The sequence below is a fragment of the Bradyrhizobium sp. HKCCYLRH3073 genome (assembly GCF_051167995.1).
In the GTDB taxonomy this organism is placed as follows: Bacteria; Pseudomonadota; Alphaproteobacteria; order Rhizobiales; family Xanthobacteraceae; genus Bradyrhizobium.
On the sequence record NZ_JBNPUD010000013.1, the window covers coordinates 1 to 57,671 of the forward strand.

36 protein-coding genes and 1 pseudogene (1 of these 37 running past the window's edge) are annotated in these 57,671 nt (G+C 63.8%); 22 read left to right on the top strand and 15 right to left on the bottom strand.

Annotation, left to right across the window (positions count from 1 at the left end; genetic code table 11):
* Positions 1–224 precede the first annotated feature (224 nt).
* From ACQR1X_RS25730 to ACQR1X_RS25740, 3 genes are all read right to left on the bottom strand, one after another.
* Positions 225–3,575, bottom strand: a complete 3,351-nt coding sequence (locus ACQR1X_RS25730) for an autotransporter outer membrane beta-barrel domain-containing protein (protein ID WP_434899871.1) — start codon at positions 3,573–3,575, stop codon at positions 225–227.
* Positions 3,576–3,942: 367 nt separating this feature from the next.
* The gene (locus tag ACQR1X_RS25735) at positions 3,943–5,628 is read right to left on the bottom strand and encodes a recombinase family protein (protein ID WP_434899872.1); all 1,686 of its coding nucleotides are present in this window, start codon (positions 5,626–5,628) and stop codon (positions 3,943–3,945) included.
* 295 nt (positions 5,629–5,923) lie between these two features.
* On the bottom strand, positions 5,924–6,616 hold the full coding sequence (locus ACQR1X_RS25740; protein ID WP_434899873.1) for a hypothetical protein: 693 nt from the start codon (positions 6,614–6,616) through the stop codon (positions 5,924–5,926).
* A gap of 534 nt (positions 6,617–7,150) precedes the next feature.
* Here ACQR1X_RS25740 and ACQR1X_RS25745 point away from each other — a divergent pair.
* Together ACQR1X_RS25745 and ACQR1X_RS25750 are read left to right on the top strand one after the other, a co-directional pair.
* The gene (locus tag ACQR1X_RS25745) at positions 7,151–7,444 is read left to right on the top strand and encodes an excisionase family DNA-binding protein (protein WP_434899874.1); all 294 of its coding nucleotides are present in this window, start codon (positions 7,151–7,153) and stop codon (positions 7,442–7,444) included.
* Between the two features lie 132 nt (positions 7,445–7,576).
* Positions 7,577–8,286: pseudogene (locus tag ACQR1X_RS25750) on the top strand (transposase); the annotation flags it as partial.
* Between the two features lie 905 nt (positions 8,287–9,191).
* Here the strand turns inward: ACQR1X_RS25750 and ACQR1X_RS25755 are convergent.
* The 4 genes from ACQR1X_RS25755 to ACQR1X_RS25770 all read right to left on the bottom strand — a co-directional run bounded on the left by ACQR1X_RS25755 (position 9,192) and on the right by ACQR1X_RS25770 (position 14,335).
* Positions 9,192–10,310: an alpha/beta hydrolase gene (locus ACQR1X_RS25755; RefSeq protein ID WP_434899875.1), complete on the bottom strand. Its 1,119-nt coding sequence runs from the start codon at positions 10,308–10,310 to the stop codon at positions 9,192–9,194.
* A gap of 115 nt (positions 10,311–10,425) precedes the next feature.
* The gene (locus ACQR1X_RS25760) at positions 10,426–10,854 is read right to left on the bottom strand and encodes a hypothetical protein (protein ID WP_434899876.1); all 429 of its coding nucleotides are present in this window, start codon (positions 10,852–10,854) and stop codon (positions 10,426–10,428) included.
* Positions 10,855–11,069: 215 nt separating this feature from the next.
* Positions 11,070–13,199: a hypothetical protein gene (locus ACQR1X_RS25765; RefSeq protein WP_434899877.1), complete on the bottom strand. Its 2,130-nt coding sequence runs from the start codon at positions 13,197–13,199 to the stop codon at positions 11,070–11,072.
* Positions 13,196–14,335 (bottom strand): phosphatase PAP2 family protein, encoded by a 1,140-nt coding sequence (locus ACQR1X_RS25770; protein ID WP_315804562.1) that lies wholly within the window; start codon positions 14,333–14,335, stop codon positions 13,196–13,198. Before ACQR1X_RS25770 ends, ACQR1X_RS25765 begins: the two co-directional genes overlap by 4 nt.
* Positions 14,336–14,563: 228 nt before the next feature.
* Between ACQR1X_RS25770 and ACQR1X_RS25775 the strand changes: the two genes are divergently transcribed.
* From ACQR1X_RS25775 to ACQR1X_RS25865, 19 genes are all read left to right on the top strand, one after another.
* A complete protein-coding gene (locus ACQR1X_RS25775; RefSeq protein ID WP_434899878.1) occupies positions 14,564–16,231 on the top strand; it encodes a hypothetical protein in 1,668 nt (555 codons plus the stop codon).
* Between the two features lie 610 nt (positions 16,232–16,841).
* Positions 16,842–17,285: a hypothetical protein gene (locus tag ACQR1X_RS25780; protein WP_434899879.1), complete on the top strand. Its 444-nt coding sequence runs from the start codon at positions 16,842–16,844 to the stop codon at positions 17,283–17,285.
* A 299-nt stretch (positions 17,286–17,584) separates the two neighbouring features.
* The gene (locus ACQR1X_RS25785) at positions 17,585–19,084 is read left to right on the top strand and encodes an AfsR/SARP family transcriptional regulator (protein ID WP_315804565.1); all 1,500 of its coding nucleotides are present in this window, start codon (positions 17,585–17,587) and stop codon (positions 19,082–19,084) included.
* 196 nt (positions 19,085–19,280) lie between these two features.
* The gene (locus ACQR1X_RS25790; RefSeq protein WP_434847141.1) at positions 19,281–20,537 is read left to right on the top strand and encodes a cytochrome P450; all 1,257 of its coding nucleotides are present in this window, start codon (positions 19,281–19,283) and stop codon (positions 20,535–20,537) included.
* A gap of 82 nt (positions 20,538–20,619) precedes the next feature.
* Positions 20,620–21,699, top strand: a complete 1,080-nt coding sequence (locus tag ACQR1X_RS25795; RefSeq protein ID WP_316181174.1) for a PEP/pyruvate-binding domain-containing protein — start codon at positions 20,620–20,622, stop codon at positions 21,697–21,699.
* A 43-nt stretch (positions 21,700–21,742) separates the two neighbouring features.
* Entirely contained in the window at positions 21,743–23,551 is a 1,809-nt protein-coding gene (locus ACQR1X_RS25800) for a PEP-utilizing enzyme (protein WP_316218015.1), read from the top strand.
* 54 nt (positions 23,552–23,605) lie between these two features.
* Positions 23,606–24,208, top strand: coding sequence for an HD domain-containing protein (locus ACQR1X_RS25805; protein ID WP_316181170.1), 603 nt, complete (start codon positions 23,606–23,608; stop codon positions 24,206–24,208).
* Between the two features lie 15 nt (positions 24,209–24,223).
* Positions 24,224–25,669: an aldehyde dehydrogenase family protein gene (locus ACQR1X_RS25810; protein WP_316237154.1), complete on the top strand. Its 1,446-nt coding sequence runs from the start codon at positions 24,224–24,226 to the stop codon at positions 25,667–25,669.
* Complete coding sequence (locus ACQR1X_RS25815; protein WP_315804571.1) at positions 25,669–26,283, top strand: HD domain-containing protein; 615 nt, start codon at positions 25,669–25,671, stop codon at positions 26,281–26,283. The genes ACQR1X_RS25810 and ACQR1X_RS25815 overlap by 1 nt, the downstream gene beginning before the upstream one ends.
* Positions 26,280–27,041, top strand: coding sequence for an SDR family NAD(P)-dependent oxidoreductase (locus ACQR1X_RS25820; RefSeq protein ID WP_434899880.1), 762 nt, complete (start codon positions 26,280–26,282; stop codon positions 27,039–27,041). The genes ACQR1X_RS25815 and ACQR1X_RS25820 overlap by 4 nt, the downstream gene beginning before the upstream one ends.
* Positions 27,042–27,055: 14 nt before the next feature.
* Positions 27,056–27,379: a 2Fe-2S iron-sulfur cluster-binding protein gene (locus tag ACQR1X_RS25825; RefSeq protein WP_434899881.1), complete on the top strand. Its 324-nt coding sequence runs from the start codon at positions 27,056–27,058 to the stop codon at positions 27,377–27,379.
* Positions 27,380–27,805: 426 nt separating this feature from the next.
* Complete coding sequence (locus ACQR1X_RS25830; RefSeq protein ID WP_316181166.1) at positions 27,806–29,290, top strand: aromatic/alkene/methane monooxygenase hydroxylase/oxygenase subunit alpha; 1,485 nt, start codon at positions 27,806–27,808, stop codon at positions 29,288–29,290.
* 100 nt (positions 29,291–29,390) lie between these two features.
* A complete protein-coding gene (locus ACQR1X_RS25835; protein WP_316237158.1) occupies positions 29,391–29,636 on the top strand; it encodes a toluene-4-monooxygenase system B family protein in 246 nt (81 codons plus the stop codon).
* The gene (locus ACQR1X_RS25840; RefSeq protein WP_316181163.1) at positions 29,629–30,009 is read left to right on the top strand and encodes a Rieske 2Fe-2S domain-containing protein; all 381 of its coding nucleotides are present in this window, start codon (positions 29,629–29,631) and stop codon (positions 30,007–30,009) included. The genes ACQR1X_RS25835 and ACQR1X_RS25840 overlap by 8 nt, the downstream gene beginning before the upstream one ends.
* A 9-nt stretch (positions 30,010–30,018) precedes the next feature.
* Positions 30,019–30,318 carry an MmoB/DmpM family protein gene (locus ACQR1X_RS25845; protein WP_315716254.1) on the top strand — a complete coding sequence of 100 codons (300 nt, stop codon included), beginning with the start codon at positions 30,019–30,021 and terminating at the stop codon, positions 30,316–30,318.
* 21 nt (positions 30,319–30,339) lie between these two features.
* Complete coding sequence (locus ACQR1X_RS25850) at positions 30,340–31,365, top strand: aromatic/alkene monooxygenase hydroxylase subunit beta (protein WP_434899882.1); 1,026 nt, start codon at positions 30,340–30,342, stop codon at positions 31,363–31,365.
* Between the two features lie 57 nt (positions 31,366–31,422).
* Complete coding sequence (locus ACQR1X_RS25855) at positions 31,423–32,412, top strand: 2Fe-2S iron-sulfur cluster-binding protein (RefSeq protein ID WP_434899883.1); 990 nt, start codon at positions 31,423–31,425, stop codon at positions 32,410–32,412.
* Between the two features lie 7 nt (positions 32,413–32,419).
* Complete coding sequence (locus tag ACQR1X_RS25860; protein ID WP_315804579.1) at positions 32,420–32,950, top strand: luciferase family protein; 531 nt, start codon at positions 32,420–32,422, stop codon at positions 32,948–32,950.
* Positions 32,951–32,971: 21 nt separating this feature from the next.
* A complete protein-coding gene (locus ACQR1X_RS25865) occupies positions 32,972–33,469 on the top strand; it encodes a 2Fe-2S iron-sulfur cluster binding domain-containing protein (RefSeq protein WP_315804580.1) in 498 nt (165 codons plus the stop codon).
* Positions 33,470–33,770: 301 nt separating this feature from the next.
* On the opposite strand, the gene ACQR1X_RS25870 is transcribed toward ACQR1X_RS25865, so the two are convergent.
* From ACQR1X_RS25870 to ACQR1X_RS25895, 6 genes are all read right to left on the bottom strand, one after another.
* Positions 33,771–36,875, bottom strand: coding sequence for a DEAD/DEAH box helicase (locus tag ACQR1X_RS25870; protein ID WP_434899884.1), 3,105 nt, complete (start codon positions 36,873–36,875; stop codon positions 33,771–33,773).
* Positions 36,876–37,755: 880 nt separating this feature from the next.
* Positions 37,756–39,639, bottom strand: a complete 1,884-nt coding sequence (locus ACQR1X_RS25875) for a hypothetical protein (RefSeq protein WP_434899885.1) — start codon at positions 39,637–39,639, stop codon at positions 37,756–37,758.
* Complete coding sequence (locus ACQR1X_RS25880; protein WP_316181151.1) at positions 39,632–45,301, bottom strand: hypothetical protein; 5,670 nt, start codon at positions 45,299–45,301, stop codon at positions 39,632–39,634. Before ACQR1X_RS25880 ends, ACQR1X_RS25875 begins: the two co-directional genes overlap by 8 nt.
* Positions 45,302–45,338: 37 nt before the next feature.
* The gene (locus ACQR1X_RS25885; RefSeq protein WP_434899886.1) at positions 45,339–48,635 is read right to left on the bottom strand and encodes a hypothetical protein; all 3,297 of its coding nucleotides are present in this window, start codon (positions 48,633–48,635) and stop codon (positions 45,339–45,341) included.
* 51 nt (positions 48,636–48,686) lie between these two features.
* The gene (locus tag ACQR1X_RS25890) at positions 48,687–52,193 is read right to left on the bottom strand and encodes a DUF6603 domain-containing protein (protein WP_434899887.1); all 3,507 of its coding nucleotides are present in this window, start codon (positions 52,191–52,193) and stop codon (positions 48,687–48,689) included.
* Positions 52,186–54,702: a M64 family metallopeptidase gene (locus ACQR1X_RS25895; RefSeq protein WP_316237166.1), complete on the bottom strand. Its 2,517-nt coding sequence runs from the start codon at positions 54,700–54,702 to the stop codon at positions 52,186–52,188. The genes ACQR1X_RS25890 and ACQR1X_RS25895 overlap by 8 nt, the downstream gene beginning before the upstream one ends.
* Before the next feature lie 1,024 nt (positions 54,703–55,726).
* On the opposite strand from ACQR1X_RS25895, the gene ACQR1X_RS25900 reads away from it, so the two are divergent.
* A complete protein-coding gene (locus ACQR1X_RS25900) occupies positions 55,727–55,969 on the top strand; it encodes a hypothetical protein (RefSeq protein ID WP_315804587.1) in 243 nt (80 codons plus the stop codon).
* A gap of 228 nt (positions 55,970–56,197) precedes the next feature.
* On the opposite strand, the gene ACQR1X_RS25905 is transcribed toward ACQR1X_RS25900, so the two are convergent.
* Both ACQR1X_RS25905 and ACQR1X_RS25910 read right to left on the bottom strand, forming a co-directional pair.
* Entirely contained in the window at positions 56,198–56,440 is a 243-nt protein-coding gene (locus tag ACQR1X_RS25905) for a hypothetical protein (RefSeq protein ID WP_434899888.1), read from the bottom strand.
* A 127-nt stretch (positions 56,441–56,567) separates the two neighbouring features.
* On the bottom strand, positions 56,568–57,671 hold the 3' portion of the coding sequence (locus ACQR1X_RS25910; protein WP_434899889.1) for an MFS transporter. The gene runs 129 nt beyond the window's last position; only the last 1,104 of its 1,233 coding nucleotides appear in the window; its start codon lies beyond the right edge, outside the window; its stop codon occupies positions 56,568–56,570.

Consider the following 57,671-nt stretch of genomic DNA (forward strand, 5'->3'; position numbering starts at 1 on the left):
GACAGGACGCCTCGCTGCGCTATCCTCTCAGCCGTGCTGCCGGCCGTCGTGCCCTACCGCGCGAGCGGTTTAGTCCTCTGGCCCCTCACGACCATTCACGCTGCAGCACAACTTCGGCCGCTCTAACGGCTAAAGTGGACATCGCGTTTCCATCACGACATTGAGTTTGGGGTCACGCGCCTAGTCCCCGATGATCCGCCTCATCCATTCCCGCGACGCCTCGGTCACCAGACATAGCGCATGGAAGCTCTACCGGAATAGGAACGTGTGCTGGTCGAGAACTCTCCGTCGAGGGTCGCAGCCGCGGACCAGCCATTGCGCCAATGTCGCTCTACACCCAGAGTGGTCAAAGCAGCATTTGGCGCCGGCCGCGCGCCGCTGACGGTAAAGCTTGCCCCCGGCAGTGATTGGAAAGTTGCAGCGATGCTGCGGTCCGAGTTGAAGTCATGAGCCCAGGCGACGCGGCCTCGCCAGCTGAACTCGCCATCCTCGTTCCCCAAGGACAGGCCGGTCCGAAGTCCTATTTCAGTCCGGTAATCTGTCACTCGCTTGGCGGAATAGCTCAGGGCGAATACGGAGGCGCCAGCGACCGACTGCTCGGCGTATTGGGGCAGATCCAGATGGGTGGCCTGGCCTGCTGCATAGGGCGTCAGACTGAAATTGCGGATCAAGGGCACCGACAGGCGATAGCCTGCTTCAACGCGTCCAGAATAGGCGTTCGCTTTGAACGACCCCTTCAACCGATCGACACCGGCTATGGTGCGATCTGTCGTTACATCCTGCCAACCGTAAGCCAAGGCTGCGCTCAGATAGGCCGGCCCTTGGACGTGCCGAACATAGGCGCCAGCCTGAAACAGATCAGATCTCCCTGTTCCGAGAGCGTTGACACTGAACCCTGTGCCGCCCCCCGCGAGAGCAAATCCCGCGATCGTGGCCGGCGTCAATGCGTACTCTGCCCCGACCGCAGTCCCGTAGATCCGGCTGGTGGAGTGAGCTGATCCGGCTCCGGCGCTTCCATCCGTCGACTGCGACCCGCCAAATCCGTCAACCCAAACGCTCCAGCGCGGCTCAAGCGATTCTGGTTGCCTGCTCATCAACGCAAACGCGTTCCCCGCCGGCCGACTCGGTGTCCTGCCAGCCTCGGCATAGGCCAGCGGGGCAACTTCGCCACCGCCGTCGCCTCCGGCCTGACCGTGATCCCCGAGCAGGCTGACAAACTGCCCCATCGCATTGAACGTAGCCTGCTGCGGAGCTGACGCGAGCTCTCCCGATACTTGGGTCAGTCCTGAAGGCGAAAGTGTGCCAAACACGAGCGGAATACTGCCGGTCGTATCGAAGAACCGCGTCAGTGCGTTGGCAACATTCCGCTGGTTCGCGGACAGGCCGCCACCGTAGTTCGGCGCGCTTGCCGGAACGAAATCAAGCGATAGGTCGAGATAAGCAGCATTTGCGTCATAGCTGAGGGCGGATTTGAAACCAGCCGGGAGATTGGTATTCACGAGGGAAGCAAACGTCCCGCTGACGCCGCCACCGGCGGACAGAATTGTATAGCGCTTGGCGACGTAGCTTCCCGCAGCAAAGATTGCATCGACCGTTGCCCCGCCCGCCGTCATCGTGCCGCTGACACTGGCGAAACTCGAGGCTGTCGGATTGAGCTGAATGAGATAGATCGCGCCAGATTGAAATGCGAGATTCCCCACGATCGCCATCGAACTCCCGGCTGTGCCGTTTCCGGGCGCGAGGACGGTGCCACTATTGATGCTGACCGTCAGGGGATCAATTGTCCCGGTGCCGGTTATCATCCCGGAATTCAGGTTGACTGCCGACGTCCCAGTGAGCGCTCCGTCTACTTGGAACACGCCGCCGTTGATATTCGTTGCTCCGGTGTAGCTCGCCGTCCCAGCGAGGACGAACGTACCCGCGCCCGTTTTCGTGAGACCGCCGGCACCGCTGAGATCAAGGTCTGCAGTGCCGGATTGAACGACAAAGTCTGTATTGGACGCGATCGCACCATTTCTGACCGTCCCACCCGTCAGGAAGACACCTCCATTTTGCGTCTGAATGGTTCCGCCAAGGTCGAGAATTCCGCCTGCGACCGTCGTTGATCCGCTGGCCGCACCGAGCGTGCCGCTGCCCGAAAGACGTAAGGTGCCCGCGTTGATCACGGTACCGCCGGTGTAGGCGTTGGCAGCGGCCAGGACCATTGTTCCAACGCCGTCGAACACCAGCGTTCCAGCAGACCCTCCATCCGAGATCGTCCCCTGGACGGTCTGCGTCGTGCCTGCCGGCGCCGCAAAATGTCCGCTCCCTGTGACCTGAATCCCGTTGCCGATTGCAAAGTCGGCCGTGTTCGCGAAAGAGAGGCTCGTTCCGTTCGCCATATTGAGCGTTCCGCTGCCCAAGGCGTTATTGTTGGCAATGGCCAAAGAGCCGGCGTTCAGCTGGGTACCTCCTGAATAGGTGTTGTTGCCGGACAGGATCAGCGCCCCGCTTCCAGCCTTCGTCAGACTGCCACCGGCCCCAGATATGACACCCGAAACCTCGGTGTCCGTATTCAACAATCCGGTCGTGAGGGCTTTTGAACCGAGGACAAAGTTACCGGCGCCAGCAATCGATCCAACACTTATCCCGCCAGAGGTCAGCCCAGAGATGTCGACCGAGCCGCCGAGATTGGTTATGAGCTGGGCGGTGCCGCCACTGCTGGTGTCGATAAAGCGCGTAACTCCAAAGGCGCCCGTGGTGATGACAGCGTCACCGGCCGTCGCCGAATTGGCAAACTGGAGCGCCCCGAGATTGCCCGTGACGCCGGAGACCACGAAACTCGGGCGATTGGCGGACTGATCGTCAATCCCCGCCCCACTGATCACCAGCGACGCGGCACCACCGGAGTTACCGGTCACATTGAATGTGTAGGCAGGAGCGCCGCTCAGAAAGCTCAAACCAGCCACCTGCGTTGCCTGCCTGATGTCGATTGCGGTCACCGTCGAGGCGCCGAACCGGGCGGTGTCTGTCGCAAGGGGGACCGATCCCACAGTCCAATTCGCTGCCGTGTTCCAATCGGAGTTGATCGGCGTGGCAAGCCATCCGGGCGCAACAGACACTACCGTCCGCGTCGCCGTAGCCACATCGTTCCAGTTGAAAGTTGCCGTGGGATTGGTGCTCAACCACATCTGAATCTGTTGCTGACTGGGCGTAGACCAATTCACCCAGATCCGTTCGAAGTTGAGCTGCAGCAAGACATCGTAGGTGCCAAACCCGGGAACAACGTCTGGAACGGAGAAAATCACCCGGCACTCCGCCGGCGTACAGTTCGTCCCAGACAAGCTCCCCAACGTGTAGTGAGCGGTCCCCAGCACACCTCCAGCATCGATCGTGATATTCGCCCCGACCACATTGAACGTGGACGGCGAGCCAGCTGATGCCGGAATGACGAAATTGGCCGGATTGACCAGAAACTGCCCGCCGCCGCGCGAGGACGTAAAATCGAACTGCCAAAGATCGGTCGCCAAAGCCGGAAACCCCGCACTGCAACCCAACGCGACCGCGATCGACACGCGAAACAACACCTGACGCATGAACCACCCCCAGATACCAAATTATCTGAGGTTTCCATTCATGTCATCATGTTACCGGAAGTTTCAAACAATCCGGTCTGCTCTGCCGGCCCGGCCAGCTGACGACATCCATACCAAAACCAGCCTCTCTTGCCTGAAACGCCAACCAGCCCCCACCGTGCGAGCGCTGAATCAAATTCTAAAAAACAGAAATTTTGTCTTGCGCCGTCGGGCAAATCAGTGGTTCATAGGGTGCTGACTCAATTCAGGGAGACAGCAATGGCTGAACACAAAGGTCCGAAGTCCGACCTTGTTCATATTTCGAAACTGAACGGCGACTTCCGACGAAACTACGGGCCGCTGCTCGGAGCGTATCTTTATCTTCGTTCTATCGACGCCGCCGGCCGGCGCCCTGTTCGTTGGTTGGGGTTTCTTTCAGTGCTCGGATCAGCGCTTGCGGCCGTGTTCGCCCGGTATGGTTCCGTGCGGTGACGAGACGAGCAACTGCACGAGCCAGGGCGCCCTCTGTCTTGAAGTACAAGACGCCATGATCCACGCGTCCCTGCTCCTGAAATCTGATCGTCAGACTGGCGTTAGCGACGGTCGGGAGAACAACATAATCCAGAATCGATCCGTTGCGCTCGCCAAGTCGGATGGCAATGATCAATCCCTCAGGCAGGTGCCGGCAAGACACGGTCCAAAATGGAGAAACACTTCGCCGACATGCTGCGGTCCAATAGGCTATTCGGAAAAAGAGGTGGCGCTTGGACCCGACGACCAGATGATGTTCCGGAGCAGAATAGACGTATCCTCTGACATTGCCGAAGCGGACACCGATCCCCGACTGCCTTTTTATCTCCGCGCAGATACGCGACGATAGCTTCACGAGGTCACTTGACCAGGCGCGCCGCACATCGAAATAGTCGCAGCGCCGCCTTGGCGTATACCCGACCAGTTCATATGCCCTTCTGAGAGTCCCGAAGTGATCCATGTATGTTTTGCAGCACGGCAGACCAATCGTCGAATTGATGATCGAGGGGCTGAGACATCCTTTCCTCTTTAATGTCTGTCGCAGCCGCAGCAGCATTTCCTCCTCGGAAAGGTCGACCCGCCGTTCCGCTATGATCTTTTGCACCTGCCGGAAGAGATCTTGATCGATAGTCGGCTCAAGGGCGGCTTCGCCGCGAACCCAATCCTCTGGCGGGTTGGAAACCGAGACACCGCCGAGCCTGCGAGAACGACGATTGTAGACGATGTTTCCCAGATAGTTCTCGTTGCGCAGAATCCTGCCCACCATCGCCCGATTCCAGACTCGGCCGTTGGCGGTGGGCGCCCCCCGGTCGTTGAGTTCGCGGGCAATCGCTGTTTCGGATCGCAATTCGGTAAAGCGCCTGAAGATCCACGCGATCGCAGCACGATCATTCATTTCGCCCGGCCGCAGCCTGACGTGGTCGGTCATCAGGTACTTTCGGTCTCCCCTGACCAACACCTTTTTTTGCTGTAGCTTCTCGTCAACGAGTACACGCTGAAGGCCGAACATCGTTTGGCCACCCAGCGCGAATCCCATCCGCGCAAACCTGCATGAACCGGCGTGAACCTTTTGCGAGAGCTCGCGACTATATTCCGCGGCCATAACCCTCTTCAGGTTCTTCACGATGTTGGACAGCATGCTGCCGTCATTGTCGAACTGCTCAGCGCAATAGCTGACCCTGATCCCTGCCTGCTTGCAGATGAACTCATAATGTGCGGCTTCGTCGACATCCTGAAAGCGCCCCCACCGGCTGATGTCATAGACCAGGATATGGTCAAAGTCGGCCCGCCTGTTGCTGACGTCTTCGATCAGCTTGGCGAGCCCCGGCCTGTTCTTGATCTTGAGACCGCTCTCGCCATGATCCGCATAGGTTTTGACGATCGAAAGCCCGTGGGCGTGAGCATAGGCCGCAATCACCGCAGCCTGATTCTGGATGGAGTAGCGCTGATAGTCCGTCGACATGCGAACGTATTGCGCTGCACGCCCGTTTGGTGATTGCGGAAGGTGGGTCTCGCGAACGATGAGCGCGTTGACCATCATCATGCCCCCAGCAGCTTCGTCAGCAGGATCAGACGCCTCCTTTGGTGGGCTGACAAGAACAATTGCGTCATGATAGGGAGCTCTGCTGGAAGGCCCATCATCGCTGTTACGCTGTGAGCTCAGGCAATTGGTGCGAGTTCGCCGGAGGCCTGGATCTCCTCCCTGTCCATTTCAATTTGGCCATCTAGCCGATTTGCCCGCCGGTGCCGGGGAGATCGTCCTTCAAAGAGACGGATCGATACCTTGCAAGGGAAGATTTCCTTCGGCTTCGTTACGGGCGCGTCGAGTGCGGTTTGTCTCAATACCGAGCATCAGAGATGCCGTAGTGGCAACCGCTCTTCATCCAGCAGATCCAAAAACTGTTCGATTCTTTGCAAGACCGGCGCGTTGCTCCGCCCGGCATGATGACCCAAGTGTCATCGCGCTGCAGGAACCGTGAGCACGACCTCCGGATCAGTTCCCCGACAGCAGCATTGCCGCAATCGCTTCCGGCCCACGTCGAGAGACGCATGATCCCGCACTCTCTGCAACTCATCTGAGCTTGGCGATTGCGAAAAGGTTGCTGGCCGCCGGCGGCAGCGGTCCGAAGCGGCGCCGTTTCGTCCTGCAGCTCCTCCAGCTCATCATCGGTCCGGCATCGAGCGGCGCGCGCGTAGATGTCGCGCCTGACTGCTTGAGACTGCACATAATCGAGGGAAGAAGCTCCGCGATCGGCAGGTTCAGCTCCGGAATCCAGAGAGCGAACATTCCGTCTCGGTCGCCCTTGAGAGCCGATGACGAGCCCCAGATCGGCACACTTGATCTCCTTCGATGCGAGCGAAAGCGTCCCAACCACGACCTTGAGCTCACCGCTTCTCTGTCCCTCTCGCACCTTGCGCTCCTCGGCCGTCGAGGCGACCCGCGGCAGACTTCCGACCTCAATGCCGATCGGCGCAAAGCGCTTGCGGAACGTCTCCACATGCTGCCGAGCCAACACCGTCGTCGGGACCACGATAGCGACCTGCTTTCCCGCCAGGACGGTAGCTGCGGCACGCTCTAAGTATCAACCGGAGCGGAGCGAAGACAGAGAAGGCACCCGTAGGAGGGTCAGCATAGCGGTCACCGCGCCAGCGGTGGGACCCGGGGCCGAGTGCAGTCGCGAGACCGGTTAACAAGGCACCCGCGTTCGGGGCAGTGATAGCGATGCCGCGAAGCGGCAGCCCCTAACGCGAGAGCCTCCGGCCAGCGACACCATATGTAGTCGGCCATGTCCGGACGAATTCTGCGGAGTCAACTCGCCGGCCCCACTTGTGTTCTAGGTCGTTGCAAAGTGCCAAAATAGATTAATTCTACGCCACCGTATCCGAAGCACACATCGAAGCATTGTCGCTCTTCCAAATTCGTACGGAGGCAAATTGACTGCATTCCGCAAGGCAGAAGGCGCTGCGAACTTCAAGCAGTCACGAGCGTCCCTGCCTGCGACGCGCGTACACGATTACTCACGTCGATATCGCGCAAAGTCCTCCAGGAGTGGAGCATCTGCAACGTGGTCAGAATCAATTTTCCTGTTCAAGCGTCGAATCCACTCGATCAAGGCACCTCAATTGGCAAAACCGATAACGACAACATTAAGCAGCGCCGTCTCGTCGAGTTCAAGGAAGGTTGCCGTTATGGCAAATTCGGCAAAACAAAGGCCTATGAACTGATCGCGCAGGGGCGGATCAGGGCGTACAAGATGGGAGGCAAGACACTCATCGACCTCGACAGCATTGATGAATATCACGCCGTGCTGCCGCGCGTTGAATCGCGGGCAATGGTCGTGTCCCCGGAGGTGGTGTAGCTCGGTATAGCAAACCCTTTCGCACGCTAGCCCTCAAATAGCGCCGTAGCGGGCGGACGGGTTTGCATTGGTCACCGGCGATTGCCCGGTAGGGTCGGGGTGCTGACGCCAACCTGTTTCGGGGGACCACCGATGATCGAAAAGATGATGCACCGTCGTGCGCTCGTGGAGAAGGCCCCGATGCCGATGTCCTGCGCAAGATGATCGGATTTGTCGCCCAGCGGCTGATAAAGATCGAGGTTGGCGATCTGACGGGCGCGGCCAATGGCGACAAGAGCGCCGAGTGGCTGGCGCAGCGCAACAGCTACGCGAGCGGCGCTCGGAAACCCGGGCCGGCAAGGTCGAGCTGCGCATCCCCAAGCTGTGCAAGGGAAGCTATTTCCCGAGCTTCCCGGAGCCGTCCATCCCACAAATAGGGTCAATCGCCGTCGACCGGGCGGCTGAGGAAGGCTTTCACCCCCGCCTTCGCGGGGGCAGGCTCTTGTCGTAGATCTCCCCTCCGAGGACGGCGCACGTGCTCGGCATAGACATCGGCCCGTCCGAGACCGAGACGTTCTGGACTGCGTTCCTGCGCAAGCTCGCCCGCCGGGAGCTTCGCAGCGTCAAGCTGGTGATCTCGGACGCTCACGAGGTCATCAAGGCCGCAGTCAGCAGGGTCTCAACGTCACTTGGCAGCGCTGCCGTGTGCACTCATGGGCAACGTGCTGGCGCATGCCAGCAAGAGCGGGCGCCGCGTCGTCTCCGTCTTCATCACCTCCGCCTTTGCCCATACCCGGGCCGCCAGGGCGCAGCGGCGCAGGGTCGCTGACCAACTCCGTCCCAAACGCCCTAAGGCCGCCGCTGGCGCGCGAGTGCGCGTCGGGGCCCGCAGTTTTTCATGCCCGCTCTACCGGGTGTCATCTTGTTGGTATTTCTGTTGGTATCGACAATAATTGGCACCGAAAAATACGTTATATTCAAATACTTACATGTATAGTGGACTATCGGCCAGGGGCACCACGCTTCGCCCTGCGGGCTACGCGTGGCGCAGCCGCGCGAGTAGCTCGCAGGGCGAAGCGTGTCCGGCGAAGCCTCTTGGCGAAGCCGGACGTTTGAGCCCCCCAAGTCTCGCTTGAGCCGCGCTCTCTGATTTCCCATCAACCCTGTCAAACAGCCTGCGCTCGTCGCAGCTACTGACGCCCATGCCACCGCGATCTCGCGACTTGTCAGGCCCGAGCTCTGCTGCAGTTTGGCGTCCTCTTGAATTGAGAGGGCGCAGGGAAGGCCGAGTGCCGACTGGCACCCATGGCCCCCGTGCGGAAAAAAAGCACGGGGCAGGAACCACAGGCTCAGCCGGAAACAACCCGGCCTTCCCTGCGCGATGGTTTGAACGGCTGCTCCGCGCTCTCCCTGGGGACCGGGCTTGCTTGCCCCCGTCATCGGCAATCGTCGCCAATCAAGACACCAGCGTCGGGGTGTCGGGACCACACGGCTTGACCGTCCGCAAAACGACGTTCGTCCGCACCCCCATTGAGATGCTGCGTCGCCCCGCGGCCACCACTCCCCGCCGCAACGTCCCGTGACGATCGCGATACGCCCCTCTCAGTGCGGGCGGGATGGCCGAAAATGTGCAGGTGATTTGCCCGACGGTGCAAGGGGAATCAGCACGACGGGCAGTTTGTGCAGGGGTGAGATGCGTGGCCGTTAGGAGAAGATTGCGTCACCGAAACTCCCCATACCATCATGGGCCACCGGACCCAACCTCAGCTCACTTCTTGCGTCTGGTCGGCTTTCCCTCGTTTTTGCGCGGCTTGCCGCGTCCTGAAGATGCAGCCCCCGAATCGTACGGAATCCACCAAGCGCGGCCTCCTTCATCGGGGATCGCGGGAAGGCGGCCCGCGATCTTGTTGGCCGGTATTCCAGCCAGAACCTGAACAACATCGTTCAGGACCCAGGGAGACAGACGGTAGTACTGATGTCCGTAGTGGGACCCGCCGTCGTCTCCCTGGGTTGATCCAACATCAGAGCAGTCGATCGAGTTGACCGTCTTGGAAAGCTTGCTCAGATCACGCGGTCCCCACTGTCCCAAGCGAGGATAGTTGTTGAGAAGAATGCTGCCGGACAGCGACAACGCCAGGTCACCGCCGTTCTTGTATACGAGAACTTTCTTGGCAAGGGTGATCAATGGCTTCAGTTCGTTGGCCTTCGACAAGGCATCGTAGTTTACGTCGGCCGCCATCAGAAACGCGCTTTCGAATAGCAGAGTGTTGCGTTCTTTCGCGGGTATCAGCTGAACGGCGTTTTGAAGTGCATAATTTCCCATCGAATGAGGGACGAGGTGCAAGACCGGGAGGTTGGCTTTAAGCGCCCTGAGAACGGCGAATAACCTGCGAAGCGAGTCGGCGACGGCATTGGCGGACTTGGCGGCCGCATCACGATCCGCCTTGTAGCTCGCCAAGTCCAATTTTCCTTGGGATGGCCATGAGAAACAGAAGATGTCTGCCGCTTTGTAGTTTGACATGACCTGCGCGGCACGGCTCATCGAACCTAAGAAGGTCGAATCGAAACCCGGCAGCAATATCAGGCCATATTGCGACGCGCGGGCCGATGCGAGCTCCGCGGCGACGCGATCTTGCGCGAACGCCACGATGTCATTGTGATTTTGCGTGGTCGGCTGGAACACCGACGCGTCGATCGGCGGATCAATTTGCACCGAATTGGAGTCCGGCACCCAACCGGTATCCGGAAGGTTGGACAGCCGGTAGACGTCGATTGATCCCGTGACATAGTGCTTCGGATTGTTGTCTCTGTACTTTGGCCCGAACAGATCGGGACCCGAGATGGGATTTCGATTGGTCGCAAATCGAACTCGGACTTTGTCGGTCATAGTGTTTCTCCGAATGCTGCGGATTGGGCACCAAGTTCTGATCAAACATAGACATCTGCCGAAAGCCGAAGCCGCGTTAGCGGCTTCGGCCCCGCAGTTTGGCACTGCCTGTACGTCATTCGGTACAGCCGGCCTGCAGCGTCGGGCCGCTCAAGTTTTCGCGATAGGCAACAAGAGCATTGTTGGGCCAGATCGATCCAAGGCTGAATGCGGCGCCCACAGCGGCAAATCCCGGTTGCTCGGCGAGGACATGTGCAACATCAGCCTGCGATTTTACCTGCCCCCGAGCTAGGTCCACCGCCTTGTTCGGATCGGAGAGCCAGCAGGCGAGCAAATTGACCGCGCCCGTCTGCGCCAGGCATGTGCCCGTCAAAGTCGAGCTAAACTTGTATTCGCACATTTTGCCGGACGTTGCCGTGTCGAGCGAGCAAGGCTGTCCAATGGGATTGCCGTCTCTAAAAAATGTACACGTGTACTTGGCTGCCTGTGCCGGCAACTGCATCGCAGCAAGGATCGCAGCTGCGAGAATAGCGGATTTGCGCATATCGTCCTCCATCAAGTGCCACACCAGCGTGGCTTGAAGCAGGATGCGCGGGCGGCGTGAGACGGGCGTCAACTCACCGCGAATTAATCGTCAAAACGCAAGCCACGAAAGTTTTTCTTGACGAGCGCGGACAGCGCTTGGCCTGTAATGTCGACGCGTGGGCGAAGATCGCGATACGCACGGTCTTTTTTGCGAAGGGCGCACGCTGCGCCAATCTAAGACTCAGGTCCGGCCGATAGCTCCTTCACCGCCGGATAGCGACGCCTCGGAATGTGTCCGTCGGAGCCAGGCCGGAAGATGTATTTGCCGAGCCGAGGATCGGGTGGATCGATGGGACTCGTCACTGGATTAGTCGCGGCCGGATTGATGCAACCCGGCGCGGCCGTACTGTCCGCAGCCGGATGAGCCATCGCCCGCAGTTCGTCTGCCACCTTCCGCACGATCTGAGGCGCGGCGACGCTGGTGCCGTTGAGCTTCACAGCCGAGCCGCTGAACGTGCCCGCGGCGAGGACGCCCCAGAGCGCATTGCCTTCGTCAGCGAACGCCGAGCAGTCCGGCCCGGACCGAACCAACGTGGGCCCGCTCGACGTATAGTCGGAAGGGGGATGCCCCTCCGATGCCTCCGCGGCGCCGACAACGATGACATGGTCGCTCTCATTCATCGAGCCGGTTGCAATCGACGATAGGGTGTCGGCATACCTAATTGGCCAACCGTCCCTCTGCAGCCGATAGTCGCCGGTCCGCGGATCTCGGTCATAAGCACCGGCGTGATCGAGGTAAGATTGGCGGCCGCGCCGCGGGTAGCCGAACGGCGTATCGTCGCGCTGAACGTAGACATGTGCCGTGATCGCCGTCCCGGTCAAATTCCGAAGAGACAGCTTCCAGCGACCGGAAGGTGCGATCTCGCGGCAGTCGTCGTTGCGCACGGTCGGATTGACAGCGAGCAGGATCAGCTCGCGTACGGATTTTCCGTGCTGAATGCGGTCGAAATAAATCCCAGCGATCGGACCGCCACCGATCGTCGCCTGGTGAATGTAACCCTCGCTAGGCCGAATGGGTGGGCTCGTCCTCTCGTCCTGTGCGGTCAGCCAGATCTCCACCGGTGCCTGTCCCGGCTTGCCTTCGGCGCCGGTATCGAGCCAAATCTCGACGTAGTTCGTTGCTGCACTATCGGGGTGGATGACCCAATCCAGGGTTTCGACCTCCTTTTTGAGCTCCAGTTTTGCGGCGGCGCGGGTGCGATAGCTGTTGCCCGCCGGCATGACCAGGCGGGTCAGATTGGGGTTTTGATGGCGCTTGTTGCGGTGGCGGACCATGCCGGCGAGCGCTTTTTCGAGATACTGAGTGCCATCCTTAGGACCCGCCAAAAGGCCATAGCTGAAGTTCATGACCAGCGGAATTGGCTTCCCGGCTTCGCTCAATGCATCGGCCCACGTCATGATCATCCTGACCGCCTGCAGCACATAGCTTCCCATCGTCAGCCCCGACGTGTCGATCGTCGCCACCGACGGCAATTGGACAGCGAGGATCGAAACTCCTTCGCTGCCCCGACCTCCGCCTGCAGCCAGATCGAGCAAATGCGTCCCATGGCTGACGCGTGCGGCCAGTGGATTGTAGGCGCGGGTCTTGCCGAAATCGGTCGCACCAACCTTCCGGTAAATGCGGTCTTCGCTTTTGGATTCCTGCAACAACTGCTTGATCTCGTCATGCATAAGGCGGCGGCCGAATACGACGGCGTTGTCTGCCGGACTCCGCTTCTCCGTCTCCTGTAGCCACATGGCCGCGATCTTCGAGACCATACGGCGATCTCGAAATCTTTCGTGCGCAAAGGCAATCCCATCGTCGATGATGCCGATAGCAACCTTGGTAGCCGCCAGGAAGGAAGGTTCGAAGCTGGTCGGATCGGGCTGGGGGTTGAAGTCGTTGAACTGCAAACCGATGATCGGCGGCCCCACGAAAAGAGAGCGATAAAATCCGGGATCGCGGAATCTGCCGCCACGATAGATGAACGTTTCCTTGCGATAGATGAAGAACTGCATGTCGACTTCATCGATCTCTGGCGGCTTAGGCCCTTCCAGGGCCTTGATCCACCAACTCAGGAGAGTCCGCTCGTCATCGCTCATTCGAATGGTGAATTTCTTGGCCGGGACGTCGTGGTCAGGCACGTACCCCTCATCGACGGCGCGTTGTAGCTCGTAAAGGCTCTCAAGAGCGCTGCGCAACGGCCTGATCTGGATTTGCACAGAGCACCAGGGATCCGGGTTGGGCTTGCGCCGGGTCCGGAATTCCCAGTCCAGATAGGGATCGGGACGGTCGCAAGCGGTCTTTTTCCAATGAAGCTTCATCGCGATTTGCCTACCACTCCGATCATCAACTGACACTCCGCGACCGCCTGGTCCCAGAGATGGTTCAGATCACAGGATTTCGGCACTTCGGCGCGCGTATTTCCAGATATTTTGCGTCCGCTGTCGGACTTGGCCTTTCGCTCCTGGGGGTCGTCGACGAATTCAGAGATCCAATCTTCGTAGCAGAAGTCGCCGTCGAATCCTCGCCCATCGAAAGCATGCGTCTTCAGAAAACGGCCGCCGCAGAAACGCGCAATATAGAACTCCGCCAAGGCGAGACCGAGCTTCATGCCGGCTACACTGTCGACTGGGAAGTGAACACCGGCAACCGTCCGGTTTATGGCGATGCGTTCGGCAATCCGCATCAGTTGCTCGAAAGTCGGATCGTCGCTATCGAATTTGATGCGTGCGCTTCTGGCTTGCGACAGCAACGCATAGAACACGAAAGCGGCGGCAAAGGATTCCGTCGCGTGCCCGCTTGGCAGTGAGCCGTGACCGGGCGTTGGAATCATCGGCTGGATCTGGGGCGAGTACTCGACCGGTCGCCGGCAGGTCAGCGCATGCTTGACCCGCATCTCGATTAGGCCGGTCACGTTCAGGACCAGCGTCAGCAGCTCGAACGTCCGCCGAGTTCGATCCGGGTGCAGGAAGCCCACCGAGCCGAGGAACGACAGGATGTCCGTCATCTCCGTCATGATCTCGCCGCTGCGCTCCATCCGAAGTGCCGCATAGTTATGCACAAAGATCAGTTGTTTGGCGAAATCGGATGGACTTGGCCTGATCATGTGAATCAACGCACATGTACCGTCTTCGCCGCGACCCCGATATTCGACGCAAACGGACTCGCTTGTTTCGTTGCAATCTCCGACATCGTAGTAGATTCCGGACAACAGTTCGGCGGTCAGGGTTCGCAATCGCACCGGCGTCGACCAGCGGTCCAGCGCGTACGGTTTGGCTTCGTAGTTTGCCGGGGGGGTACCAACATCCCGCCACATCCCCACCACGCCCTCGCGACCCGAGATGAGCGCCCGTGCTGCCGTGAACGACCGGGAGCGCGCGCTTTCGCCACTTTCACCGCTCTCGCCACTCTCGCCGCTCTCGCCACTTTCACCGCTCTCGCCGCTTATCCGCGCCATTTGCGCCTCCCCGGAAAAACCCGACGAACAACCTCAGGTACGTCGCGATGCTCAGTTCGAAGCCCTGAACGGTCAAGTCGTCCGCAGTCGGAATTAACGCAATTTCACGCATATTTCACGTTGACAGGTGTTTGCCGCAGGATTTCACTCCATGGTTGAGAAACGTCTTCCGCTACCTTTGAGGGTAGCGGGCTACGAAAGACAGGGCAGGACCCTCAAGAGCGATCCATGCGAAGTTCGACAGCCAAGGTGCATCTTCGGTTATTTGGTCCGCCCAAGATCATCAATTCGAACGGTGAAGATTGCACGCCGCGGGGACGGAAGGCATGCGCACTGCTGGCAATGCTGGCGCTATCGCCTGAAAACAAAAGATCGCGCGTCTGGATCCAGGATAAGCTGTGGGGCAGTCGAGGCAAGGAGCAGGGCGCGGCAAGCCTTCGCCAAAGCCTGTCAGAAATTCGAAAGGCATTTGGAAACGATCACGGAGTGCTTTTTGCGGACAGCTATGTGCTGGCGCTCGATCCGACCTTATTTGATACGGATTTCGATCTTGCCACAAAAGCGGACGACTCCGGCGAACTCCTGGAAGGCATCGATATTGGCGAAGATGGTTTCGAGGACTGGCTTCGATCGCAACGTCAGAACTTCAGCGATCGCCGCACTACGCGCCAAGCAAGGACCGATCGCCGTGCGGACATTGCCCTCGAAGAACCGGTGCGCGGACGTTCGATTCCACGGAATCGGATCGTGCTGGTTCGCAACTCCAAGTCTGGAGAGTCCGACGCATCGTTGCTCGCGGACAGCCTGATCGACTCGGTCGCAAAAACCATACAGGAACTCGGCGTCGCCGAGGTCATCGATTGTCGGGATACGATGGACCCGGCTTGCGACGACAAGGACGCAGCGCCGCGCAAGACGCTTTCGCTACATTCGGACGTGTTCGGAGGCCACACCAGGCAAATCGTCCGCCTCGCATTGTCGCAGCGACCGGAACATGCCCTGAAGTGGTCGTCCACGCTGCAGCTACCCGGCATTCAGGCGCTGGACTTGAACGATGCGGATGTCATGCGGTGCGTCAATCTCGTCGTCAACGTCGCCATCGATCAGTTCATCACGGTCCGTTCGGGAGGGCCGGATGCCGAGGTAGCCTCCGATCTCTGCTATTCGGGGATTCTGCATCTTTTCAGGCTCGGCAAGATCAACTTTGCGACGGCCGATAAGCTCTTCGCGGCCGCATTCGATATTGAATCACGCGGGATCTATCTGGCTTGGCGGGCGTATCTGCGAACCTTTCTACTTGCGGAACGACAATTCAGTTGCCGTCAGACACTGCAAGCCGAGGCCCTCGACTTCATGTACCGCGCCCTCGAACTCGAACCTCACAATTCTTATGTTGCGGGCCTGAGCGCGCACGTTCAGACCATGATGCGGCGGTCCTACGTCGCCGCATACGAACTAGCCGAACGCAGCATCCAATTGAACCACGCCAATCCGATCGGCTGGGCGTGTCTGGGAATCGCCAAGAGCTATCTCGGCAAGCCCGACGAGGGCTTCCAACATACGCTGCTTGCGCGCACCATCGCCGGAACTGCACCATTCAGATACCAGATGGATGCGTTGAGCTGTATCGCGGGGACGATGGCGGGCGAACTCGATAAGGCCGTCCATCTGGCGGAGGCCAGTCATGCGCTGGCGCCGACCTTCGCACCACCCTTGCGTTACCTTTCAGCGCTCTATGCGCACGAAGGCAAGCACGATCTCTCTTCCGAGATGGTGAGGAGATTGCAGGCCAGCGAACCGGACTTTTCATACGACAAGCTGCGCGACAAGGCCTATCCTGCGGCCGGCCTGCATCGGTCATCGATCATCGATTCGTTGCCGGCGAGACAACTTTGATGACGTTGAAGTCCGCCGGTATGCTGACCACGCAGCTCATTGATCCTCATTGCACAACGTTGATGAAGATGAACCGCCGTGGACGGCTCCATCAAGAGAGCCGAATGGCCTATGGACTCATAAATCATGTGAGTAAGGCTGTGAGTACCGACTTCGGGTGCTTCCAGGAAGCCTTGGTTACAGCATTCTTCGCGGTGCTTCGATTCCGGCCAGGGCACCATTTGGACCGTTCGCCCGCATCCGCCGTCGGCCGTTTACCCCTCAACATCAAAGACAAGCCGCATTTGCCCATCGCTGGCGTCCGCCCCCTCTGCCGGTATTCTTGATGGAAGTTCGCGGAGGTCATGGTATCGCGAGTCGTGGGTGGAATCGAACTGGCCGAGTCCGCCCCGTATCTCCGGCACCTGAAGCCGGCAGACAAGGATTACAAACGCTGAGATGAAGGCGGGTTTTTCATGCTCGCCACCGCGACTTTGGCGCTTCGCCTATCGTCGCCCGATTGGCGACAATACGCTCAATGCTGCGCTCTGCAGACTCGGCTGCGATAACACTGAGCGCACCACTCACGGTCTTCGTTCGCCCCCTCGGTCCCATCGAATGAAGGTGGCAGATGGAACGTGGGTGGCTGCGCGAACTGAACCACGCCAACCCGATCGCCTGGGCCTGCCAGGGAATCGCAAAGAGCTATCTCGGCAAACCAGAGGACGGCTTTCAGCACACATTGCTTGCCCGTACGATCGCTGGTGCGGCGCCTTTCCGTTTTCAGCTCGATGCCTTGAGCTGCATTGCGGGGACCATGGCGGGAGAACTGGACAAGGCCGTCCATCTTGCAGAAGCCAGCCATGCTCTTGCTCCGACCTTTGCTCCACCCTTGCGATATTTGTCAGCTCTCTATGCCCATAATGGGCACCGTGAGCTTTCTTTCGAGATGGTTCGCAAGCGGGAGACAACGGAGCCAGACTTCTCATATGACAAGCTGAGGGATAAGGCCTATCCCGCGGCTGGCCTCCATCGAACATCAATCATCAACTCGCTGCCAGCCCGACAGTTCTAGCGGCGTCCCCCTTCATCCGAGAGGTCATGGAGCGGCAATTCACGAGCGCCTGCCGGTCTAGAGGAGCCTCGCGTTGAGACAATCAGCTCCGCTGGCTTGCTCGATCCGCATCCCCCTCCCTCGAACCCGAACATGCATCGTCGCTGAAGGCTATTCATTTCGCTGCCGCATTTCACGGCCTTTGGATCTCGCCAGCTTGCTGGAATGCTCGCGAAACAGGGCCTTGCAACCTTCCGGCGGCCGCTCTTAGACTACCTCCAGTCTGCTGACGGCAATGGGGTTGTCGCGGGTGAGGACCCATGACCAAGAATAGTTCTGTCAACCTCGCCCTATTCGCGACGCAGCAAAAGCTTCTTTTTGCGGACTTCTTCAAGCTTTACCAGACTGTCGCACAGCCGTGCCGGATCTTCGTGATCGCGGCGGACGTCAACGCGGTCGCGCGGGTCGAGAAGCTCGCAAAGCGCATCAACAAGAGCGGATTCGTCGAGGGCAAGAGCTTTGTCGAGATGGCGTTGCTGCGGGTGCCGATCTCGTTTCGAGATGTCGCAGGCCGAATCGAGAGGTGGGTGGCGCCGACCCGCAGACACGGCCCCGCCCTGCTCGTCGTCGACATGAGCTGGGGCCTCGAGACCAACTCGGCGACGGCCAATTTCGAGGGTTGGCCCGCACTTGCTGAAACGCTCACCCAGCAGTCCGAGGTCTCGATCGCCTCTCTCTATAACCGCCGGGTGCTGATCGACGAGCAGTTGCTCGTCGCGCTGCGCGGCCATCCGCAGATCCTCACCAGCGCCGGACTGGTGGACAATCCGCATTGGCTGCCGTCGCGGCTGCAGACGCGCGGCGCGTTGCGTGAGCAGGTCGATTTCTGGCTCGGCGCGATCGCGCCGGAGTTGCGGATCGGGACATCGGCGGCCGCGCTGCACGCAGCCGAAGGCGCCGACCCCATGTGGCTGTTGCGGCGCTCGGCAGAAGAGCCCAGTACAGTTCATCTCGACAGCCGCGACCGCTGGAAGATCCGCTGCTTCGGACGGTTGCGGATCTATCGCAACGACGGCAGCCAGGTGAACTGGGACCCGCCCGGCGGAGCGACCCGCAAGACCAAGACCCTGTTCGCCTATCTGCTGCAGAAGGGCGGCCATGGCGCAGCCACCGACGAGCTTGCGGATCTGCTCTGGCCCAACGCCGAGGACATTGAGGCCGCGCGTAACCGCCTCTATCACACCGTGCGCTATCTGCGGCTGGCGCTCGGCCAGCCCAACGGACGCGACGAGACGCGCAACTATGTCCGACGCGAGGGATCGCGCTACGTGCTGGTGCCCCCGGAGCGCAGCTGGCTCGACATCTCAACCTTCGAGCAGCTCTGCCGTCAGTCCCAGGGTCACATCAAGGCGGGCGCCAGCGACGAGGCGCTGATCTGTCTGCAGGCGGCGGACCGTCTGTACACCGGCGACCTGTTCGAGGACATTCCGGTCGAGTACGCCGACGATGGCGAGCGCGACTGGTGCTGGAGCAAGCGCTATTGGCTGCGCGACATGTTCTTCAAGGTGCAACGCGACGCGGCACGGATCTATCTCGAACGCAACGACCACTCGGCCGCGCTCGCGCATTGCCAGAAGGCGCTGGCGATCGATCCCTTGTGCGAGATGGCGCATGCCGAGGCAATGCAGGTGTTCAAGGCGCAAGGACGACGCGAAGCGATCGACCGCCAGTTCAAGCTGTACCTCGACTCGCTCAAGCATTTCGACAACCGGCCGAAGAGCGCCTCGCTTCAGGAGCTGCACCGCAAGCTCACGGCGTAAGGCCGCTCGTTCGCGACCGGCTCGGCAACGCGACCTTTGCCGGCCAGGCCATGCGCCATGGGGCTGCCGCCGCCCGCATAATTGACGATTTTTCTCAAATTGTCATAGAGTTAAGGGCTAAAGAAAACCCAAAGGCCGCCGCTTAGAGTGAGCCCATGACAACGTCGCCACCAAGGGCGGCGAATGGGAGGACGACATGCCAGGTTCGGCAGCTCAGCTGGCGCGGTGTCCCTACAGCGACGCCGCCAAAGACTTCGATCCCTTCGAGATGCGCGATCCGTTCCCGTTCTATGAATGGGCCCGCGCCGAGGCGCCTGTCTTCTTCTCCGACGAGCTGAAATATTTCGTGGTGGCGCGCCACGCCGACATCAAGGCTGTGTTCGACGACTGGCGCACATTCTCCTCGGAGAACGCCCAGGCCCCGCTTCGCCCGATGTGCGAGGAAGGCAAGCGCATCATGCGCGAGGGCGGCTTCACCGCCTATTCCGGCCTGTCGGCGCGGGTACCGCCCGATCACACCCGCATCCGCAAGCTGGTCCAGGGCTGCTTCGGGCCGCGCCGGTTCAGGGCGATCGAGCCGGAGATCAAGGCGATCGTCAACCAGGCGATTGATGCCTTCGCCGATCGCGGACATGCCGACTTCTTCCGCGAGTTCGCCTATGATGTGCCGGCGCTGGTGCTGTTCAAGCTGGTCGGCATTCCCAATATGGACGTGCCGCGCGTGAAGTCCTGGGCGGTGAGCCGCGCGCTGCTGACGTGGGGCGACCTCAGCGACGACGAGCAGATCGTGCATGCGCGCAACATGGTCGAATACTGGACCTACTGCCGCGCGCTGGTGCGTCAGCGCCACGACGATCCGACCGACGATCTGCCGGGCGATCTGGTCCGACTACAGAAGGACGGCGCCGAGATCAGCGACGAGGAGATCGCCGGCGTTCTCTACAGCGTACTGTTCGCCGGCCACGAGACCACGACGACCCTGATGGCCAACGGCATGCGCGAGCTGCTGCAGCGGCGCGACAACTGGGAAGCCATCATCGCCGAGCCGCAGCTCATTCCGAAGGCGGTCGAGGAATGCTTGCGCTTCAGCCCGTCCATCGTGGCCTGGCGCCGGCGCGCCCTGAATGACACCCAGATCGGCGGCGTACCGGTGCCGAAGGATTCCAATATCCTCCTGCTCATCGGCTCCGCCAATCGCGACGAGGCGGTGTTCTCCGCGCCGACCCGTTTCGACGTCCGGCGCACCGACGCGAGAAGCCATCTGGCCTTCGGCTACGGCATTCACACCTGCGTCGGCCAGCAGCTGGCCCGCATCGAGTTCGCGATCGCGCTCGGCGAGCTCACCCGCAGGCTTCCTGGTCTCCGGCTCGCTGCCGACCAGACCATCGACTTCGTTCACAACATCTCGTTCCGCGTGCCGACGGCGCTTCGGATCGAATGGGACGTGACCTGACGCGACGATCGTCACTTGGCCGCGTTTCACAAGCAACAACAAGTCCGGAGCCGATCCGGGCCATAAGGTGGGGAACAGACGCATGGGCGCCAACGCAGCCGCATCCTTCATCGTGCCGTTCGAAGCCGCACGCGAGGACGACTTCCCGCGCATCGGTGGCAAATGCGCGAGCCTGGCGCGCATGATCGCCCAGGGCGTGCGCGTTCCCGCGGGATTTGCGGTCGCGACCGACGCCTACGCCCTTCATCTTCGAAGCAACGGACTCGAGGCGACGATCAGCGAGCGCCTGTCGCGGATCGTGCTCGACGATGTCGATGACGAAGAGAAGTTGTCGCACGAGATCCGCGACGCAATCATGGCGCAGCCGATGCCGGGCGCGGTCGAGCAGGCGATCCGCGAGGCGTATCGCCGGATGTCGCCCGACGGTCAGTTGCCGGTGGCGGTTCGCTCGTCGGCGACCGCCGAGGACCTGCCCGACGCCAGCTTCGCCGGCCAGCAGGATACCTATCTCTGGGTGGTCGGCGAGGACGCCGTGGTCGAGAAGGTCAAGGCGTGCTGGGCCAGTCTCTTCAACGCGCGCGCGATCTCCTACCGTGCCGAGAACGGGCTCGGCCAGATCGACGTGCTGATGTCGGTCGGCGTCCAGAAGATGGTCAACGCCGCCGCCGCGGGCGTGGCGATGACGCTGGATCCGATCAACGGCGACCGTACCAAGATCGTGATCGATTCCGCCTTCGGGCTCGGCGAGCCCGTGGTCTCCGGCGAAATCACGCCCGACAATTTCGTCGTCGAGAAGGTGCTTCTGCAGGTCATCAAGCAGCGCATCGCCGAAAAGGATTTCGAGCTCGTCGCCGATCATGCCGAGCGCCGGACCGTCGAGCGCGTGATCGCGCCGGAACGTCGCACCCTGCCTTCCCTGTCCAATACCCAGGTGCTCGCCGTCGCCAGGCTCGCCAAGTCGCTCGAGCGCAGCATGGGCTGTCCGCAGGACGTCGAATGGGCGATCGACGCCGATCTCCCTGAGGACGAGAACCTCGTCGCGCTGCAGAGCCGGCCGGAGACCGTCTGGAGCCAGAGGAAGAAGCAGTCGACCGCGATCTACGAGACCGGGATTGCGGGTGTACTTGGAACGCTGCTGGCCCCGGTCCAGGCCAAGCGGTGAGCATCACGACAACAAACAACAGATAACCGAGGGGAAAACGACAATGACGGCGCATGCGAAATTCCCAAGTCCCTATGACCTGAAGACGCCGGTCGGCGCCGAGGGCTGGGAGAAGCTCTACCCCTATTATCTCCAGTTCCAGAACAGCCTGCGCGACAAGGAGGACGGCAAGTTCTGGTTCTGCGACTCGCAGCACTGGCCGAGCCCGTTCAAGCCGTTCGACGCCGTCACGGTCGAATTCGCGGTCAAGTGCCTCGGCCAGTACAACACGCGGCACTATCTGATCCCGCCGGCGAACGGCGTCGAATACCGCATCCACAATGGCTATTGCTACATGAGCCCGGTGGCGGTGGCGCCCGAGCTGATCGCAGGCCGCGTGCCGCATTTCATGGAGCGCGCCGGCTACTACTTCCAGAACTGGGATCGCCTGCTGGCGAACTGGGACAAGAAGGTCCGCGCCAACATCGCCGATCTCGAGGCGCTCAACTTCGAGCCGCTGCCCGAAGCCGTGCCGCTGGAGTGGATCACGGCGGGAGTCGGCCTCGACAACACCTACGCGCTGATGGAGACCTATGACCGGGCGATCCAGCTGCTCTACAAGACTTGGCAGTATCATTTCGAGTTCCTGAATCTCGGCTACGCGGCCTATCTCGACTTCTTCAGCTTCATGAAGGGGCAATTCCCCACCATTCCCGACCAGGCGATCGCCAAGATGGTACAGGGCGTGGAAGTCGACCTGTTTCGTCCGGACGACGAGTTGAAGAAGCTCGCCAAGCTCGCCGTGACGCTCGGTGTCGCCGATGCCCTGAAGAGCGGATCGGTCGACGAGGCGCTGGCCGCGGTCGGCCGTGCGCCGAACGGCGGCGAATGGCTGAAGGCCTGGAGCGAGGCGCAGGATCCCTGGTTCAACTTCACCTCCGGCAACGGCTTCTACTCAACCGACAAGTACTGGATCGAGCATCTCGACATCCCGCTCGGCTATGTCAGGGACTACGTCGTCCGCGTGCAGCGGGGCGAGGAGATCGACCGGCCGACGGAGGCCATCGCCAAGGAGCGCGACCGCATCACGTCCGAATATGCCGAGATGCTGGACGCCGATGCACGCGCCGCCTTCGAGGGCAAGCTGGGCCTGGCCCGGACCGTGTTTCCCTATGTCGAGAACCACAATTTCTACATCGAGCATTGGTCGATGAGCGTATTCTGGCGCAAGATGCGCGAGCTCGGCGCCATCTTCCGCGATGCCGGCTTCTGGAAGGACGCCGACGACCTGTTCTATCTGAATCGTCAGGAGGTCCGCGACGCGCTGTTCGACTACGGCAATGGCTGGGCCGTCGGCGCACCGGCGATCGGTCCGACCTATTGGCCGCCGGAGATCGAGCGGCGGAAGAAAATCCTGGCTGCGCTCGCGACGACACCGCCGCAGCCCGCGCTCAACAATCCGCCCGACGTCATCACCGAGCCGTTCACGATCATGCTGTGGGGCATCACCACGGAGAGCATCGGCCGATGGCTCGATGGCGCTGCCAACACCACCAAGCTGTCCGGCATGGCCGCCTCCCCCGGCCTCGTCGAGGGCCGCGCCCGCGTGGTGCGCTCCGCTGACGAGCTCGGCCAGATCCAGCAGGGCGAGATCCTGGTCGCGCCGGTCACCGCGCCGAGCTGGGCGCCGATCTTCGGCAAGATCAACGCGATCGTCACCGACATCGGCGGCATGATGTCCCACGCCGCGATCGTGTGCCGCGAATACGGCCTGCCCGCCGTCACCGGCACGGGACGCGCCAGCTCCTCGATCAAGAACGGACAGATGCTGCGCGTCAACGGCTCGACCGGCGAAGTGACCATCCTGTCCTGACCCAATCGAGAGAGGCCGGCAGCGCCGGCCTCTCTCCGCATATGGAACATTGCAATGCTCGATAGGTCCGATGTCGGCAACCGCTATGACGAGGTCTGGCGCATCAGCGAGCCGTACATGCGCGCGCGCAAGAACGACGTCCACATTCCCCTGTCCTATGCCTACGCGCGCAAGCTGCTCGTGCACTATCCGGACGCGGACGAGGACATCGTTTCGCTCGCGATCATCCTGCACGACATCGGCTGGTACGCGATCGACATGAAGGACATCATCGAGAAGGGCTTCGGCCCCAACATGATGCAGTCCGATGTGCGCTTTCTCCACGAAAGCGAAGGCGTCCGCATGTCGCGCGAAGTCCTCGAACAGGCCGATTGGCCGGAGGACATCATCGTCGCGGTCGGCGAGATCATCGACGGCCACGACACCCGCCCCTACCCGCGCTCGCTGAACGACCGGATCGTGCGCGACGCCGACAAGCTGTGGCGCTACACGACCACCGGCGTCGCGGTGGCCTGCGACTGGTTCAAGATGACGCCACGTCAATATGCGTCGCGCCTGACGACCCAGCTCGGCGTGCTCGAGACCGAAGCCGGACGGCTGATGGCCGAGGCGGCGTTGGGCGAGACCCGGGCCGCGCTGATGCTCGACCTGATCTGAGCGAGGGACGCGGACATGGACATGTTCATCGGCGGCCGCTGGGTTGCAGCCCAAGGCGGCGCGACCTTCGACGTCGTCGATCCGGCAACGGGCGAGACGATCGACAGCGTTCCGGAGGCCGGGCCCGCGGATGTCGATGCCGCGATCCACGCAGCCGAGATCGCATTCCAATCGTGGAAAACGACGCCCGTGGCAGAGCGCGCCCGCCTGCAGAAGAACGCGGCGCGGCTGATGCGCGAGAGTGCCGGTGAGGTCGGCCGCCTGCTGACCAGGGAGCTTGGCCGTCCGCTGGCGGGAGCCATCAGCGAAATTCAGCGCTCGGCCGAACTGCTCGACGTCTACGCCGAGGAAGGCCTGCGCCTGCACGCCGAGATGCCACTGACGGGTGTGGCCGGCGAAAAGATCGTCATCACCCGCGAGCCGGTCGGCGTCGTCGTCGCGATCACGCCCTTCAACTATCCGGTGACGCTGCTCTGCTTCAAGCTCGGCGCCGCACTGATGGCCGGTTGCACCGTCGTCGCCAAGCCTGCCGAGGACACGCCGCTGTCGACACTGCGGCTCGCCGAGATCTTCCATGCCGCCGGCTTTGCCGAGGGCTGCTTCAATGTCGTCACCGGCCGCGGCCCCGACCTCGGCATGCAGATGATCGCGCATCCGACACCGCGCAAGATTGCGTTCACCGGCGGCACCCGGGCTGGCAAGGCGATTGCCGCTGCAGCCGCAGGAACGATGAAGCGGATCACGCTCGAGCTCGGTGGCCAGTGCCCGGCCATCGTCTGCGCCGACGCCGATATCGGCGCAGCGGCCGCTGCGATCGCCCGTCACGCGTTCGCCAATTCCGGCCAGTTCTGCTACCGCGTCAATCGCGTCTATGTCGAGCGCCCCATCTACGCGGCCTTTCTCGCTGCGCTCGCCGACAAGGTCGCGCAGCTCGACGTCGGCAACGGGCTGACCTCGAATTGCGCACTCGGACCTGTTGTCAACGAGAAGATCTACCGCAACAGCGAGCGGCAGATCGCCGATGCCCGTGCCAATGGCGCAACCGTGCTGACCGGCGGTGCCCGGTTGACGGGCGGACTCTACGACAAGGGCTGGTTCCTGCCGCCGACCGTGATCGCCGATGCGCCCCCCTCCGCGCTCGTCATGACCGAGGAAACGTTCGGTCCTGTGCTTGGTGTCGCCCCATTCGACGAACGCAGCGAGGCGCTGCGGCTCGCAAATGCGACAGTCTATGGACTGGCCGCCTTCGTGTTCTCGCGCAACCTGGCGACAGGACTGACCTTGGCCGAGCGCCTCGAAGCCGGCTCCGTGTGGGTCAACGACATCCAGCGCTCGAACCAGCGCGCGCCGTTCGGCGGCATGAAGCAGAGCGGGATCGGCCGCGAGAAGGGCCGCTACGGCATCGAGGACTATCTCGAATACAAGACCATCTATCTCACCTACGACGCGGAGCTGCGGTGATGCATTTTCTGCGCGACCAGGATTGGCCGGTCTGGCTCGCGGCGCGGCCGTGGCTCGACGTGCGCTCCAACGACGAGCATACGCTGATCTCCTATCGTCTCGGCCAGGCGCTGTTGCGGATCCATCCCGAAGCGGACGCCTCCGTGGTGCTGCCGGCGATCCTCATGCACGACGTCGGCTGGAAGAAATTCCCGCCCGAGCAGCTCGCCGCCGCCGTCGGTCCCAATCCCAGATATCCCGAGCTGCAGCGCGCCCACGAGATCGAGGGCGTGAAGATCGCGGCCGAATCGTTCGCACGGCTGGCGATTCCAGGGCTGCAGGTGGAGACCATCCTGGCAATCATCGACGGCCACGACACCCGCAAGAAGGCGATCTCGCACGAGGATGCGCTGATGAAGGACGCCGACAAGCTGTGGCGCTTCACCGGCCATGGGGTCGCGACGATCGGCGGCTGGTTCGATACGCCGCCGAAGGAGACGCTCGCGATGCTGGAAAGCTTCGTGCTGCCGTCGATGCTGACCGAGGCCGGCACCACCATGGCCCAGGCACTGATCGCCGAGGGCACAGCGTCTGCCTTCATGACGGATCTGCTGCACATCGAGGCTTCAGCATGAGTGCGTTCCAGCTGCATGGGAAACGTGTGGTCGTCACCGGCGCCGCCGGTGGGCTGGGCCGCGGCTTCGCGCTCGCCTTCGCTGCGGCCGGCGCCGAGGTCGTGGCCGCCGACATCCGTCTCGGCGGCGCCGAGGACACCGCGCGGCTGATCCGCGACCGCGGCCACAAGGCGCACGCCGCCGAGGTCGACGTTGCCAACGAGACGTCCACCGCGGTGCTGGCGCAATTCGCGCTTGCGCGCATGGGCGGCCTCGACGTGCTGGTCAACAATGCCGCGATCTATGCCGGGCTCGCGCGTCGCGGCTTCGAGGCGATCCCCGAAGCCGAGTGGGACCAGGTCATGCGCGTCAACGTCAAGGGCGTGTGGATGATGAGCAAGGCGGCCGCGCCGCTCATGCGGCGCGCCGGCGGCGGCGCGATCGTCAACGTGTCGTCGGCGACCGTCATGAGCGGATCACCGATGTGGCTTCACTACGTCTCATCGAAAGGCGCCGTCATCGCGATGACCCGTGCGCTGGCGCGCGAGCTCGGCGACGACAAGATCACTGTCAACGTCATCGCGCCGGGCTTCACGCTCACCGAGGCCAGCCTCGGCCTGATCGAGAACGCCGCCGAATATGGCGTGTCCCGCGGCGCCTTGAAACGCGCGGCCGATGTCGACGACATGGTCGGCGGCGCGCTGTTCTTCGCGTCACACGCCGCGGCCTTCATCACCGGCCAGACCCTGATCGTCGACGGCGGCCGGCAGTTCATCTAGGGACCCGAAGATTCATGCCCAGGATCACCTTCATCGAGCCAGACGGCACCGTACGGACAGTCGATGCAGAGCTCACCGAAAGCGCCATGCAGGCGGCGAAACGCAACGGCATCGACGGCATCATCGGCGAATGCGGCGGCTCCTGCATCTGTGCCACCTGCCATTGTCACGTCGACAAGGCCTGGATCGACCGTGTCGGCCCCGCCGGTGACATCGAGGCCGACCTGCTCGAATTCGAGGCCGCCGACGTGCGCCCGGAAAGCCGCCTGGCGTGCCAGATTTCGATCACCGATAAGCTCGACGGTCTGGTGCTTCAGGTCGTCGGCCCCGGCCGTTGAACGGCCGGAGAGTTGCACCGGTCTTTGATCCCGCCGCACGCATCATCGGCAGCGGGACGATGACGGGCATCGAGCTGCTCGCTTGAACAGATCGGCCCGCTTGGTCGGTACGGCCGCGCCGATCCTCGCCGCCGCCTTCCCTTCGCATTGCATCATCTCGTCACCTGCGTAGCAGCAGGAATGCGGTCGCCTGCGCTCCCGATCGCGCCCGAATACGCTCGATGTTCGTGCGCATCCGCGGCCTAAAGAAAAACCAAAGAATGCGTCCTACACTGGATCGTACAACATCGCGCGACGATCTATCAGGTCCAACCGCCTGACTCGTACGCCATCGCCACGCGCCGCACAACGTTCGCCCATCAAGGGCGGCAGCGGACCGCAACGAAGAGCAACGAACGCGATCACATAGCTCGGGAGGAGCAACGCATGCCGAAGCTGCAGCGGCGGGACTATTACGACACGGCCCGCGACATGAACTGGGCTTTCTCCTACGTCAGCGAGGACGAGGTCTTTCCAGAGGAGCTGTCCAAGAGCTTCGGCATCCACGGCGAGGAATGGTGGGTCTGGGACGAGCCGTACAAGCTGACCTATCGCGAATACGTCCACAACCAGGCCGGCAAGGACGACGGCATCTACTCGATCCGCTCGACGATCGCGCGCTCCAATCTGTACGACAATCTCGACGCCGGCTGGAAGTCGGCGATCAAGGCGCATTACGGCGCGATCCCGGTTCCGGAATATTTCGCCTCGATCGGCGAGGCGCGCATGGCACGGTTCGGCCGCGCCGCAGCCTGGCGCAACATGGCCGCGTTCGGGACGCTCGACGAATGCCGCCACGGCCAGGCGCAGATCTACTTCCCCTATTGCCTGCTCGGAAAGGACCCGCAATTCGACTGGGCTCACAAGGCGATGCACACCAACGAATGGGGCGTGATCGCGGCGCGCAGCCTGTTCGATGACATGTTCACCGCCAATGATGCGGTGTCGACGGCCATCCAGCTCACATTTACGTTCGAGACCGGCTTCACCAATCTGCAGTTCCTCGGCATGGCCTCCGACGCGCTGCATGTCGGCGACATCGAGTTCGGTGCGCTGATCTCCTCGATCCAGACCGACGAGGCGCGGCATTCGCAGCAGGGTGAGCCGACGCTGAAGATCATGATCCAGAACGGCAAGAAGGCCGAGGCGCAGAAAATGGTCGACCAGATGTTCTGGCGGTCGTGGAAGCTGTTCGCGCTGCTGACCGGCATCTCCATGGATTACTACACGCCGCTGGAAAGCCGGACGATGTCGTTCAAGGAGTTCATGCAGGACTGGATCTGCCGGCAGTTCATGGACCAGTTCAAGGACCTCGGCATGAACGTGCCATGGTACTGGGAGGAGCACTTCCTGCCGGAGCTGGACTGGGTCCATCACGCCTATCACATGGGCGTCTGGTTCTGGCGGCCGACGGTGTGGTGGAATCCCGACGCCGGCGTGTCCGCCGCCGAGCGCGACTGGCTCGAGCAGAAGTATCCCGGCTGGAACGATCGATTCGGCAAGCTGTGGGACGTGATCGGCGACAATGTCCGCACCGGCCGGATCGAGAAGACCTATCCGGCGACGCTGCCGATCGTCTGCAACTGCTGCCACATTCCGATCTGCAGCCCGAGCATCGGCCAGGCGCCGCGGATCACCACGCATAATGGACGCAAGCTGAACTTCTGCTGCGAAGTCTGCGAATGGGTGTGGAAGAGCCAGCCCGAACGTTACGACACCCATCTCTCGGTCGTTGACCGCTTCCTGGCCGGCCATATCCAGCCACCGACGCTGGAAGGCGCCCTGCAATATATGGGCATCACCCCCGATGTCGCCGGCAACGATGCGCAAGCCTATGCCTGGGATGGCGCGTCGCGGCTCGCGGCGGAGTGACCCGGCCGCGACGGACGGCCAGCACGGAAAGGGGCGCCGCTCGCGAGCGACGTCTCCAATCGAAAAGACCACCGACATAACAACAATCCGGGAGGCACACATGGCCCTGTTTCCGCTCCAAGCCAATTTCCGCGGCGACTTCGTCGTCCTGCTGATCCCTGTCGACGACGGCGACGACATGAGCATCGTGGCAGACAAGGTCGCACAGCACGCGGTCGGACTTCGCGTCGCCGAGCAGAAGGCACCAAAATGCGTCTACTACAACGGTCGCGAGCTGCCGTCGGCGATGACGGTGGCGCAATCCGGCATCCAGCCGATGGATTGGATCGAGGTGGCCTATGTCTGACGATGCCGACGTGACATGGACGCAGGTCGCAACGCTGGACGATCTTTGGGAAGGCGATTTCATCGGCGTCGAGGTCGACGGCGAGGAAGTGATCGTGATGCATCTGCCCGGCGGCGACTTGCGCTGCTTCCAGGGCATGTGTCCGCACCAGGAGATCCTGCTGGCGGACGGCAAGGTCGATTTCGAATCCGGCACCATCACATGTTCGGCCCATGAATGGGAATTCAGCATGGATGACGGCCGCGGCCTCAACCCGCGCGACTGCCGCCTCTTTCGCTACGCCGTGAAGAAAGACGGTGAAGCCATTCTGGTTGGCGTGCCGAATGACGGCCGGCTGCGCCGCCTCCGTCACAAGACCGAGCAGGACGCATAGGACAAGCCCATGACCACGACAGCAGCTCCGAAACTGGTCGGCCCCGTCATCAGGGGTGTCGACGAGGACATCATCGACGCCGTGATCGCGGCGAGCGAGCAGGACAATCCGGACGTCGAGATCGTCATCGAGGACCGCGGCGGCTACGTCCGCGTCCAGGCCGACCGCAACTTCCGCCTGACGCAGAAGAGCATGCAGGCGGCGCTGGGGCGGCCGTTCCGGCTCGCCGAGATCGAGCCGAGCCTGGTGTCGTTCGGCGGGCGACTCGAATCGATGGACGACGAGTGGGTCTGGACCATTCACACATAGCAAATCCCGGGAGGACACGTCATGACCGCAATGACCGCGAAGCCGGCTGCGCGCAAGCAGAAGAAAACTTGGAGCCTGTGGACCGAGCGCCGGCTGCCGTCGGAATACGAGGCCGTCACCTACAAGTTCCACAGCCACTTTCGCCGCGCGCCGGCGCCATTCGAGCTGTCCGAGAACTGGTCGATCAACCAGTTCTACCTCAGGAATCGCGAAGGCTCGAAATTCGCGCTGGACGACTGGGAGGGCTATCGCGATCCCCTCACCTACACCTATCGCCGCTACGTCGGCGATCAGAAGGACCGCGAGGTGTATTGCGACAACCTGATCGACGAGTTCGAGCGCCAGGACATCTATCGTAAGCTGTCTGCACCGTGGCTCGACTTCCTCGGCCAGGCCTATCTGCCGGTGCGCTTCCCGGGACACGCGATGCAGATGAGCGCGGCCTATGTCGCGCAGATGGCGCCGTCGGCGTTCGTGACCAACACTTTCTACTTCCAGATGGGCAATGAGATGCGCCGGGTGCAGCGCCAGGCCTATCTGGCCAAGGCGCTCGCGCTCGACACCGGACGCGAGGAGCTCGCCGACAGCGGAATTGCCCGTACCGTCTGGACGCAGGCGCCGCAATGGCAGGGCCTGCGCGAGCTGATCGAGAAGCAGCTGATCGCCTACGATTGGGGCGAGGCGTTCGTGTCCCGCAATCTGGTGCTGCGGCCGATCTTCGATCACGTCTTCAATCGCGAGATCGCCGATCTGGCGCGCACGAACGACGACGACCTGCTGGCGCTGCTGCACGACGACTTCCGCAACTACGACGAAGCCTATGCGGTCGAGACCACCAAGGCCCTGGTGCGCTACGCCACCGGCAAGGTCCCGGAGCACGCGGTTCTGCTGCGGGAGTGGGTCGCGAAGTGGATGCCGCTCGGCGAACGCGCCGCGCGCGGGCTCAGCGAGGCACTTTCGACCGCGCCCGGGGCCGACGGTGCACGGGCGATCCTGGAGCGGACCATGACGACCCAGGCGAGGCTGATCGCGGATTGCGGCTTGTAGTCTGGCAGGCGCGCTCGGCGTGCTGCGCCGACCGCCTGGACTGGAAGGATGGCGTGGATGACCCGACAACTCCGCATCGAGCCCGACGGCGTCGCGATCGACGCGGCCGACCATGACACCATCCTGCAGGCAGCACGACGCCGGGGCATCGCGCTGGCCTACGAATGCGGCTGGGGCAGTTGCGGCGCCTGCAAGGTGACGCTCGTCGACGGTCAGGTCGATCCGATCTTTCCCGGCGCTCCGGCGATGAATCCGCGCGACGCGCGACGCAGCCGCATCCTGGCCTGTCAATCACGCGCGATCTCGGACGTCACGATCGCGCGTGGTCCCGGCGACTGGTCCGCGCCGACGCCGCGATGCGTCGAGCAACAGGCGATCCTGCGCGGCGTCGACGATCTAGCGCCGGAGATCCGCCAGTTCAGCTTCGAGACGGCCGAGCCGATCAACTTCCGGCCCGGTCAGTATGCGATCCTGCATCTCGGCGAAGGGCTACGGCGCTGCTACTCGATGTGCAACCTGCCGGGCAGCAAAGCCCTGCAGTTCATTGCCAAGCGCTACGATGGCGGCAAGGGCAGCAACGCGCTCGCCGCTTTGGCCTCGGGCGCACAGATCACCATCGAGGCGCCATTCGGCGCCTGCACGCTGCGTCGACAGCAGGGACGCAAGGTGTTCGTGGCGGGAGGCACCGGCATCGCGCCGATCCTGGCGATGCTGCGCGAGGCCGCGGAGGCGCGCCTCGATTTCGGATCGCCCGTGGATGTCATCTACGGCGCCCGCACACCGGCGGATCTCGCCGCCGATGACATGCTCGAGACGGCGATCGCGCGCATTCCGCAGGGGCGCTACCTGCCCGTGGTCGAACACGCGCCATCCGACTGGCCGCATGCGGCCGGCTTCGTTACCGATGTCATCCAGAGCGCAGTCCTGGATCACGCGGCGGCCGAGTTCTATGTCGCCGGCCCGCCGGTCATGGTGAACGCGGTCAGATCGCTGCTGCGCGCCGTCGATGTTCCGATCACGCAGGTTCATTATGACAGCTTCGGCTAGAGCAGGCTTGCGCAGTGCTGCACCCGTCTGGGCGATGGCACCGGGACTGCGTCGTCTCGCCACACGTTCCGGCAGCGCACCGCGGCTCGCACCGACATGGCCCTGCCACCAGCTCGACGGCACCTCGCCCGCCGGATACGCCGCACAGCTCGTGTCCTGCACATGCGCGCTGGCCGGGGTTGAAGAGGTGCCGGCGCCGCTGAACGCCGCAGGCCGCGCCTTCGCGCTCGATGACATCCATGCCATGGGCCAGCCGGAGGCCTTCGTGTTCGCGCCGGTGTGGCTCATCGTTCGCCCCGACGGGTCGCTGCACCTGACCTTGCGACCGGAATGGGCGCAGAAGGTCGCGGCCAAGGGCTGGGGCACGGTGCATCCGTTCGCACGCTACATGGCGGGCGCCGTGCCACCGCAGAGCCTCGTGGTCTACGCGCCGCGCGATCGAAGCGAGCTGGCGGTTGCGGCGCGGATCATCGCGGCCGCGCACTGCTACGCCAGCGGCCGCATCGGCGACGTCGCATTGCCCGACAGCCGGTGGTGAGCGATGACGGAGCTCTCGGCCATGACCAATGAAGGCGGCACCAGGCGGTTTCGCATACGGCTGGAACGTCCGGAGGGGACGTTCACATTCGACGCCGCATCCGACGAATATCTGCTGTACAGCATGATCGACGCCGGCATCGAGACCCCCTACATCTGCGAGCAGGGCTGGTGTCTCGCATGCGCCGCGCGCTTGGTGTCGGGCACCGTGGACCGCTCCGATGCGCTGACGGTCTACCCTCAGGACGCTGAAGCCGGCTTTCTGCTGCTGTGTTCGACCAAGCCGTGCTCGGATCTGGTCCTGATGCTCGACGAGCGCCAGACCCGACGGGACATGATGCAACACCGGATCGAGCACAATCAGCTGGCGCGAGCCTATCCGCCCGGCGCACGTCTCCGGTTTCGCCGCGGACGCGCTACCGCGCGGGTCGACGCGTGCACCCGTTCAGCAACAGGAACTCGAACAGACGAGCCGGCGACATCCGCTCAGATGGGGCTGATTGGGCCAAAACCCAAATAGCGTCCTTCTGCATATCATGAGGACTGGTGGTCACCAAAGCCGCAAAAAGGTGAAGCTGGTTCTGTCGCTGACTCATTCGTTTGTTGGGATCCGGGCTGGGTCGGCCGCCAGCGCAGCTTTGAACTTGAACGATCCACCGCATCCGACCGGCCGGTTCAGAACAGCTCGAACGATCGTCTCTGTGTCCCGCAACACGGGTTCTCTCAATCGTCCTTGCCAAGGGTGAAGCGCCATCGCTTTCATTTCGGGGCCCCCGAGGAGGGCACACAACATCGCTTCAAGTTGAGTGACGAATCCCTCGTCATTCGTCCAACAGATCCAAGAACTGCTCGACCCTTCGTAAAGCAGGTTCATCGCTGCGCCCGGGGTAGACGACGCGATCGCCCTCGCGCTGCAGCGACCGTGAGCGTGACTTCTTGATCCTCCCTGCGAGCATCGTTGCGGCAATTGCATCCGGACCGACATCGAGACGCATGATCCCCCGTTGCCTGCAACTTACCCTGAGCTTGGCGACAGCAAAGAAATTGCTGGCCTCGGACGGCAGCTTGCCGAATCGACGGTGCGTTTCATCCTCGAGCTCCTCCAGATCGTCATCACTCCGGCACCGAGCGGCTCGAGCGTAGATCTCCAGCCTGACCGCCTCCGATTGCACATAGCTCGAGGGAAGCAGCTCAGGGACGGGAAGATTCAACTCAGGGATCCAGAGCGCGGACATTCCATCGCGGTCTCCCTCCAGGGCAAGCGTCAGAAGGTGGCCGTAAAGCGTCGGTCCGAACACCTGCGTGTGGCCGGATTGTCGATCGGAGCGAAGGTCGCCACCACCGCGCAGGTCGAGGTCGCGAGCGCTGATCGCGAAGCCAGCGCCCGGACGACTCAATTCCTCAAGAGCGGAAAGCCGTTTTTCCGAGCGTTCGGAGCCGCCTTCCGTCAGGAAATGCGCAAACGCCCGGATGCCGCCCCGTCCTACTCGCCCCCTGAGCTGATGCAATTGTGCCAGGCCGAATTTTTCCGGCCAGCACACAACGATGGTATTTGCACGTGGGATGTCGAGGCCACTTTCCACGATGTTGGTTGCAAGTAGTACATCGGCACGACCTTCGACGAACCCCATCAACCTCTCGTCGATCTCGTCGGTTGGCAACTTGCCGTGAATGGTCATGATACGTAGTTCCGGCGCCAGCGCGTGGATCCTGGCGAGCATGGGATCGAGATCCTGGATCCGCGGACAAATGACGAAACTCTGACCGTTACGTCTGTGCTCACGAACCAGGGCAGCGGCGATAGCTATGTCCGAGAGCGGTGCCACCTTGGTGGCAACCGGAACACGATGGACCGGCGGGGTTGCGATCACGCTGAGGTCCCGCAAGCCCGTCAAGCCCGCTGCAAGTGTGCGGGGGATCGGTGTCGCACTCATCCAGAGCCGATGGCCGTTCTTATTGAGGCCCGACAGCATGGCTTTCTCAGCAGCGCCGAAATGCTGCTCCTCGTCAATGATGATCAGACCAAGGTCGGCAAATCTCACCTCCTTGGATGCGAGCGAGAGGGTCCCGACGACGATCCTGAGTTCTCCGCTCTTGAGGCCCTCCCTGACCTTTCGCGCTTCGGCGGTCGAGGCAACCCGCGACAGGTTTCCAACATCGATGCCAAGAGGCGCAAAGCGCTTGCGAAAGGTTTCGACATGCTGTCGCGCCAGCACTGTCGTCGGCACGACGATAGCGACCTGCTTTCCGGCCAGCACGGCGGCTGCCGCTGCTCGCAGCGCCACCTCGGTTTTGCCAAAGCCGACGTCTCCACAGACGATCCGGTCCATCGGGTGCCCCGATGCAAGATCATCCAGAACGTCGCGGATGGCCTTCGCCTGATCGGGGGTCGTGAAATAGGGAAACCGCGCGACGAACTTCTCATAGACAGCAGGACGCGGCACGAGCTTCGGAGCTGGGCGCCGCCGGCGCTGACTCATCTGCTTGGCCAGCTCCTTTGCGACCACGTGAATTTCCGTCTCGGCAGCCGTTCGCCGCGGCCGCCACGAGCTGCCGTCGGCCTTGTCCAGCGAGGTGTCTCCGAGCTCGGCGGCGTAGGGCCAGATCAGGGCCAATTCTGCGAGAGGGACGAGAACGGCGTCGTTTCCGGCGAATACCAACCTGACCATCTCGCGCGCCGAAAGATCGCCCGCGCCCATGGATCGCAAGCCGCCAAGGCGTGCGAGTCCACGTTGCAGATGAACGACCACGGATCCGAGTTCGGGGAGATCTCCCGAATCGAAGCCGGGCGTCCACGCCCAGTTCGTCGGTTGCGGCTGGTGCGCCCTGCTGCCGAGCACGTCGGCAGCAGTGATGACCACGAGCGGCTTCTTTCCAGGAACGACAAAGCCCGCATCGAATCCTGCCAGCAATGCGGCCTGCTGCCTGCCCCTTGCGGTCGCGTGCGTCCAATCGGGCACGCACTCGGCCTTGATGGCGCTCATCCGGGCCATCACACGCAAATCCGCTTCGACCGCAGCGACGAAGAGCACACGTGCGCTGCCGCGCTGGGCTTCCTCGATAAATGCACGGAGGGCCTTCCGCGGAGAGGCTGCCTTGTAGAACTCTGGCGTCGCACGATACGGAGTGGTTGGCGGCAAGACAGTGATCTTCTTCGCCGTCAGCTCCCATTCGCGCCGGCTGAGATAGGCACGGTCACGCTCACTGCGGGCGGCCGCATCGTCGATCGTGCTCAACCAGGTCTCGGCGTGCCTGGGCACGGTGCTGTCGGCGATCCATTTGGCGCGCGCACAATAGTCCAATAGGCTGGACCTTCTTCGCGCCCGGCCCGTGAACGCCAGCCGCTCGGACATCGGGTCAATCAGGAGCTCCTTCGCTTCGGAAATCACCTCCTGGTCTATCGGATTGATCGCTGCAATACGCCGGATTCTCCCTCCGGAATGCTCGATCCTAAAAGGTCCGAGCGCGCCGGCAGGGAATATCTCGAAGGTGTTGCCGTGAAATAAAACTCCACCGGGATAATCCGGACTGTCGTCCAGGTCGTACCCGAGAGCTTTCAGACGGGCCTCAAGGTCTTCCTCGGAAAAGACGGCCCCGGTCCGAAGTGGAAATCCGATACGAGACCAGTTCGCAGGCAATGGCAGGAGTTCCATTATGGCCTCCACCGTCGTGATCAGCAGGATCGGCTTCTTTGCCCTGGCAAGGCGTCTCAAGACGGAGCTCCGCCGACCCGCGATATCACGTGACGGCTCAAGCTGATCGAACGGAAGCGTGTTCAAACGGGGATAGACGAGCACATCACAAGCCGGCTCGATAACTGGGATGATCGAACCCAACAGCTCGGCTCGGCTCTCATTTTCGGCGAGGAACACAAGTCCGCCTCGGCCCGAGGCACGCCATTGCGCAGTAAGATACAGCGCCAACATGCCCAATGGAGACGAGGAGGAAATGCCGGTCCGAATCGGAGCCTTCGTTGTTGTCGCAACAGATGTCTTCTTCCGCAGGGCGACCTTTGGTGACGCGGAGCGCTTTGCTGATGTGTTCTTGCGCGGCGTTGAGCCACGGGGCGTACGAAGAGCAGTGGTCACTGAATTCTCGTGCTGAATTGACGAATGCGATGCAAGCCTGCGAATCTCTGTCGAGCTTTAGCGGATTCGACGGCTTCAAGGGATCCAAACTTCGGAGTGTCGATCACCGTTCTCCCCTTAAGTGCGACGGTGTCACCGACCAGCACCATCGTCGCGCTCCACGTGGGCAGACTGGGGTGTGATTTCAACTATGACGCAGAGAGATTCGTTCTTGAACGACCATGGTACGAACGCGTTGATAAGCGTGATCGCGGCCTTGGTGACTGCGCTGCACAGAATTCGCGAGCCAGGCTGACGGCCTGCGGTGGGACTACCTGTCACGAGGTTTGAGCAGAGCCTGCGGTTGCCCCATGCCGTAAGCGAGGCCGCGTGATCTCTGTCCTTATGGCTATGGGCCTCTGCCGAAGAGGCTCGGGCCGCAACGTACAATAACGCAGCAGCTTCAGATTCGACACAATCAATGCGAACCTCTCCGCGCTCAACCTCGAACGGTGTTCCTCGTGCTCGCTCTCCGTTGCTCCTGCTGTGTCATGAAGGAAGCGCTCAGGTCGGGAATGGGCCCTCGGATAGTCAGGCTTGCCGGCCACTACGTAGTCTTGGGGCACCGAGCGTCTGCCGTCGCGCGAGAAACGACCGACTTGGGAATGACCCGCGCCCGTTCAACCCTCCACCGCCGGCGGCCGCGCCACGCCAGATTCGACGGTGACGTTTCATGCGTTCATGCCTTCCGCTTCGGAAGGATCGTGTCGAAAGCGAGCTTGCTCGACCGCTCGCCGCGATCGGTCTCCTTGCGGATGCCGAGCCAGACGAAAGTGCGGCCGTTGTACCAGCGCGTGCGCTGGAAGCTCTGGGTGACACGAATGCCCGCGCGCGGCACCTCCTCCTCATGGAGATTGTAGCCCTGCTGCTGCGGGAGGTCGAGACCGTGGCGCAGCAGATCTGTGCGAGGTTCGACGCGCACCGGCGGATCCGGGTCGCGGTCGATGACCCGCAGCAGCGCGGCGCGACGCAGCTGAATCTCGCGGCTGTCGTTGTCGATGTGCACTGGGATGAACGGGATCCAGTTCTCCGGCATCTCGCTCATCAGCCGATAGCGGATCGCGGCGTCGTTCTCGATCGGCGGCGCAGGTGGTGGGGCCGGCGGCAGGCTCTCCTCCACTAGGCGACGGAAATAGCGGCGGGTGTCGAGCGCAGCGCTGCGTCCGCTCTTGCTGTCGCCCGAAGCCAACATCACCCGCGACTCGACGCCCCACACCATGTTGGCCATCTCGTCGCGGAACAGTTCCACCGACTCCAGCGGTTCGCTCTCCTGGATCTTCGGCACGCTGGGCACGATGAACAGGCTGAGATCGGCGGGAATGTGGTCGCTCCCCTTCGTCGCCAGCGTAAACATCGACCAGCGTTGCCAATCTTCATCCGCGCCCTTGCCCGCGGCTTCGACCCAGATCCGCTCTCCGAAGACGTTGGTCACGCTCATGCCGGCGACCCTGGTGATCGCCCCGGCCGGCACCGTGAACGGCATCAGGAACCAATCGTTGGCGTAGACGAGGCCGAATTCGATCAGCAGCAGCTTGTTGACGTCCGTCGTCTCCGGATCGAAGTCGCCGAAATTCGTTCGTCCCTCCTCGAAGGTCCACCAGCGCGTGTTCGGCATGCCGTCGAACTGGATCGGCGCCGGGATGAACGACGCCGTGAAGGTCGTCTCGATGGCGGCAGGCGGCGGCGCGTCCGCCAGGTCACCGAGCCCTGCGCCGGAGGCGTCGACGTCGAAATTGTACCAGTCGAGATGCCCCTGGAAGTATTCGTCGGCGACCACGAGCTTCTCGCCGCCCGCCTTGGGCGCCGACGCTGCAAAGGCGTATTCGAGGCGATCGGGCAGCCAGGCATCGGCCGCACCCGCGGCGGGCTGGTAGAACGCCTCCCGGTACCACGCCAGGAATTCCGCCTCCGCCGTCTCGATCGCAGCAGTGCTGGCCGGGTTGCCGAGCGCGACGAGGTCGTGCGCGTGATTGCCGGGCGCGGCCATCAGATGCTCGACGAGGTCGTAGCCGTCCATCGACCTGCCGGCGAGCGCCGCCATCGTCTGCCAGGCTTCGCGATGGGCGGCGACCGGCGCATCGGCCTTGAGCGCCGGATCTGGCATGGCGAGCGGCAGCGCCGCGATGAATTGCTGGGCAAGCCCCGGCTCGATGCCGGCGACGAGCTTCAGCCAGCGTCGGCCCAGGGCGATGCGGAGATCGAACGCCATCTTCTGGCCGGCGAGACGGAACGGGATCGGCCGCCGCTCGACCTTGGCTTCGAGCGGCACGTCGTCGGCGAACGCTTCGGGCGGATTGCCGGCCGCGCGGTATTTCGTCAGTTCGGTGGTCTCGATGTGCACCTTGGCGACGACCGGCGAGCCGGCGTCGTCGCCCTGAAACTCGCCCATCTGCCACTGCTTCGTCAGCAGCCACAGCGGATCACGAACCTCGGCCTTGAGCGCGCGGTCGAAATCGTGCGTGCGTGGGCGGCCCTCGAGCCTGTTCCACAACGTGATGGTGGGCAGCTTCACCTTGCCGGAGAACACGGCGGAGAGGTTCTGAACCGCGACATAGTCAGCCATTGCCCGTCTCCGTCTCGGCCAGCACCGCGGCGAGGTTGTTGTTGAAGGCGAGGTTGAGCGAGGCCGTGATCGGATGGAAGGTCACGGCGGACACCAGCGCCGGCAGGAAGCGGGCATAGGCGGTGGTGTCGACGTGGTCGGGCTCGATCGCGCGCTTCTTGGCGAGGTCCATCGTCTCGCGCACCGTGTCGACGAGATCCTGCCACTGCCACGCGCCGACAAATTTCGGCGGCAGCGCCAGCAGCAGGGTCTGCGGCGGTTCGGCGTTTGGCCGGTCGAAGTGGAACGCCAGCCCGGTATCTTCGGTCGGGCGCGGGATCACTTCGGTCCACTCGTCGAGCAACAGCCCGAGTTGCCGCCGCGCCGGATCGAAGCTTTCGGCGAAATGCGCGGTATAGAGCAGCTTGTCCTCATCGATCACGAACGGCTTTCCGTCGGCATCGGTCTCCGGGAATTCGAGTCCGAGCCACGGCAACTCGGGGCGATGCGGAAATTGCAGCGCCTGCAGCGCGACGCCCGCCCCCGTGAACGCCTCGGCGAGATGCTGCGAGGCTTCCAGATCGTGCAGCTTCGACCGCACCCGCGCGACACCCGTGAACCAGTCGTCGAGCGGAAAGCGGCGTCCGATCGTCGTCTTGACGAACCCGAGAATGGTCTCGTCCGCCTGCGCGCCCGCGCCCCAGGCGTTGCTCCATTCACCGGCCAGCGCCGCTGGCAGGCCGAAATCCGGCACGATCTTGAAATCGTCGCCGAACAGCAGCTTCGCCGCCGCGGTCAACGCCTCGATCTTGTTCTTCGCCTCCGCCGCGGCATCGTATTGATCGAGCCGGGCCTGGATCGCCGGCAGCCGCGTCGTCAGCTCGAGCGCGAGCGCGGCGGTGCGCTTCGCCATGTCCTCTGCGAGGGCGACGATCGCCGCGCGCTGGGCTGCGATGTCGATCACCGCGGCGTCGAACGCGGCGTTCGCAGCCTTCGAGGCTTCGATGCCGTCGTGCAGGGCGGCGAGGTCGGACGCATTGTCGTAAAGCGTGATCAGAGCGGCGCGCTGTCCGACGAAGGCGGCGCGCTTGCCGCTCATGAGATCGTCGCGGAAATCGTCCGGTTGCGCCGGTAGAGGGTCGGTCGCCGTGGTCGCGATCAGCTTTTCGGCCACCCGCAGCGCCAGGAACTTCGCCGCGTCCGGCGCGCCCGGATCAGCGTCGTAAGCGGCCATGCGTGCGTCGAACTCGGCGAGTTGCCGGGTCCATCGAGCGATGTAGCCGGCGAGTGCGGCATGCAACTGGGAGAAGATCCGCCGCCGGTCGGCGTAGACGGCACCGGTACCGGTCTGCAACGGCGCGAACGGACCGAGACCCTGCATCACCGACACGAAGCCGGTGATCGTCAGCTCGATCTCCGTGGCGATCTGCGCCTCCTGCTTGGCGTCCAGGCGGGCCTGCAGCGCCGTACGGAAGGTGTCGAGATCCGCAAGCCCCCCGACGAGCAGGACGCGCGGCAGCGTCGCCCGCTCGCGTGCGAGCGCCGCGTCGAGATCGACCGCCTCGTTCGCCTCGCCGGCCATCGCCATGTCGCTCGCCTTGAGCGGACGCGAGCGCAGCAGCAGGCTTCTGAGATGCCGCATCAACGCCGACAGCTCGAACAGCGGCACATGCCCGGCGATCGCCGCGATCCTCTCGCGGTAGGCGATCGTCAGCATGGCGTCCGGGCGAGGCGTATGAGCGGCGATCACATGCGCTTCGATCAGATCGTCGAGCGCCTTGGCGGCTGGATCGTTGTCCGGATCGAGCAGATACAGCAGGTCGATCGGCAGCAGGCCGAGATCGGCCTGCGTCACGTTGTAGTTGACGGCGGAAAGATCGAGCGGGTCGGTGACCGTCACCGAGCAGGCGACCGCTGCCGGCGGCGGCAGAATGCCCGCGAGCCAGGCGTTGAGCGCAGGCTCCGCCTTCGCCCGCGGCGATGTCAGCGCGCCGTCGTTCGGGTCGAGCCCGGCCTTGAGATGCAGCGCCACCCGGTGGGTCAGCGTCACCCCCGACCGCGGCGTACGCACCACGTCGGGGGTCGCCGGGAATTTTCCCTTGGAGTAGGTGTCGAGCACGGCGCCGGCACGGTCGTAGTTGCCCTGCACCACCTGATGCACGCTCTCTGCCATCGCGAGGTCGGCGACCGCGTCGGCGATGTCGGCAATCCGCGCGGCCTCGGCGGTGATCGCGGCTGCCTGCTGCGGGCTCGCCGCCGGCAGGTCGGCATCGTGGCCGAACGGATAGCTGCTCACGCCGCTGGTCTTGATGTGCTCGACCAAGGCCAGGCCGTCGATGACGTTGCGCGCCTCCACCCGGTCGATCCGCAGCCGCCGACCGAACGCGTCGAGCCGACCGGTACGCGTCGGAGTCAGCCGGTCGCCGACCAGCGGGAACACCTTGCGGAGGTCGTAGATGAACCCGTCCACTTCGACGTCGTGGCGGTCGTGCAGGCCGCGCTCGAACTGGTAGCCGAGCAACGCGCCGAGGCTCTGCTCGCCCTTCATTCCCTCAATAATCGATAGCGCGATGCGGACCCGTTCCGAGCTGAGATTGACAGCGAGGCTGCCCGGATTGTCGGGCGTGGCGTTGGACAGATAGCCGTTGCGCAGCACCGCGGCGGTCACCGCTTGGTTCAGCGACGGCGCGTGGATGTAGCCCTGGTTGCTGCGGTCGCGCATCAGCGGCGGCGCGTCGGGATCGGCAAAGATCGCCGCGAGGTTTGCCGGCAGTTCGACGGCCGTCAGCTTCTTGAACTCCGGCTTGACGTTCTCGAGCCAGCCATAGGCGCCGAGATAGATTCCCCTCTTCGCCTCGCCGGCCGGTGCGCCCGGCTGGGCGGTCCCCCGGCCGGCACCGTTCGGATAGCGCATCCGCTCCAGTTGGCGGCTCATGATGCCGCCGTACCAGGCGTCGAACCGGTAGGTGCAGAGGTCGAGATGCTCGGCGAACACCCGTTCCAGCACCGCCGTCGGCGACCTCTTCAGCCGTTCGAGCGCATCGAGCTGGCGCTTGAGATACGCGGTAGCGACCATCGAGGTCAGCACCGTCGGGATGAACTCGCCGACCGTCCTCAGTCCCGTTCCGGTGACGGCGGCGTCGCTGCGGTGGAGGTAGCGCCAGCGGCTGCCGCCGGCCGCAGCCGGCACGGCGAGGCTCGCCTCCTCGACCTGGAAGAACTTCGGCTCGCGCCGCGCCGCCTTCAGCTCGGTCTCGCCGATCAGCCCGGCATTGAAGAACAGACGGATGCTGGTCTCGACGAAGCTCAGGTCGAGCGCGTGATGCAGCATGAGATACAGCAGCGCATTCGGGCGCTGGGTGAAGCCCTGCTGCAGCCGCAGCGCGTCGTGGGAGGTCGCCGCAGCCTTGATCAGCCAGCCGATGTAGTTGTCGCCGCCCGCGGTGTAGGCGCGGATCTGCTCGGTCTCCGACAACGGACGGTCGTCGATCAGCGGGCCCTTGAGCTGGTTGGGCGCCTTGAGAAAGAGTTTCTCAAGGATGTCCGGCACCTCGATTCCCTCGGGCGGCGTGTAGCCGAGCTGCTTCAGCAGATCGAGCCCGCTTCCGACATAGCCTGCGGCGAGCAGGAGCGCGACCAAGGCGCCGCCCGCCCCCTGCATCGCGAGGCGGTTGTACAGTTCCTTGAAGCTTTCGGCGAAGCGCTGCTGGAATTCTACCGATCCGGCGTGCAGGCCGAGGACATCGAGCAGTATCTGATGACGGTCGCCGCCCGGCTTGCCGATGTAGGACACCCGCGACATCAGCGGCTCCAGATCGGCCTCGACCTTGCGCAGCAGTTGATACAACCGCATCAGGAACCGCAATTCCGGATCGTCCGGTGCGTGCGCGGCCCCGACCGCGACGTTCGACCCGGCGAAGATCCATTGGATGCGCGAGCGCGGCGTCGCCGGCAGAATGCCGTAGGGCTGACGACGGACGCGGATCGTAGGCATCGGCCCGCGCGCCGACACGTGCCGGACGAAGAAGTCGCGGGTCCGCTCCACCGTCGAATCGTCGAAGATCGGATGAAGCATGCTCTCCATGAAGTAGCCGAGCGTAGCCGGCCACAGCGCCGTGTTCATGGCGCGGGCGTCGTTGACGTCGTGGCGATGGTAGAAGGGGATCGCCGCCAGCGCGGCCGGATCGAGACCGAGCGTGGCGGCAAGGCAGCGTCCGTCTGTCCGCTCGAACCATCCGTCGGGGTCCAGGGGCGGAGTGCCGAAGTAGTGATCGAAGCTGACGTCGGAATCCTCGCGCCAGCTGTAGGCGGCGCCCTCGCCCTCGACGTTGTTGGTCGGCTGGCCCTGCGGCAGGATCGAGAACCCCGCCTTCGACTGATGATGATGGACGAACAACTGCTCCAGCGCGACCCGGCCGGCGTCTGCATCGGCCCCGAGCCGCACACCGAGCACCATCAACTGATCGAAGCCACGGCGGAAGGCGGCCGGCGTTAGCGGCACCCGGAATCCCATGCCGATCTCGACGGCGCGGTCGAAGTTGCGCACCCATTCGAGCTCCGGACCGAACGTGATGTCGTCGCCGTCGCCCGCGACCGATGCGTCGTCCGTTCCGGTCGGCGACGGCGTGACCGGCAGCGGCGACGGAATCGGTTTTCCAAGTTGCTCGAGCTCGAGCGTTCCGTTGTTGTAGCCGAGCAGGACGAGGCGATCAGGCAAGGTCCGGGCGGTCGCCGGCTGCGACCAGCCGGTCTCGCGCATCGGCGTGGCGTCCGTGGCGGGAAACTCCAGATACGCGGCGATGACCGTGGTGGTCGCGCGGTCCGCGCCTTCGGGCGGCGCGTCGGCGAGATTCCGCGGCCGGTACGCCTCACGGACCGCCGCGGCGCGCTCGGCGCCGAGCGCGCTGTCGAGCGCGGCGATCGCGTCCGCCTGCGCGGCCGCATCGGTGCCCGCGCGCCACAGTGCCGTCCAGAACGTGCTGACCGCACCTCGCTCGGGATCGACGAGCGGCGCGCTGGTCACCACCGTCAGGATCACGGTCGGCACGCCTTCCACTTTGGCCGGTCGCGCCACCTCGTTGAGCGGGCGATGAGTCTGGATCACGTAGTAGGACCGCCCCGAGCCCTGCCCGCTCAGCAGCGTTCGCCAGGCGGCCCGCTCCCCGGCGGGGTCGTGGTTCGCCCGCCAGACGTCGGCCCAATAGGCCTGGGCGCGCTTCACTTCGTCTTCCGACAACGCCTCCTCGAAGCTGTCGACGGCGATGTCGTCCGGATAGACCCGGACCCACAGCTCGTCGCGGTCGCCGCCGAATTCCGCCGCCTGCTTGAAGCGCGTTTCGATTCGCAGCGGCATCAGCAGGATCGGCGTCTGATCGGACAGCAGGCCGATGTTGCGGCGGGGATCGGTGAAGTTCGCGAACAGCCCGATATTGCGGACCACTTCGTCCTTCGCCGCCCTCAGCGCACCGCCCAGCCGCTCGATCTCGGAGGCCGCCGCCTTGATCTCCTTGTCGATCGCCGCCAGCGCCGGATCGTCGGCGCCCTTGCTGACGCGCTCGGCCCGTGCGCGGTCGCGGATCAGCCGCGCGCGGGTGTGGCGAAGCCGGCCGATTTCGCGCGACGTCGCATCGGCCGCGGCGCGCGACGCTTCCAGCTCCTTGCGGATATCATCGAACTCGGACATTTCGCTTCAGCCGCCCCCTGTCGTGTCCGCTGCGCGATCAGTTCGGCAGCATCTCGCTGCCGTGCACCGCGACCAGCACGGGAACCTGGTAGAGGATGTAGGCGAGCTCCGCGGAGTTGCTGTCCGGATGCCAGCGGAGCGCCTTGTCCTCATCGTATTGTTGTTTCTTCTCCTGCAGCTCCGGAGCCACCGGATCGTCCAGGGTGAGGGTCGGCCCGCCCGGCCTGATCTGCAGGAAGCCCTTGTCGGCGTCGGACAGCACGTCGGGCCAGGCGAGGTCGTTCCAGACGTTGAGCGGCCCATCGCGAGAAATATCGAGGCCGAAGCGCGGCTCGCCGGGCCGCTCCTTGATGACGAAGAACCAGCCCGGCGCCGTCGAATTGCCGCGGCCGCTGCCCCCCTTCGCCTCCTTCGAGGTCAGGTCGAAGCCGATGAAGGTGATGTCGGGATCGACCTTGGCTTCGTAGAGCGGTGTGCGCAGGCGATCCTCCACCGGACCGTCGGTCTCCAGCACCCGCTCGACGCGGGGATTGATCGCGCCGCCGTCGTCGCGCTGCCAGCGCGCCTTCTGGGCGTAGATCACCGCGGTCGGATATTTCTTCAGCAGCTCGCCGCGGATGACGAGGACGACTTCCTCCTCGTTCTCGCCCGGCTTCTCGCGATGGTCGTGATCGCCGAGCTTGGAGAACAGCGACCAGGTGTGGAGCGGCGGAATATCGCGGAGCTTTTCGCGCAGCTCGTCCTTCGACAGGCCCTCCCGGTCGATCACGCCGCTCGGGTCCCAGAACTGGCGGAAGCAGCTGCCGCGCTGGTCGGTGGGATATTCGCGCCACAGCAGCTCGCGGGCGAATTCATGGTTGAGGCCGACCATGTAGGCCTCGATGAAACGCTGATTGGTCTCGAGCAGCGTGATCGTGTTCTGCGGAATCTTGTCGATGTTCGGCAGGAAGTGCTCGTCGGACAGGCCGAGAAGCGGCTTGTACATCGGCAGGTCGATTTCCGGATATGCCATCACCGGCTTGAACACTTCCGGCTGCAGCAGCGTCGCGATCCCGTTGATGGCCAGCACTCGCGGCGGAATGGTGATCGAGGAGAAGGTGCAGGCGGGCACCGTCTTGTCGGGATCAATCGCAGCGAAGGTCGACGCTCCGAGCGCGGCGATGTCGATCGGCTTGCGCAACGGCGGCCTGCCGAGATCGGCGCTGACTGTGAGCAGCCGGTTGAGGTCCTTGAGGGCCAGTTTGAAGCGCGCCGCCTCCGGGCTGTCGGTGGACGAAGCGCCGCCGACCGGCTCCGGCGCGGCGGGATCGGGATCGCGGATGGTGAAAGACGGAAAGCCCGGCAGCGCGTCGATGATCTCGGGCGAAGCCCCTTGCGGCAACACGCCGGTCGCGATGCCGGCCTGCTTCTCGAGCCGCACCAGCCATCCGAACAGCGCCAGCGCCGCTGCCGCGACCACGATCGCGAACGGAATGGCGACGGCCAGCAGCAGCACGGCGAGCAGCAGCAGAACGACCAGCAATACCCACTTCGCCCAGCGGTGCTTGGCGAGCCAGTCGGTCAGCTCCGCGGGCAGCGACTTCGGCTGAAGTTGCGCGGCGACATCCTCCACCGCCGGCAAGGCTTCCGGGGTGACCCGCGGCGGCGCCGCGCTGACCTCGCCGCGATTGATCTTCTCCAGCAGCTCTTCGGCGCCTTTCGGCGAGTCGAAGCCGAGCGTCGCCGCGACCTGGTCGCGCGGCCGGAGCGCGCGCCGGAACGGCGCAGACAGCGCCGCGCGGGGCACCGTGCTTTCCTTGAGCCGATGGCGCAGCGTGAAGCCGTCGGCGATCACCCGGCGCTGCACCGGCGCCATCATCGTGAGCCCGCGCTCCGCGCTGAGATCCTTCAGCGGCCCGAGATGGCGCGCATGCCAGATCGCGGCCGCCGCCTTGGCGAATTGCGCCAGCCTGATCCGCCGGTTCGCCGCGAGGATGTCGCCGACCTGGTCCCAGGCGGCGTCCATATAGGCCTCCTGGTTCTTCTGCACGACTTCCGTGCCGAACGCGGCGGGAACGCGAAACCGCGGGTCCAGATTGAGCTCGTGCACCCAGTTGCGCGGCTGCGGCGCGTCGCTGCCGTCGGCCTCCTCAAGCAGCCGTTCGGTGAGCGCGTGCCAGCGGCCGTACAGCGGCGGCGTGATCACCGGGTCGGGCGCGCCTTCGCGGGCATAGTCGTCGGTCAGGTTGACGAAGCCCGCCAGCGCCTTCTCGAATTCGTGCGCGTAGGGTTCATCCCAGCCCTCATAGGCCGCAGCTTCTGCCTCCTGCGCACCGGTCAGCGCCTCGTCCGGCACCTTGAGCGCGCCGCCGAGCCGCAGCACCCCGTGAAGCCCGGCGACCGCGATGGGCGGCATCCCGGAACCCGGCGTCTGCGTGTCCATGTCGCGGCGGCCGAGCCGCGAGTCCGGCGGACGCGGCTTCAGCAGGCGGACGAGGTACTCGAAATCGCCCACCGTCCCGGTCTTGAAGTACCACCGCTTGTACACCGGATGCAGCGTCGGGAACGGCCGGTCGGTATAGTCCGCCCAGGCCGACAGGGTGGCGAAGAGCGCGGGATTCGCCACCGGCGCGATTCCGAGGCCGGCGAGACGGCCGCTCTCGAAGGTCGGCACCACGAACGCATGGTAGGACGTATTCGGCTTCAACTGACGCGGCGACAGGACGCGCGAATAGGCGTAGTCCGGATTGCTGGCCAGCAGGCTCTCCAGTCGCGCCCTCGCCTGGTCGGCATTGGTCGATTCCACCACGCCGTCCTGCTGGACCAGGTCGCGATTGACGTGGACGTGCGCCCAGGCCCAAAGCTGGTCGGCGGGCGGAAACACCGAGACCGGATCGCCCGTCACCTCGATCGCCGGCAGCGGCCGCGCCGACGACACCGCGACTTCCTTGAACTCCTCCACCTCGAGCACCAAGAGTGCGAGCCACGGGCGCAGCCGGTGGCGCGACTCGTCCGGCGCGGCCGGCGTGTAGCGCCACGGAAAATCCTCGTCATAGAACTCAACGAAGGGCAGGTAGTTCGGCTCGAAATTGGTGATCCAGTCGCGCGGCTCCACCTTCACCACCGCCTTCGGATCGATGCCGACGATGTCGCCGGGACCATAGAGCGCGACGTCGCGCGAAATCGTCGCCGTCAGATCCGTGTCGCCCTGGACCGGCCGCCCGGCCAGCGACAAGTCGACCTTGATCGTCGCGCGCAGCGCCACCGCGTTGTCGTTGTCGGCCGCGGTGATGTTGTTCGCCACGCCGAGCCGCAGCCAGGGCAGGAAGGAATAGGTGCCGATCGTGTCGCTCATCCCGCCCCTCCCCGCCGCCTCGCCGGACCGCCCGCCATCATCGTGCCTCCGCTACGCCGCGCGCTTCATCTCGTGCGGGCGCACGATATGGGCCTCGCTGGCGAAGTTCGGATTGCGCCGCGTCTCCGCCGCCATGAATTCACCGGCGCTGGCGCGCGATTGGAACGACGCAGGCGCGCCGGCGATCGGCGAATTGTCGGCCAGGCTCACCACCACATAGGACGCCTGATCGACCGCGATCTTGTCGTCGAATCCGTGCTTCAGATCGCGCGACTTCGCCGAGATCTCCGACCGCGCCACGGCGTTGTTGGCCAGGAAGTGCGTGAACAGCCCGGAGATGAGCGTGACGAAGCGCCGGCGTGCGCGCTTGAAATTGTTGTCGACGATGATCTCTTCGTAGCGGGCGATGCGCTTGGTGACATAGCTGGTCTTGGCCTGGTTGCCAGTGACCGACAGCTCCAGCCCCGCCTCCTCGGCCTCGTAGTCGGAAGCGCTGAGCTTCTCGCCGTCCTTGAGGTCCTTGAACTGGGCGATCGCGAACGACTCCCGGATGGTGGCGCGCTTCTCGATGCCCGACGTCGCGGCCGCGACCGAGAAGTAATTGGCGTCGTCCGGGCGCTGCGCGCCGATCTTGTCGAGGGTGATGCCGAGCGGAATCGCACGCTGGGTGATCTTGAGCGAGCCGACCGGATGCAGCACAAGGTCGGAGCCCGCGTCCACGGTCTTGAGCGTCACCAACAGCCTGCTGCTGTTCTGCAGCGCGGCAGTCCAATTCTCCGCCTTCGAGTATTCCGCCACCAGCAGGGGCAGCACGGAGACCGGCGGCAGGCTGGTGTCCTCCTTGTCGCCCCAGGTGTGGGAGAAGTCGACGTCGACGTCCCAGAACAGCAGCGAGATGCTCCCGGTGCCCTCGACGTGCCAGGGCGATGTGCCTTCGAGCGAGCCGCGGAAGCGGATACTGAACAGCCCCGCGCCGAACAGCTTCACCGACAGCGAGGCAGAGATCGTGATGATGAAATAGAACGGCGAGAACTGGAACAGCGCGTCGAAGGCGAGATGGCCCTCGATGCTGGCGATCGAGATGCCGAAATAAAGCTCCGCATGTGCGCCGAACTGCACGGTGTTCGACGTCACCGCGAAATAGGCGTCGACCCGGATGCGGGCCACCGGCGTGTTGAGGATGTTGATCGCGATCCGGGGGATCGGCGGGAACGGCAGCGGCGGTGGATTGTAGGCCGGGTGGAAGCCGCCGACGGAGACGATGAAAGTGGCGTCGCCGCCGAATGACGCGAGCACGCCCATGCCGCCGTCGAGCGGCATGAAGATCACGCGCGATTCGTACAGGATGGCGAAGAACCAGCCGCGCTTCTTGTCGAATTCGATCGCGCCCATGAAGGCGACCTGGATGATGATGAGCGGCAGCCGCTCGTCCGGGATCGCCACCGTCAGCTTGCCGATGATGGCGATGTTGCCGGGAATCTCGATGATGATCCCCAGCGACAGGCTGATCAGCGTCGGCGTGCCCCAGCCGAACTTCGCCATCGGGCCGATCAGGAAGGTCCCCTGCTCCGGCGGGAAGAAGGTGCGGAGGTCGGAGATGATCCGGTGCGCGTTGGCAACGACGTCGTGCGGGAACAGCACCGAGTCCAGCGAGCCGGCGCGCACGCCGTTGACCAGCGCGTCGAGGTCCATCGAGCGGTTGAGGCCGACGAGTCCGCCGACTCCCAGCAGGGTGAAGCCGAAGCCGAGCTGCATTCCGGGATTGAACTCGACCGTGATGATGGCGATGAAGGAAAAGCCCTTTGACCCGTCCGGCATCTTGGTGGTGATGACGCCGATTGCCGTCACCGAGAGAAAGTCGAGGATCTTCAGTTCGAGCGCGCCGGCATATTCGCCGCGGTCCGGATCGATGAAGAGATAGCCGCCGCCTGTCACCGCCCCGGCATCGATCGACAGCCCGACGCCGTTCGGTGGCTTGAAGCCGAAGGATAGATCGATCGGGCCGAGATTGCCGCCGCTCCCCGGAAAAGCGAGATCGGTCCGCAGCCCGATATTTTCCACCACCGCGACCAGCGGACCGAGCGCCGCCTTCAGCGTCGCGCCGATATCGATCGGGAGGCCGCCACCCGATGGTGTCACCGCGAGCGTCAGTCCCTGCACCTCGATCGGACCGAGGTCGATATGCGCTGGGATCTGGATCTCGAGATGCGAGGTGCCGCGGAAATACACGCCGCGCGGATAGGCGACGCCGAGGCCGAGATCGAACTCGAACCGCGTCGAGATCCCCGACAGGATGGTCGAGATGAAGCCGTCCGAGCCGGACGCGTCAAGGACGAAAGCGAGGCCCTTGAGGTCCACCTCGGCGAACACCTCGACGTCCTTGCCCGCCACCAGCGTGAAGCCGCCGGCACCGCTCACCGATTGGTATTCGAGCCGCGTGCCCTCGCCGGTGCCGAGGATAATGGTCGGGCTGCCGGAGGCGGCGGAGTATTCCACTTCGACGCGCGCGGTGCCCTTGGCCGACGTCGGCGCGCCGCTGCCCGCGAAGCCGGTCACCATGTCGATGCCGCTGCCCGGCCGCACCATCAGGCCGACACCGCCGGTGAGATCGAGGTCGCTCGAGATCGTCACCGCGATCGTCGGACCGAGCTGCATCCGCACCGACAGCAGCCCGCTGAACGACGGCAGCAGCGCGAAGCCCGGCTTCTTGCTCCCGGACTTCGGCAGCGGGAACAGTCCGAGCTCGGCCGATAGCCGGCCCGCGTCGCGCGCCCGCTCGAAGAACACCAGGCGGAGCCGCTTGCGCACCGCGGCACGCCCGGTCGGAGGGCCGCCTTCGAGCGCGCGCGCGACCCGATCCGGCACCTCCACCATCCGGACGTCGAGCCCGAGCCCGGCCGCGAGGCTGTCGATCTGTCGCGCGAAGCCGGAGAAGTCGAAGCTGTCGGTGCCCCAGCCGAAGGCGTTCTCGAACAGTGTCACCGGGTCGGAGACGATCTTCGGCAGATCCGGGAAACTGAACCTGTAGTCGATGTAGTCCGGGCGGTTGCCGGCCGGCGCGGTATAGCGGGTGCTGATGACGCCGAGCGCCTGCAGCGCGAAACCGATGCCCGGATGATGGTTGCGCAGATAGGTGATGAAGAGATAGCCGACGAGCTGCCCCGGAAACTCGCCCTTGAAATTGTCGGCGTTCAGCGTCGCCGAAAATGCACCGCCGGGCGCCGAGACGAGGTCGTCGATCGCCTGCACGACGCCGGCGATCGCCTCGATGGCCTTGAAGGCGTCTTCGAGCGCCCCGGACTCCAGCGTCATCTCGCCGTCGGATGCCACTTCGCCGTCGAGCGACAGCCCACCACCGACCAGCGCCTGGAGCCGATCGAACAACAACTGCAAGTCGACCGCGAGATCGGCGATCGGCTTCGGAATCACGTCGGAATCCCAGCCCAGCTTGAGCAGCAGGCCCTGGAACGCGGCCGGCGACTCCACCGCCGCCCGCAGCGGCAGCAGCAGCTTGCCGATCTCGGCGACGATCGTTTCGAGGGCGCCCGGTTCAGCCATTTTTCTTGGCCTCCGGATAGAATTCACGGTCGACGACGTCGTGCAGAGCGGGATCGACGCGGTTGGTGATCAGCCATTTGCAGACATGGCAGAAAGCGCCGCTGCTGTTCCGCATCTTGCAGTCGCCGGCCGGCCGATAGACCAGCCCGGTGAAGTTGTATGCGCCCTCGTACAGGCCGACCAGCCGCTGCGCCTTGCATGGCGGCTTGAAGTCCGGGATGTCCTTCGGGTCGTCGCCCTCGTCGTTCACATGAGCGGTGTCGGTATCCTTGTTGAGCGGCAGATGGTTGCCTGCGATGAAGTCGCGCACCTTCTTTTCCACCACATAGACCAGCGCGTCCGCATCGTCGCGGCGCGGCACGAACAGCAGCGAGCCTTTCGGAAACACGGGAAACGGCGCCGGCGGCAATTCCAGCCCGCCGAGCCGGATCGAGCCGAGGTTCTGGTCGATGTCGCCGATGTCGAGTCTGACGAGGTAATCGGCATCGATGAACGTAAGCGGCAGTTGCTGGCCGATCGCCGTGATCTGGATGCGGCGGAGAAACGCCTGGCGGCCGGCCGCCTTCGCCTGCACCCAGCGCGGGATCTGGCGCGGGTCGATCCTGACCTCGATCGAGCCACCCTGCTGGGTCGAAGCCTGGGTCAGCTTGGCCGAAAGCTCGATCCTGAGAAGTTCGAACCATTTCACCTTGGACGGATCGACCAGACGGGAGTGGTTGGCGGCGTAGCTCGGATCCTGAAAGATGTCGGCGAGCGCGACGATGTTGTCGTCCTCGCTCGAAGCGGTCGCATTGTCTTCGGCGCTCGTCTCGTATTCGTCGCCGAGATTGAAGGAATGGCCGAATTCGTGCGCAACCGTGTCGATAATATCGGTGAGGTCGGCGTCGATGTCGCTGGCAGGCTTGCGCCGCATCACTTTCTTCGTCGCCGTGTTGGTCGCCGGATATTCGAAATCGAGCGTCTTCAGGCTCTGCAGCGAATTGGCGGTCACGGTCGACTGGTTGAAATTGGTGCCGCCGATCATGTCCTCGTTGGTGATCATGGCGATCAGGCCGCGGCTGCGCTTGAAGGTGCCGTCCGGTATCCACTCGGCGCCGAGCGCGGTGTGCGGCGACGGCCCGAGCCGCAGTCCGGACAGGTAGGCCATGATCGGCGCCGCAACGTTCGCGCGGCCGTCCCTGGCGAGCTCCGGCGGGTGCCGGCGCGGATCCGGGGCAAGGTGCCGGGTGGCGCTGGCCGGCTTGAAGAACTGATAGGCGCGGGCGATCAGCGGCGCGAGGTTGGCATCGCCCGCCGCATCCGCCGCCGGCATCGTCAAAGCGGCCCCGGACTTCGCCGACCGGTCGCCCCAGCGGGCGCCGAGCATCAGGCCGTAGAAGGTGTCACGTGCCTCCAGGATGCCGAGCGATTTCTGCTTCCTCCACGCTTCGATCAGGGTGTCGTTGACCTTCGCCGCGTCGTAATTGGGCAGCGACTGGCTCGCCCACCGCGCCTTCAATTGCGCCGGCGTCGCAGTCTCGTTGCGGAGCGGCAGGCCGACACGGGCCACGAGCTCGTCGACCTCGTAGATGCTCTTGTCGTCCGAAACGCTGTAGTTCCACGGAATCGGTCCGCCCTTGCCGAGCTCGGAGGTCTCCTCGTCGTTGACGCGCCAGCCGCAGGTCACCGCCTGCTCTTCCGACGCCTGGAAGGCCTTGAATACGTTGAAGCTGCCCGCGAGCGTGCCATAGGGCTCGTGGCGCTTCTGCGAGAACAGACCGTCCGCCGCTTCCTGCACGATCTTGTCGAACTTGTCCTTCTCGGACGCGCGAAAGCCTTCGGCGAGGAACAGGATGTTGTGCATCTCGGAGGCATTGGCGAGGTCGCCGGCGCGCACCGTGGAGATGTTGTCGCGGGTCTTGGCGTAGTCGACCACCTTCACCGGCAGGCTCTGGTTGACGCCGAGGAAGCTGCCGTCGAGCTGGGCCGCGCCCTCGCTCACGCCCCTCAACCGTCCCTCATTGTTCGTATTTGCCACCACGAAGGTGCCGGGGCTGGCCGAGCTGAGCGTGACGAAGCCGTGCCCGGTGATGTCGCCGACGAGATCGGTCCCGGTCGGATCGTCGCTGAACAGCGCGCACAGCGTCGGCTGGCTGTGGGCAACCGTCGGATGCAGCGCCGTGGTGATCGAGGAGTTGCCGAACCACCAGCCGAGCACATCGTCGTGCACCTGGATACGCGCGACGACGTAGCCGGGGCCGTATTCGATCACCACGAGATTGATGCCGACGTCGTCGCCGGTGATGGTGCGCGCCGCAGGATCAATCGTCACGAAGCTGGTCAGCCGGGACCCGACCGGGTTGTACGGCGCCAGGATTCGAAAATTGCAGTCCGCGGTGACGTCGGTCAGCGTGTAGGTCGTCGAGCCGTTCGGCAGGTCCTGGTCGAACACGCGGAACGGCAGCACCTTGGTCGCGGGCTTCTTCAGCGCGACGTGCATGTCGCAATGCGGATAGACGATGAGAGGCATGCCGGCACGACCCTCTCTCAGCCAGCACACCTATCGGGAAGCCCGTCGCTCCCATCGAAAATCTGGCATCCCCAAGATTGTACACTCAAGCCTTCTCAACACAACCTCAACGTGATACTGTTTCGACATCCTTCCGCAATTGTCGTTTGCCGAGTGGTGTTCTCCATCACTGGGGCCAACCCTGCTGCAAATGCCGGCGGCGTGGAGCTCTCGTTGTCCTCGTTCACGGATGAACACGACCGCTCTATGGCGCGATCCGGTTTCTCACCGTCGAGCTCCTTGAGACGTACTGCGACTGACCGCGTCTCCTATCCGTGGGTTCGGCCCGACGCTGCTCGACGTTGTCACGGGCGCAGACAAGCACCGTCACGTCATTCGGATGTCAAACAGCCAGATGTCAAACAGCCACTTGCGGTCGCTTCAGGCGTGCGCGCGCAGTCTCGCGGCTCGATGAGTCCGAGGGATGCGCTGGTCGGCGCGCCTCGACATACGAGAGGCGCAGGGAGAGCCGGACCTCGACTGAGGCCCGTGGCCCGCCTGCGAAAAAGATGCAGGCGGCAGGTACCACAGGTCCAGCCGGACGACCCGGCCCTCCCTGCGCGATCGGTTTTAACGGTGTCCTTCGTGCTCTCCTTGGGGATCGGGCTTTCTTGCCCCCATCGCCCGCGTGACGCTTGCGCATAACAGCAGGCTTGACCTCAGCATCGGGAGGCCGGGACCACACGACTTCGCCGTCCGCGACGCACGCGCTCGTCTGGCGCAGCATCCACGTCCATCGCAGCCCACCTCCACGTATCGTGACGACGCGTACGCCCTCTGCATGAGGCGGGATCCGCAGATAAAATCGCGATTTCGGAAAACCGGCAAGTGAAATCTTTATTTCGGCCGACGCCTTGAAAAAGATGGCCAACCGCAACGACGCACAGGCGCCCGCGACTTCGTCTGTCGCGCTGCAGCGTTGCCAATCTCGTTGATTGAGCGCAGGCTATCAGAAGCACAGAAGTCGCATCAGGGGGAGAGACGCATGAAGGAACCGGGCCTGGACGGCCGCCATCGGGACAAGGATGGCGAGATCAGCAGGAAGCACGGCAATACGCTGGTCGGCACGCTGCGCAAGATCTACGGGAAGTCGTTCGCAGCGGGCTATCCGGACTCGACGAAGCTGAGCGACGTGCTGCTTCAGCTCAACGAGACGTCGCTGAGCCAGTTGCGCCGGGACCACGGCACCGGGCATTTGGATCACAAGATCAAGGAAGCCTCGAAGTGATCGGGCTTTGCTGATCGGGACTCATCGCCCGATTGGCGAGGCCGATTGGTGTTCGCAAGGTTTGTTCGCTCCCGTGGTTTCGTGCCGTCCGTTCGCGTGGAGCGCGTCGTCTTGCAGCGCTGTGGTGTAGCGGCGTCTTGCATCGCTGCGCTGCTGCGGAGTGCCACCGCGCGCCGGAAAGCCCGGGCACCGGGCACTCCGACGCGGAATCCGAGGGACGATTCCGTCCTACTTCCCCATGCTCCCCGCCTGGTTCGTGCCGGGGCCGACGTTGCCCTGGCTCGACGAGGTGGAATCGCGGCTGGACTTCATCGCGCCGCCGGTCGCCCGCATGTTGCTGCCGGTGGTCTGCGACGAGGTCGTCGAGGTCGCGGCGCTGTGCTTCCTGGCATGCTTGGCTTGCGCGGCGAGCGGGACGGCAGCGAGGGTGGCGGCGACGAGGGTGGCAAGGGCGAGCTGGGTCTTCTTCATGGATCCGATCTCCATCCGGTTGAACCCCACGCTCGCCCAACCCGGCTGCGACATCACAGTTCCTGCCGGTGGATCAAGCGTTGTTGTCCGATTCCGACAGCGCGCGTGAAGGTGCGATGCAGCAGCGTCAGGCCGGCGCCTGCATCGGCACGACGCCAGGCTGCGACGCCGGCTTGGGAAACGGCCTGAATGTCATCATCATCATGACAGCGCCGAGGCCCATCACCCACGAGCCGACATAGAGCCAAGTGTAGCTGGCAAAGCTGTCGTAGATCAGGCCGCCGGCCAGCGGGCCGGTCGCCATGCCGAGGCTGCCGGCCATCGCCGTGCCGCCGATCACCGTGCCCATGATGCTCTGCGGAAAGTTGTCGCGCGCGATCGCCGCGTAGAGCGGCATGGTGCCGGCATAGAGGAAGCCGAACGTCGCCGCGACGGCATAGAACGCGGCGAGGTCGCGCACGGCCACGTAGGCGAGCGCACCGAACGCCTGCGCCAGCAGGCCGAGAACGAGCACACGCTTGGCGCCGAAGCGGTCACCGAGCAGGCCGAAGGCGATGCGGCCGCCGAGGCCCGCGAGGCCCTCGACGCTGTAGATCGTCACCGCCGCCATCAGCGGGATGCCGCAGGTGACGGCGTAGCTGACGGTATGGATGATCGGGCCGGAATGGGTGGCGCAGCAGAAGAAGTTGGTGGCGAGCAGGATCAGGAACTGCGGCGAGCGCAGCGCCGCCGCGCGCGTCATCTCGGCCGGACCGTCGGTAGGGCCCGACGCGAGGGCGGCGTCGGGCGCTGACGAGGGTGGACGGCCCACCAGCAGCGACGTCGGGATCATGATGGCGGCGACGATGGCGGCGATGCACTGCATCGCGGTGCGCCAGTCGTAGCTGGACACGAGCCAGGCCGCGAGCGGCGACATCGTCATCGGCGCGACACCCATGCCGGCCGAGACCAGCGAGACCGCGAGGCTGCGGTGGGTGTCGAACCAGCCGGTGACGGTCGCCATGACCGGCGGGAAGATCGCCGCTGTCGCGATGCCAGCGATCAGTCCGAACAGCAGTTGGAACGCCAGCAGCGAGGACGTCAGGCTTGCCAGCAGCAGGCTGACGGCGAGCAGGACCGATCCGATCAGCAGCACGGGACGCGGGCCGATCCGGTCGGACAGCGTGCCCCAGGCCATGCTGGTGACGGCCATCGCCAGGAAGCCGATGGTCATCGCGCTGGAGATCCCCGC

What these genes read in the sequence shown, in the direction of transcription:
- ACQR1X_RS25790 (WP_434847141.1), top strand. Translation starts at nt 19,281, where the DNA reads ATGCCAGGTTCGGCAGCTCAGCTGGCGCGGTGTCCCTACAGCGACGCC.
- ACQR1X_RS25815 (WP_315804571.1), top strand. Translation starts at nt 25,669, where the DNA reads ATGCATTTTCTGCGCGACCAGGATTGGCCGGTCTGGCTCGCGGCGCGG.
- ACQR1X_RS25890 (WP_434899887.1), bottom strand. Translation starts at nt 52,193, where the DNA reads ATGGCTGAACCGGGCGCCCTCGAAACGATCGTCGCCGAGATCGGCAAG.
- ACQR1X_RS25865 (WP_315804580.1), top strand. Translation starts at nt 32,972, where the DNA reads ATGACCAATGAAGGCGGCACCAGGCGGTTTCGCATACGGCTGGAACGT.
- ACQR1X_RS25845 (WP_315716254.1), top strand. Translation starts at nt 30,019, where the DNA reads ATGACCACGACAGCAGCTCCGAAACTGGTCGGCCCCGTCATCAGGGGT.
- ACQR1X_RS25900 (WP_315804587.1), top strand. Translation starts at nt 55,727, where the DNA reads ATGAAGGAACCGGGCCTGGACGGCCGCCATCGGGACAAGGATGGCGAG.
- ACQR1X_RS25875 (WP_434899885.1), bottom strand. Translation starts at nt 39,639, where the DNA reads ATGGCTGACTATGTCGCGGTTCAGAACCTCTCCGCCGTGTTCTCCGGC.
- ACQR1X_RS25775 (WP_434899878.1), top strand. Translation starts at nt 14,564, where the DNA reads ATGCGAAGTTCGACAGCCAAGGTGCATCTTCGGTTATTTGGTCCGCCC.
- ACQR1X_RS25850 (WP_434899882.1), top strand. Translation starts at nt 30,340, where the DNA reads ATGACCGCAATGACCGCGAAGCCGGCTGCGCGCAAGCAGAAGAAAACT.
- ACQR1X_RS25905 (WP_434899888.1), bottom strand. Translation starts at nt 56,440, where the DNA reads ATGAAGAAGACCCAGCTCGCCCTTGCCACCCTCGTCGCCGCCACCCTC.
- ACQR1X_RS25870 (WP_434899884.1), bottom strand. Translation starts at nt 36,875, where the DNA reads ATGTTGGCGCTGTATCTTACTGCGCAATGGCGTGCCTCGGGCCGAGGC.
- ACQR1X_RS25735 (WP_434899872.1), bottom strand. Translation starts at nt 5,628, where the DNA reads ATGATGATGGTCAACGCGCTCATCGTTCGCGAGACCCACCTTCCGCAA.
- ACQR1X_RS25855 (WP_434899883.1), top strand. Translation starts at nt 31,423, where the DNA reads ATGACCCGACAACTCCGCATCGAGCCCGACGGCGTCGCGATCGACGCG.
- ACQR1X_RS25800 (WP_316218015.1), top strand. Translation starts at nt 21,743, where the DNA reads ATGACGGCGCATGCGAAATTCCCAAGTCCCTATGACCTGAAGACGCCG.
- ACQR1X_RS25825 (WP_434899881.1), top strand. Translation starts at nt 27,056, where the DNA reads ATGCCCAGGATCACCTTCATCGAGCCAGACGGCACCGTACGGACAGTC.
- ACQR1X_RS25780 (WP_434899879.1), top strand. Translation starts at nt 16,842, where the DNA reads ATGGAACGTGGGTGGCTGCGCGAACTGAACCACGCCAACCCGATCGCC.
- ACQR1X_RS25795 (WP_316181174.1), top strand. Translation starts at nt 20,620, where the DNA reads ATGGGCGCCAACGCAGCCGCATCCTTCATCGTGCCGTTCGAAGCCGCA.
- ACQR1X_RS25840 (WP_316181163.1), top strand. Translation starts at nt 29,629, where the DNA reads ATGTCTGACGATGCCGACGTGACATGGACGCAGGTCGCAACGCTGGAC.
- ACQR1X_RS25835 (WP_316237158.1), top strand. Translation starts at nt 29,391, where the DNA reads ATGGCCCTGTTTCCGCTCCAAGCCAATTTCCGCGGCGACTTCGTCGTC.
- ACQR1X_RS25760 (WP_434899876.1), bottom strand. Translation starts at nt 10,854, where the DNA reads ATGCGCAAATCCGCTATTCTCGCAGCTGCGATCCTTGCTGCGATGCAG.
- ACQR1X_RS25880 (WP_316181151.1), bottom strand. Translation starts at nt 45,301, where the DNA reads ATGTCCGAGTTCGATGATATCCGCAAGGAGCTGGAAGCGTCGCGCGCC.
- ACQR1X_RS25785 (WP_315804565.1), top strand. Translation starts at nt 17,585, where the DNA reads ATGACCAAGAATAGTTCTGTCAACCTCGCCCTATTCGCGACGCAGCAA.
- ACQR1X_RS25820 (WP_434899880.1), top strand. Translation starts at nt 26,280, where the DNA reads ATGAGTGCGTTCCAGCTGCATGGGAAACGTGTGGTCGTCACCGGCGCC.
- ACQR1X_RS25885 (WP_434899886.1), bottom strand. Translation starts at nt 48,635, where the DNA reads ATGAGCGACACGATCGGCACCTATTCCTTCCTGCCCTGGCTGCGGCTC.
- ACQR1X_RS25770 (WP_315804562.1), bottom strand. Translation starts at nt 14,335, where the DNA reads ATGGCGCGGATAAGCGGCGAGAGCGGTGAAAGTGGCGAGAGCGGCGAG.
- ACQR1X_RS25765 (WP_434899877.1), bottom strand. Translation starts at nt 13,199, where the DNA reads ATGAAGCTTCATTGGAAAAAGACCGCTTGCGACCGTCCCGATCCCTAT.
- ACQR1X_RS25755 (WP_434899875.1), bottom strand. Translation starts at nt 10,310, where the DNA reads ATGACCGACAAAGTCCGAGTTCGATTTGCGACCAATCGAAATCCCATC.
- ACQR1X_RS25805 (WP_316181170.1), top strand. Translation starts at nt 23,606, where the DNA reads ATGCTCGATAGGTCCGATGTCGGCAACCGCTATGACGAGGTCTGGCGC.
- ACQR1X_RS25830 (WP_316181166.1), top strand. Translation starts at nt 27,806, where the DNA reads ATGCCGAAGCTGCAGCGGCGGGACTATTACGACACGGCCCGCGACATG.
- ACQR1X_RS25730 (WP_434899871.1), bottom strand. Translation starts at nt 3,575, where the DNA reads ATGCGTCAGGTGTTGTTTCGCGTGTCGATCGCGGTCGCGTTGGGTTGC.
- ACQR1X_RS25895 (WP_316237166.1), bottom strand. Translation starts at nt 54,702, where the DNA reads ATGCCTCTCATCGTCTATCCGCATTGCGACATGCACGTCGCGCTGAAG.
- ACQR1X_RS25810 (WP_316237154.1), top strand. Translation starts at nt 24,224, where the DNA reads ATGGACATGTTCATCGGCGGCCGCTGGGTTGCAGCCCAAGGCGGCGCG.